Origin of the sequence: Ralstonia pickettii, assembly GCF_000607165.1 — a bacterium.
In the GTDB taxonomy this organism is placed as follows: domain Bacteria; phylum Pseudomonadota; class Gammaproteobacteria; order Burkholderiales; family Burkholderiaceae; genus Ralstonia; species Ralstonia holmesii.
On sequence record NZ_JFZG01000025.1, the window covers coordinates 114,481 to 171,622 of the forward strand.

General features: G+C 62.3%; 52 protein-coding genes (2 of these 52 running past the window's edge). 26 read left to right on the top strand and 26 right to left on the bottom strand.

Going from position 1 to position 57,142, the window contains the following annotated elements; translation table 11 throughout:
• From BG83_RS0122650 to BG83_RS0122705, 12 genes are all read right to left on the bottom strand, one after another.
• Positions 1–337: the 5' portion of a hypothetical protein gene (locus tag BG83_RS0122650; RefSeq protein WP_024978880.1), read on the bottom strand. Its footprint begins 308 nt before the window's first position; the window shows 337 of its 645 coding nt (coding positions 1–337); the start codon lies at positions 335–337; the stop codon falls past the left edge of the window.
• A 5-nt stretch (positions 338–342) separates the two neighbouring features.
• Positions 343–2,634, bottom strand: coding sequence for a heavy metal translocating P-type ATPase (locus BG83_RS0122655; protein WP_024978881.1), 2,292 nt, complete (start codon positions 2,632–2,634; stop codon positions 343–345).
• A gap of 35 nt (positions 2,635–2,669) precedes the next feature.
• Positions 2,670–3,194: a cytochrome b gene (locus tag BG83_RS0122660; protein WP_024978882.1), complete on the bottom strand. Its 525-nt coding sequence runs from the start codon at positions 3,192–3,194 to the stop codon at positions 2,670–2,672.
• A gap of 45 nt (positions 3,195–3,239) precedes the next feature.
• The gene (locus tag BG83_RS0122665) at positions 3,240–4,496 is read right to left on the bottom strand and encodes a TolC family protein (protein ID WP_024978883.1); all 1,257 of its coding nucleotides are present in this window, start codon (positions 4,494–4,496) and stop codon (positions 3,240–3,242) included.
• Complete coding sequence (locus tag BG83_RS0122670) at positions 4,493–7,606, bottom strand: efflux RND transporter permease subunit (protein WP_024978884.1); 3,114 nt, start codon at positions 7,604–7,606, stop codon at positions 4,493–4,495. Before BG83_RS0122670 ends, BG83_RS0122665 begins: the two co-directional genes overlap by 4 nt.
• Positions 7,606–8,691 carry an efflux RND transporter periplasmic adaptor subunit gene (locus BG83_RS0122675; protein WP_024978885.1) on the bottom strand — a complete coding sequence of 362 codons (1,086 nt, stop codon included), beginning with the start codon at positions 8,689–8,691 and terminating at the stop codon, positions 7,606–7,608. The genes BG83_RS0122670 and BG83_RS0122675 overlap by 1 nt, the downstream gene beginning before the upstream one ends.
• Before the next feature lie 297 nt (positions 8,692–8,988).
• Positions 8,989–9,477 (bottom strand): hypothetical protein, encoded by a 489-nt coding sequence (locus tag BG83_RS0122680; protein ID WP_235193249.1) that lies wholly within the window; start codon positions 9,475–9,477, stop codon positions 8,989–8,991.
• Positions 9,478–9,502: 25 nt separating this feature from the next.
• A complete protein-coding gene (locus BG83_RS0122685) occupies positions 9,503–11,050 on the bottom strand; it encodes a thymidine phosphorylase family protein (RefSeq protein ID WP_080693721.1) in 1,548 nt (515 codons plus the stop codon).
• Positions 11,051–11,060: 10 nt separating this feature from the next.
• Positions 11,061–11,339: a DUF1488 domain-containing protein gene (locus tag BG83_RS0122690; RefSeq protein ID WP_024978888.1), complete on the bottom strand. Its 279-nt coding sequence runs from the start codon at positions 11,337–11,339 to the stop codon at positions 11,061–11,063.
• A 29-nt stretch (positions 11,340–11,368) separates the two neighbouring features.
• Positions 11,369–12,310 carry a ribose-phosphate pyrophosphokinase gene (locus tag BG83_RS0122695; RefSeq protein WP_024978889.1) on the bottom strand — a complete coding sequence of 314 codons (942 nt, stop codon included), beginning with the start codon at positions 12,308–12,310 and terminating at the stop codon, positions 11,369–11,371.
• Positions 12,307–13,671: an MBL fold metallo-hydrolase RNA specificity domain-containing protein gene (locus BG83_RS0122700; protein WP_024978890.1), complete on the bottom strand. Its 1,365-nt coding sequence runs from the start codon at positions 13,669–13,671 to the stop codon at positions 12,307–12,309. Before BG83_RS0122700 ends, BG83_RS0122695 begins: the two co-directional genes overlap by 4 nt.
• Positions 13,672–13,687: 16 nt before the next feature.
• Positions 13,688–14,110, bottom strand: coding sequence for an Hsp20/alpha crystallin family protein (locus BG83_RS0122705; protein WP_024978891.1), 423 nt, complete (start codon positions 14,108–14,110; stop codon positions 13,688–13,690).
• A 337-nt stretch (positions 14,111–14,447) separates the two neighbouring features.
• Between BG83_RS0122705 and BG83_RS0122710 the strand changes: the two genes are divergently transcribed.
• Positions 14,448–14,948 (top strand): lecithin retinol acyltransferase family protein, encoded by a 501-nt coding sequence (locus BG83_RS0122710; RefSeq protein ID WP_024978892.1) that lies wholly within the window; start codon positions 14,448–14,450, stop codon positions 14,946–14,948.
• Between the two features lie 388 nt (positions 14,949–15,336).
• Positions 15,337–17,280: an ATP-dependent zinc metalloprotease FtsH gene (gene ftsH, locus BG83_RS0122720; protein WP_024978894.1), complete on the top strand. Its 1,944-nt coding sequence runs from the start codon at positions 15,337–15,339 to the stop codon at positions 17,278–17,280.
• Between the two features lie 41 nt (positions 17,281–17,321).
• Here the strand turns inward: ftsH and BG83_RS0122725 are convergent, their stop codons facing one another.
• Positions 17,322–18,608: an erythromycin esterase family protein gene (locus BG83_RS0122725; RefSeq protein WP_024978895.1), complete on the bottom strand. Its 1,287-nt coding sequence runs from the start codon at positions 18,606–18,608 to the stop codon at positions 17,322–17,324.
• Between the two features lie 240 nt (positions 18,609–18,848).
• Here BG83_RS0122725 and BG83_RS28010 point away from each other — a divergent pair, with 240 nt between their 5' ends.
• The 3 genes from BG83_RS28010 to BG83_RS0122740 all read left to right on the top strand — a co-directional run bounded on the left by BG83_RS28010 (position 18,849) and on the right by BG83_RS0122740 (position 21,783).
• The gene (locus BG83_RS28010; protein WP_051541580.1) at positions 18,849–20,054 is read left to right on the top strand and encodes a DUF3300 domain-containing protein; all 1,206 of its coding nucleotides are present in this window, start codon (positions 18,849–18,851) and stop codon (positions 20,052–20,054) included.
• Positions 20,051–21,001 carry a DUF2950 domain-containing protein gene (locus BG83_RS0122735; protein WP_080693723.1) on the top strand — a complete coding sequence of 317 codons (951 nt, stop codon included), beginning with the start codon at positions 20,051–20,053 and terminating at the stop codon, positions 20,999–21,001. Before BG83_RS28010 ends, BG83_RS0122735 begins: the two co-directional genes overlap by 4 nt.
• Positions 21,002–21,282: 281 nt before the next feature.
• On the top strand, positions 21,283–21,783 hold the full coding sequence (locus BG83_RS0122740) for a BCAM0308 family protein (protein WP_024978898.1): 501 nt from the start codon (positions 21,283–21,285) through the stop codon (positions 21,781–21,783).
• A 133-nt stretch (positions 21,784–21,916) separates the two neighbouring features.
• Here BG83_RS0122740 and BG83_RS0122745 read toward each other — a convergent pair whose 3' ends face one another.
• Positions 21,917–22,849: a 1-phosphofructokinase family hexose kinase gene (locus BG83_RS0122745; protein WP_024978899.1), complete on the bottom strand. Its 933-nt coding sequence runs from the start codon at positions 22,847–22,849 to the stop codon at positions 21,917–21,919.
• A gap of 187 nt (positions 22,850–23,036) precedes the next feature.
• Here BG83_RS0122745 and BG83_RS0122750 point away from each other — a divergent pair, with 187 nt between their 5' ends.
• On the top strand, positions 23,037–23,300 hold the full coding sequence (locus tag BG83_RS0122750; protein ID WP_024978900.1) for a hypothetical protein: 264 nt from the start codon (positions 23,037–23,039) through the stop codon (positions 23,298–23,300).
• A 45-nt stretch (positions 23,301–23,345) separates the two neighbouring features.
• Positions 23,346–25,745, top strand: a complete 2,400-nt coding sequence (gene ppsA / locus BG83_RS0122755) for a phosphoenolpyruvate synthase (protein ID WP_024978901.1) — start codon at positions 23,346–23,348, stop codon at positions 25,743–25,745.
• Positions 25,746–25,757: 12 nt separating this feature from the next.
• Here the strand turns inward: ppsA and fdhF are convergent, their stop codons facing one another.
• Together fdhF and BG83_RS0122765 are read right to left on the bottom strand one after the other, a co-directional pair.
• Complete coding sequence (fdhF, locus tag BG83_RS0122760; RefSeq protein ID WP_024978902.1) at positions 25,758–28,436, bottom strand: formate dehydrogenase subunit alpha; 2,679 nt, start codon at positions 28,434–28,436, stop codon at positions 25,758–25,760.
• Positions 28,424–30,172: a complex I 51 kDa subunit family protein gene (locus BG83_RS0122765; protein WP_235193251.1), complete on the bottom strand. Its 1,749-nt coding sequence runs from the start codon at positions 30,170–30,172 to the stop codon at positions 28,424–28,426. Before BG83_RS0122765 ends, fdhF begins: the two co-directional genes overlap by 13 nt.
• A 202-nt stretch (positions 30,173–30,374) precedes the next feature.
• Between BG83_RS0122765 and acsA the strand changes: the two genes are divergently transcribed.
• From acsA to BG83_RS0122790, 5 genes are read left to right on the top strand one after another with little or no spacing between them, the layout of a single operon-like run.
• Entirely contained in the window at positions 30,375–32,141 is a 1,767-nt protein-coding gene (acsA, locus tag BG83_RS0122770) for an acetate--CoA ligase (RefSeq protein WP_024978904.1), read from the top strand.
• Positions 32,138–33,160: a pyruvate dehydrogenase (acetyl-transferring) E1 component subunit alpha gene (gene pdhA, locus BG83_RS0122775; RefSeq protein WP_024978905.1), complete on the top strand. Its 1,023-nt coding sequence runs from the start codon at positions 32,138–32,140 to the stop codon at positions 33,158–33,160. Before acsA ends, pdhA begins: the two co-directional genes overlap by 4 nt.
• A complete protein-coding gene (locus BG83_RS0122780) occupies positions 33,157–34,131 on the top strand; it encodes an alpha-ketoacid dehydrogenase subunit beta (RefSeq protein ID WP_024978906.1) in 975 nt (324 codons plus the stop codon). The genes pdhA and BG83_RS0122780 overlap by 4 nt, the downstream gene beginning before the upstream one ends.
• 37 nt (positions 34,132–34,168) lie before the next feature.
• Entirely contained in the window at positions 34,169–35,305 is a 1,137-nt protein-coding gene (locus BG83_RS0122785) for a dihydrolipoamide acetyltransferase family protein (RefSeq protein ID WP_024978907.1), read from the top strand.
• Positions 35,302–35,562, top strand: a complete 261-nt coding sequence (locus BG83_RS0122790; protein WP_024978908.1) for an acyl carrier protein — start codon at positions 35,302–35,304, stop codon at positions 35,560–35,562. The genes BG83_RS0122785 and BG83_RS0122790 overlap by 4 nt, the downstream gene beginning before the upstream one ends.
• Positions 35,563–35,607: 45 nt before the next feature.
• Here BG83_RS0122790 and BG83_RS28985 read toward each other — a convergent pair whose 3' ends face one another.
• Positions 35,608–35,928: an HPF/RaiA family ribosome-associated protein gene (locus BG83_RS28985; protein ID WP_080693724.1), complete on the bottom strand. Its 321-nt coding sequence runs from the start codon at positions 35,926–35,928 to the stop codon at positions 35,608–35,610.
• 357 nt (positions 35,929–36,285) lie between these two features.
• On the opposite strand from BG83_RS28985, the gene BG83_RS0122800 reads away from it, so the two are divergent.
• The gene (locus BG83_RS0122800) at positions 36,286–38,034 is read left to right on the top strand and encodes a sensor histidine kinase (RefSeq protein ID WP_024978910.1); all 1,749 of its coding nucleotides are present in this window, start codon (positions 36,286–36,288) and stop codon (positions 38,032–38,034) included.
• A 33-nt stretch (positions 38,035–38,067) separates the two neighbouring features.
• Here BG83_RS0122800 and BG83_RS0122805 read toward each other — a convergent pair whose 3' ends face one another.
• Positions 38,068–38,697 carry a response regulator transcription factor gene (locus tag BG83_RS0122805; RefSeq protein ID WP_024978911.1) on the bottom strand — a complete coding sequence of 210 codons (630 nt, stop codon included), beginning with the start codon at positions 38,695–38,697 and terminating at the stop codon, positions 38,068–38,070.
• A gap of 322 nt (positions 38,698–39,019) precedes the next feature.
• On the opposite strand from BG83_RS0122805, the gene BG83_RS0122810 reads away from it, so the two are divergent.
• The 6 genes from BG83_RS0122810 to BG83_RS0122835 all read left to right on the top strand — a co-directional run bounded on the left by BG83_RS0122810 (position 39,020) and on the right by BG83_RS0122835 (position 42,812).
• Entirely contained in the window at positions 39,020–39,565 is a 546-nt protein-coding gene (locus BG83_RS0122810; protein ID WP_024978912.1) for an Hsp20/alpha crystallin family protein, read from the top strand.
• Positions 39,566–39,788: 223 nt separating this feature from the next.
• On the top strand, positions 39,789–40,130 hold the full coding sequence (locus tag BG83_RS0122815; RefSeq protein WP_024978913.1) for an HPF/RaiA family ribosome-associated protein: 342 nt from the start codon (positions 39,789–39,791) through the stop codon (positions 40,128–40,130).
• Positions 40,131–40,685: 555 nt separating this feature from the next.
• Positions 40,686–41,063 carry a hypothetical protein gene (locus BG83_RS0122820; protein WP_235193255.1) on the top strand — a complete coding sequence of 126 codons (378 nt, stop codon included), beginning with the start codon at positions 40,686–40,688 and terminating at the stop codon, positions 41,061–41,063.
• Positions 41,064–41,079: 16 nt separating this feature from the next.
• On the top strand, positions 41,080–41,463 hold the full coding sequence (locus BG83_RS0122825) for a hypothetical protein (RefSeq protein WP_024978915.1): 384 nt from the start codon (positions 41,080–41,082) through the stop codon (positions 41,461–41,463).
• Positions 41,464–41,491: 28 nt separating this feature from the next.
• Positions 41,492–42,145 carry a hypothetical protein gene (locus BG83_RS0122830; RefSeq protein ID WP_235193256.1) on the top strand — a complete coding sequence of 218 codons (654 nt, stop codon included), beginning with the start codon at positions 41,492–41,494 and terminating at the stop codon, positions 42,143–42,145.
• A gap of 214 nt (positions 42,146–42,359) precedes the next feature.
• On the top strand, positions 42,360–42,812 hold the full coding sequence (locus BG83_RS0122835) for a hypothetical protein (RefSeq protein ID WP_235193257.1): 453 nt from the start codon (positions 42,360–42,362) through the stop codon (positions 42,810–42,812).
• Positions 42,813–42,864: 52 nt separating this feature from the next.
• Here BG83_RS0122835 and BG83_RS0122840 read toward each other — a convergent pair whose 3' ends face one another.
• The 4 genes from BG83_RS0122840 to BG83_RS0122855 are packed head-to-tail and all read right to left on the bottom strand — an operon-like array spanning position 42,865 to position 47,903.
• Complete coding sequence (locus tag BG83_RS0122840; RefSeq protein WP_037032345.1) at positions 42,865–45,258, bottom strand: serine hydrolase; 2,394 nt, start codon at positions 45,256–45,258, stop codon at positions 42,865–42,867.
• A complete protein-coding gene (locus tag BG83_RS0122845; protein WP_037032347.1) occupies positions 45,213–46,493 on the bottom strand; it encodes a putative glycoside hydrolase in 1,281 nt (426 codons plus the stop codon). The genes BG83_RS0122840 and BG83_RS0122845 overlap by 46 nt, the downstream gene beginning before the upstream one ends.
• Positions 46,468–47,256, bottom strand: a complete 789-nt coding sequence (locus BG83_RS0122850; protein WP_024978920.1) for a polysaccharide deacetylase family protein — start codon at positions 47,254–47,256, stop codon at positions 46,468–46,470. Before BG83_RS0122850 ends, BG83_RS0122845 begins: the two co-directional genes overlap by 26 nt.
• Before the next feature lie 53 nt (positions 47,257–47,309).
• Positions 47,310–47,903, bottom strand: coding sequence for a rhomboid family intramembrane serine protease (locus tag BG83_RS0122855; protein ID WP_024978921.1), 594 nt, complete (start codon positions 47,901–47,903; stop codon positions 47,310–47,312).
• Between the two features lie 180 nt (positions 47,904–48,083).
• Between BG83_RS0122855 and polX the strand changes: the two genes are divergently transcribed.
• Both polX and BG83_RS0122865 read left to right on the top strand, forming a co-directional pair.
• Positions 48,084–49,832 carry a DNA polymerase/3'-5' exonuclease PolX gene (gene polX / locus BG83_RS0122860; RefSeq protein ID WP_024978922.1) on the top strand — a complete coding sequence of 583 codons (1,749 nt, stop codon included), beginning with the start codon at positions 48,084–48,086 and terminating at the stop codon, positions 49,830–49,832.
• Between the two features lie 119 nt (positions 49,833–49,951).
• On the top strand, positions 49,952–50,311 hold the full coding sequence (locus BG83_RS0122865) for an HPF/RaiA family ribosome-associated protein (RefSeq protein ID WP_235193258.1): 360 nt from the start codon (positions 49,952–49,954) through the stop codon (positions 50,309–50,311).
• Between the two features lie 23 nt (positions 50,312–50,334).
• Here BG83_RS0122865 and phbB read toward each other — a convergent pair whose 3' ends face one another.
• From phbB to BG83_RS0122885, 4 genes are read right to left on the bottom strand one after another with little or no spacing between them, the layout of a single operon-like run.
• Positions 50,335–51,081, bottom strand: a complete 747-nt coding sequence (phbB, locus tag BG83_RS0122870; RefSeq protein WP_024978924.1) for an acetoacetyl-CoA reductase — start codon at positions 51,079–51,081, stop codon at positions 50,335–50,337.
• A gap of 7 nt (positions 51,082–51,088) precedes the next feature.
• Positions 51,089–51,595, bottom strand: coding sequence for a hypothetical protein (locus tag BG83_RS0122875; RefSeq protein WP_024978925.1), 507 nt, complete (start codon positions 51,593–51,595; stop codon positions 51,089–51,091).
• 8 nt (positions 51,596–51,603) lie between these two features.
• Positions 51,604–52,260: a nitroreductase family protein gene (locus BG83_RS0122880; RefSeq protein ID WP_024978926.1), complete on the bottom strand. Its 657-nt coding sequence runs from the start codon at positions 52,258–52,260 to the stop codon at positions 51,604–51,606.
• A 44-nt stretch (positions 52,261–52,304) separates the two neighbouring features.
• The gene (locus BG83_RS0122885) at positions 52,305–53,342 is read right to left on the bottom strand and encodes a zinc-dependent alcohol dehydrogenase family protein (RefSeq protein ID WP_024978927.1); all 1,038 of its coding nucleotides are present in this window, start codon (positions 53,340–53,342) and stop codon (positions 52,305–52,307) included.
• Between the two features lie 187 nt (positions 53,343–53,529).
• On the opposite strand from BG83_RS0122885, the gene BG83_RS0122890 reads away from it, so the two are divergent.
• The 5 genes from BG83_RS0122890 to BG83_RS0122910 form a co-directional block, all read left to right on the top strand.
• A complete protein-coding gene (locus tag BG83_RS0122890; RefSeq protein ID WP_235193259.1) occupies positions 53,530–55,020 on the top strand; it encodes a bifunctional aminoglycoside phosphotransferase/ATP-binding protein in 1,491 nt (496 codons plus the stop codon).
• A 184-nt stretch (positions 55,021–55,204) separates the two neighbouring features.
• Complete coding sequence (locus tag BG83_RS0122895; RefSeq protein ID WP_024978929.1) at positions 55,205–55,693, top strand: hypothetical protein; 489 nt, start codon at positions 55,205–55,207, stop codon at positions 55,691–55,693.
• Positions 55,694–55,715: 22 nt separating this feature from the next.
• Positions 55,716–56,180: a cyclic nucleotide-binding/CBS domain-containing protein gene (locus BG83_RS0122900; protein ID WP_024978930.1), complete on the top strand. Its 465-nt coding sequence runs from the start codon at positions 55,716–55,718 to the stop codon at positions 56,178–56,180.
• A 34-nt stretch (positions 56,181–56,214) separates the two neighbouring features.
• The gene (locus BG83_RS0122905; protein WP_024978931.1) at positions 56,215–56,898 is read left to right on the top strand and encodes a dienelactone hydrolase family protein; all 684 of its coding nucleotides are present in this window, start codon (positions 56,215–56,217) and stop codon (positions 56,896–56,898) included.
• A 4-nt stretch (positions 56,899–56,902) separates the two neighbouring features.
• Positions 56,903–57,142: the 5' end (the start) of a phosphoribosyltransferase gene (locus BG83_RS0122910; RefSeq protein ID WP_024978932.1), read on the top strand. Its footprint extends 411 nt past the window's final position; only the first 240 of its 651 coding nucleotides appear in the window; its start codon is at positions 56,903–56,905; its stop codon lies off the right edge, out of view.

A 57,142-nucleotide genomic window follows, 5' to 3' on the forward strand; every position in this document is an offset into this window, starting at 1 on the left:
CTATGAAGATGTAATTGGACGGGAACGGGCTGAAGGCGTACGCGAGCATCAGCCCGACCGTCATACCTTTGCGGTCTTCGAGCCAGGCGCGGACAACGTCGATGTTCTGACGATCCGCCTCGCGCATCCAGCGATTGCGTACGAGCGAGCAGGATAGCCGCGCCAGAACCAGACGGCCGAGGGTTGCCGCGCAAGCGGCAATGCCCGCAAGAAGCACCGGGTTGGCATCAGGCCGTGAGAAGCCGATCCATGACATCACCATCCACGTCGGCGGTGCGAAGGCCGGCATCACATTCAGCAGCAGGACGGTCGCGAACAATGCGAGCAGGTTTGTCATGACGATCAAGCCTCTCCTCCGAGCACATGGAACAGTTCGTCTTCTTGTGCGCAATGCAGCCGCAGGATGGCATCGAGCCCATACAGCAAGCGTTGCAGCTCCTGTGTCACAGCGGCGTCAGGGCCGTCGGAGGAAACATCCGCCACGATCCGGCCCAACAGGTTTGTCACGCGGAATATCTCGCGATGCATGGCGCTCATGGCAGCCATCGGGTCATCCCCACCAAGCAGGCGGGCGACGTCCGGATAGAGCTGGGTATCGTCGCGGCGCTCATGCGGCACCAGTACGTCTGCCAAGGACTGGTTGAGCGATAGCAGCGCGGCTTTTGCCGCACCACCGGCCATATGGGGCAGCGAGTCCGCGACCACGCGGATCCGGCTCAGGATGGGTTCCAGCTCCGCGTGTTCGGCCGTGAGGCGCTCGACGTCTGCAGAGACGAGTGACCGGGTTGCCTCGTCTTCTGTTGGCCGCAGTGCTCGCAACGCGCTGGCGATCGCCAATACATCAATGAACTCTTGCAGCATTGCGCCTGGCAAAGGCGCCAGATAACCGAGTGCAGCGACAACCATAGCGGCCAGCGATAACGACATGCCGATCATCACGCTCTGCAGCGCGACGCGGCGTGTGCGGTGCGCTATCCGGACCGCGTCAACGAGCCGATCCAGGCGGTCCACCAACAAGACAATGTCTGCAGCTTCCGAAGAGGCAGCAGCGCCGCGCGCACCCATTGCCACGCCAATGTCCGCAGCAGCGAGCGCAGGCGCATCGTTGACGCCATCGCCAACCATGACCACCCTGCCGTCGGCGCGTGCACCCCGGATCACCGCAAGCTTGGCCGCCGGAGACAGGGCCGCATAGACCTCCGTCACCCCCAACATGGATGCGACGGATTCGGCAACGTCTGCCCGGTCCCCGGTCAACATCGCCTGCCGTGTGATGCCCTCTCGACGCAAGAGCCGCAGCGCGCGAGGTGCCTCAAGGCGAACGCGGTCAATCAACTGCAATGCGCCCACCAGTTCACCATCCACGCCGACAAAGACAGCCGACGCACCGGCATAGCTCACGCGCTTGACGAACGCTTCCACCCAGCGCGGCATATCAGACGAACCCAAGACATACGGCAACGCGCCGATGGAAACGACATGCCCTTCAACGCGGCCGCAAACGCCGGCTCCCGGACTCTCGACAACGGCACTCGGAAGTTTCAGCGTCGCGCCCTGTTCGCGCGCGGCCTTGGCGACGGCTTCTGCCGTGACGTGATTCGATGCCTGTGCGAGTGAACCGGCCAAGCCCAGCACAACATCGGATGCGTATTGCGGGGCGCATTCGACGTCGACCAATCGTGCATATCCGCTGGTCAGGGTGCCCGTTTTGTCGAAGAACAGCGTGTCGGCCAACGCCAGTCGCTCCAATGCGCCGCCGCCTTTGACCAGTACGCCTCGCTTGGCGCAACGCGATAGCCCTGAAACGATGGCGACAGGCACTGCCAGGATCAATGGGCACGGCGTGGCCACGACGAGCACGGCAAGACAACGCGCCGAATCACCGGTAAGGATCCAGCTTGCCCCCGCCAGGAGAACGGCGACGCCCCCAAAGGCAAAGGCGTACCGGTCAGCCAACCTTACGGAGGGGCTACGTTCTGCCTGCGCTGCACTGACCAGCCGGACAACGCCCGCAAACGTGCTCTTTTCGGCAGACGCACTGGCGATCATTTCGAAAGCGGCGCCCACATTCAGCACGCCGCTGCAAATGGCATCTGCCGCCTGGCGATGGCGGGTGAGGGATTCTCCTGTCAACGTGGATTCATCCAGATCGGCAGGCTCGGACAAGGTGCCGTCCACCGGCACGACTTCGCCGTGCCGCACCAGCAACCGGTCACCCGCTTGAACCTTCTCCAGGCTGACCTGATGCCACTGCCCGTCGTCGAAGCGATTGGCCCGCTTGGGTGCATGGCCAAGCAGCGCAGTCATCTCGCGCTGCGCACGCGCTTGGGCAAAGTCTTCCAACGCGCGCCCGGTCGCGAGCATCAACGCAATGACCGAGGCGACCAGCACCTCGCCCGACAAGAGCGCAAAGGTAATCGACGTCACCGCCAGAACATCCACCCCGGCCTGGCGTCGCATCAGTGACTGAACAATCGTGACGACCAGGGCCACCCAGTTCGGCACGACGCCAATCAGCCAGAGTTGCCGCGCGAGCACATCGGCACCGAGGTACCGCGCCCATAACCCTGCCGCCAAGGTCAGCACCGACAAAGCAAGCAATGCAACGTTGGCAAGCAAGCGCGCGGAGTGCATCGCTGAGGCTCTTGTCGGCGCAGTTTTCATGTGGGCTAGATCATGCGGCGCAGCAGCCGATCCTTCAGGATGAACTCATGCCAGAGCGCCGCGGCGGCATGCAGCCCGACCACGATATAAACGACCGTCGCGCCCGACTCATGAATTTCCTTGGCCAAGTGGGCCAACGACTTGTCCAGCGCCAACGCCAGCGTCAGATTCAGTCCGAACGGTTGAATCGGCTTGCCTGCCAAAGCCAGCGCCAGCAAACCCAAAACGGGCATCCCCACCATCAGGACGTAGAGCACGCCGTGCGTGAGTCGCGCGACAAGCTGAACCAGCGGTGTGCCCGGCACGGGAGGCGGTGCCTGCGTGCCCACCCGGGCCAGCAAGCGCAACACCATCAGGGCGAGCACGGAGAGCCCTGCTGTCTGATGGACCATGAACAGAGCGGCACGCTCGGCGCTGCCTTTCGGAAAGAAATCCATGATTTCGATGGCCACGACGGCGATCAACACCGCCAGAACCACGAGCCAATGGAGCGAGCGCATGGTGAGGGAGTATTTCGGTTCAGATTGCATAGCGTTATCCAGAATGTGTTGAGTAAGGGGTGAGGCTGGAGCAGGTCAATCGTCAAAGTCCCACATCCGGTGCAGATCGAGCTGGAGGCGGCTGTCTGCCTCCAGCAGGTCGACGCGGGCGAGCCGCTCGCCAAGCAGAGCCTCAGCCAGACTACGGCGCGTTGCCAGTAGTTCAGTCAAGCCCGACTCACCTGCGCGATATGAACGGGTTGCTCTGTCGGATGCGCTTTTCTGCAGCGTAACCGCTTCCATCTGCGCTTGCGCGCTCGCTCGTTTGCCTTGCAAGTTGCCATAGAGCACGTCGAACTCGGCACCCAGCCGACGCTCAGAACCCAATCTACGCCGAGCTGCCGCTTCCGCATCGGCCGCCGCCGCAGCAGCCGTTGAGCGCCGATGCGCCGAACCGATCGGCATGGCAACGCTTACGCCCATGATGCGTTCCGCACCGCCGCGCTCCACCGTAACAAACATGCCGACGGTCGGGTCAGGCCGACGCTCCAGATCTGCACGCTTGGCCATTTGTTGTGCCTGGGCCTCTTCTGCCATCGCAAGACGGTATTCGTGGCTGTCTTGAATGTACTGTGTCCGTAATCGATCTGGTGGATCTTGCGGCAATGCAGGCAGCGCGGTGTCGGGGCCAGACGTGGGGTGGCCCAACCCCGGAAACCGGGCTTGCAGCTCCGCCTGCGCCGTCTGTTCCGTAGCAACGGCTGTCGCCAGCGCAGCTTGCGTGCGCGCCCGATCGGCGGCGGCCAATTCAGCATCCAGGCGAGAGGCATCGCCCAGTTGCACCCTCCGGGCAGTCAGCGCCGCCAGATCAGTGGCCGCTTTGGCATTCTCCTGCGCCGCCTGGCGTGCCTGCCCTGCACGCACGGCGGCAAACCAGAGTGCCAGAATCTGGCGCGATGCCTCGTGGCGCGCATCCTTGACGGCCAGCTGCCCAGCCTCGGCGGCGGCATCGGCAAGCTGCCCATCGGCCTGAGCTTTGCCCCAAAGCCGCAACGGCCGCTCCACAGCGATCTGCCCTTCGGCATGGCGCTCTGAGGGGTCGCGTACCTGGCGCCCTTGGCCAATTGCGCGCACCACAGTTTCCGCTGTGCCAGCGCGGATGCCTTCTGCCCGAGCCAGTACGGCATCGCGGCGGGCCTCTGCCGCAAGCACGTCAGGCGACTGCGCGACGGCCTCGCGCACTGCGCTCTCCGCCGGCAGATAGGTCGGCGGGATTTGCGCTTGCGCTGCGGCACTCCAAAGCAGCATCGCGCTAGCTCCCGCCAATACGATGCGAAACAGGTCCAACCTCATTGTGAATCTCCCTGCCCGGCGGCCGCACGCGGCCGAGGCAACCCAAAGCGTTCAAACAGCAGGGGTAGAAGAAGCAGCGTCAGCGCAGTCGAAGAGATCAGCCCGCCCGATACGACGATGGCCAGCGGCCGCTGAATCTCTGACCCCGGCCCGCTTGCCAGCAGTAGCGGAATCATCCCCAGTGCGGTAATGCAGGCCGTCATCAGGACGGGCCGCAGGCGGTCGCGTACGCCGTCGCGCACGGCTTGCGCCATACCCAAGCCGGACTCCAATAGCGTGTTGAAGTGCGAAACCAGCACCACGCCGTTGAGCACCGCGATCCCGAGCAATGCGATAAAGCCAACGGAGGCCGGCACCGAAAGGTACTCGCCCGATATCCGCAGCGCCGCAATGCCGCCGACAAGCGCGAACGGAATGTTGGCAACCACCAGCACTGCCTGCCGCACCGAGCGGAACGTCAACATCAGCAAGAGAAAGATTGCGCACAGGGCCAATGGGACAACCAACGCAAGGCGCGCTGCGGCGCGTTGCTGGTTCTCGAACTGGCCACCCCACACCACCCGCAATCCTTTTGGCAACGTGCCAATACCGCCGACTGCTGCCTGGGCTTCCTGCACGAAACCCGCCAGGTCACGACCGTCAACATTGGCCTGGATCACGGCAAACCGGGCGCCGTCTTCGTGGTTGATACGCACGGGCCCATCCACGCGTTCGATACGTGCCAGAGAGGTGAGCGGCCATGCTTTGCCGTCGGGTGCCGTTACCAGAAGGTTGGTCAGGTTTTCGGGCGCCTGCCGCAAGCCTGCTCCGCCACGCAAGATCAACGGCGTGCGGACGATGCCCTCGGGCACCACGCCAATCCGGTCGCCCTCGATCAGGGCGCGCAGTTGCGCCTGGAGGGCGTCGCCGGAGAAGCCAGCCTGACCGACCGCAGCGCGGTTCAGTGACACTTTCAGGTATTGCACGCCGCTGTTGCTGGGCGCAATCACCTCTGCCGCGCCCCGGATGGTGCGGACCTTGGCAGCAATGGCCTGCGCGGCTGCGTCGATGGCAGCAAGGTCGCTGCCGAACAGCTTGATGGCAACGTCGCCACGTGTGCCGGTCAGCATCTCCGAGACACGCATCTCAATGGGCTGCGTGAAGCCGTAGATCACGCCCGGGAAGCGCTCCATCACGCGCCGGATCGCAATCGCGATGTCTTCCTTGCTGCCGCGCCACTGATCCTTGGGCTTGAGTACCAGGAAGGTATCGGTTTCGTTCAGCCCCATCGGGTCAAGGCCGAGATCATCCGAACCCGAGCGTGCGACGATCGAGCGTATTTCCGGCACCTCCTTGAGCAGCGCCTGCTGCACGCGTTGGTCCATGTCCAGCGAAGCCGTTAGCGAAACGGACGGTGCTTTCTGCAACTGCACGATCAGGTCGCCCTCGTCCATCGTCGGCATGAATGTCTTGCCGACCGACATGTACAACACCACGGCCAGCGCCAACGCCGCCCCGGCCAGGCCGAACACCGTGCGGCGATGCGTTGTCGTCCATGCCTGGATTCGCGCAAAACCGCTCGCGACCTTACGCATCAACCAGGGTGGCTCATCTGCATGCGCAAGCAAGAGCAAAGAAGCGAGCGCCGGGACCACCGTAAAGGCAATGACCACGGACGAGGCCAGCGCCAGCACGATGGTCAGCGCCACCGGCCCGAAGAGCTTGCCCTCCAGACCTTGCAGTGACAGCAGCGGCAGGAACACGATGGCAATAATCGACACGCCCGACAGCATCGGTACCGCTACCGTTGCCACTGCATGGCGGATGACCGCACCGCGCAGGGCAGGATCGGTCTTGTGATCTTGTGCGCGCGCCATGGCCGTCTCGATGTTCTCGACCACGACTACGGCTGCATCCACGAGCATGCCCAGTGCAATGGCGAGCCCCCCAAGGCTCATCAGGTTGGCCGTCAGGCCCACATAGCGCATCAGGAGAAAGGTCGCCAGCATCGACAGCGGTAGTGTGGCCGCCACGACCAGGGCCGACCGCACCCCACCCAGGAACAGATACAAGGTGATGACGACCAGCACGCTGGCCTCAATCAAGGCGCGAACCACAGTATTGGCCGCCCGTGTTACCAGCTCACCGCGGTTGTAGAAGACGTGGGTCGACATGCCCTTCGGCAACTGGGGCCCTAGCGCATCCAGCCGCTCCTGCACCGCCTCGACCAGCTTGCGGGCATCGCTGCCGCGCAGGCCCAGCACCAGCCCTTCAACCGCTTCACCGTTGCCGTCTTTGCTGACAGCGCCGTTGCGGGTGGCTTCACCCAGCCGCACGGTCGCAACATCACCAACCGTGACCGCAGGGGCGGAAGTCAGGCTCTGCGCAGGTACCACGACAATCGCACGCAGATCATCCAGCCCGCGTATGCCACCTTCCACGCGCACGACCCAGTGCTCGTCTCCGCGGTCCAGCCGCCCTGCCCCGTCGTTGCGATTATTGGCGTCCAGCGCCTGACGCAGTTGCTCAAGGGTGACGGAGCGTGCGCGCAACCGGGCTGGGTCGGGTGTTACCTCATAGCTGCGCACCTCGCCGCCCAAGGCGTTGACGTCGGCCACGCCTGCCACGGTGCGCAGCGCTGGCCGGATCACCCAGTCCAGCACGCGGCGCCGCTCGGCCAAGGAATAGCCATCGCCCTCCACCGTGAACATGAACATCTCGCCCAACGGCGTGGTGATAGGCGCCAGGCCGCCCACTGCGGTCGACGGCAGATCACGCGCCAAGCCGGCCAAGCGCTCCGATACCTGCTGGCGCGCCCAGTAGACGTCTACCCCCTCTTCAAAATCGACCGTCACGTCGCTGATGCCGTATTTGGATACCGAGCGCACGATCGTCTTGTGCGGCAGGCCGAGCAGCTCCTGCTCAATAGGCGTCGAGACCCGCTGTTCGACCTCCTCCGGGGTCATGCCCGGCACCTTCAGCACGACCTTGACCTGCGTCGGCGAGATATCGGGAAACGCGTCGATCGGCAGGTTCAGATACGCCCACACGCCGGCCACAGCGAGCACGCCAGCCGCGATCAGCACCAGCACGCGTTGGCGCAAAGAGAACTCAATCAGGCGGGGCAACATCACTGCTCTCCCGCCAGCAAGCCCTTGAGCGCGCCGACACCTGTCACCGCCACGCGTGTACCCGCTGGCAGGTTGGCACGGACGACGGCGATGGCGTCGTCTGTACTGGCGACTGCGACATCCTGGAAGCGGAAACCCTTGTCGGTCGCGACGAATACGCCGGGCACACCCCGCACGTAGACCAGCGCAGCCACAGGAACCCGCAGCAGGCCCGGCGCGTTTGCATTGGCCGCGCTGCGCAGCTTGAGCGTGACGTTGACGCTCTCTCCGGCACGCAGGTCCCCACGTCGCTCCAGCGACGCACGCACGCGCACACCAGCAGTGCCATCACCGGAAGGCGCAACACCGATGACGGTGCCGCCCGCGCCGCGTTGTGCGATCTCGACCCGGTCGCCTGGGGCCGGCACCGGTATGTCGCGTCCAACGAGCAGGTCCAGCTCCAGAGCCGCCGGATCAACGATCCTGAAAAGCGGTGCCGCCGCGTCTACTCGCGCCCCCGGAACGGCGTTGACTTCGGACACCACACCGCCACGGCTGGCAACCAATTGCGCCTCACCGCCCGCGCCGCTGAATGCGATGCCTGCGGAGGCCAGCTCTGCCCTGCGCGCCTTGACCATGGCGCTGGCTTCAGCGGCCCGCGCCTGCGTGGCCTGCCAGCGGCTTGCAGCGATGATGCCGTCGTCGTACAGCGCCTTGTCGCGCGCGAGCGACTGCTGCGCGAGCCGCGCCTGGGAGTTGGCTTCCGTCAGTGCGCGGCTGGTTTCGAAGAGCTGCGGGCTCAGAAAACCGGCCAGCGGCTGGCCCGCCCGGACGGTTTGCCCGACCGACACCAACACCCGGGGCACCATGCCCGCGTATGGGGCAGCCACCACATATTGTGCATCTGGCTTGAAGACGACACGCGCATGCGTGCCGACCTCCAGCCCTGAAGAAGCGGCGACTGGGCTGAAGCGCACGCCGAGGGAGCGCGCCTGCTCAGCCGATAGCGGCACCACCTGGGGGCCTGCTTGGGCAGCGGCCTGCTCAAGGGGAAACGCGATCAGCGCAATACACGCACTGGCCGCGACGATTCGTTTGAAAGACATGCCTGACTCCAATCCTCGGAGGCAGCGCCACGGACGCTACCTCTGATTGCCGCGCATACGCGAGCGACCTAAAGATCAACCGTCGCTCAGCATTTCCATGCGACGCGAACGACAAACTCTTACGGTGGATGGCCGATGGAAGTGGAGTTGCTACCACCGCGTAGCGTCAGGCGTGCGCCATGAATCAGAAGACAACACTTCTGACACATTCATCATCGCCAATGCAGACACGAGAGGCTTGTTGCAAGTCAACAAGTTGCGGAGCAACCCGCCCGCCGGCCGTCAACCGGGTACGGATCAGAACTGCAGCGGAGGTGCCTGGGCAGGAGGCGGCCGATTGATGCGATCGCGCCAGCGCGCTCGAACGGGCGTTGGGCGATAGGCGGGACGAAATACTGCGGCGAAAGCAAGCGCCGCAAGCAGGAGGAACGTCAGCGCGGATACTCCCGGCGCCGCCGCTGCCCAAAGAAATGCACCCAGGTCCGCAGGGCCAAGGGCGGGCTCGACGTCCACCTCGAAGGGCTCGTGGTTCGTCAATGCCCAGTCATGAGGGGCGGCGTCGACCGATTCCTTGATGGAAGCGCGGTGGGCAAACGGTAAAGATTGGAAATGAGAATCAACCGCAGCAGGAAGCGCGGTGTGCACGTGCAGGCCAAATTGTTTCGGTGTTCCGAGATGGCCGTGCAGAAGCGGGCTTAGCAGCTGCATCAACACGATGGTCAACAACAGCATTGCCCGAAGCGAGATGCTTGCGGTCGCACGTGGCATTTCAAGATTGTAACGCAATGTGCCTTTCGTTTAGTGCTTGATATCAGCCCGCGTCCATCGGAGACAGACCCACCACAGCATGCGTCAACGCATATGCCGACGAATACTCCAGCTCACCGGACGCTTGCGCGTGAATCGTAAACAGCGGCTGCCCAACACTGACCTGATCGCGCAGTCGCACATGCATTTCCACCCCCGCGACTTGACGCATCGGTGCGCCCGCAAGTTTTGCGATGCGCGCAAGGTGGCGGTTGTCGATGTTCGTGACGATGCCATTTTGCTCGGCAACGACGTCTCGGCGGAAGACGGCTTCTCCGGGGATGCGCAAGCCGCCCTGCGCCTCGCAAATCGCTTCGAACTTCCGCCATGCGGCGCCGCTATCCAGCAGGCCGGTTGCCATGTCGAGCCCCGTTCCGGCAACCGCTGCGCCGCAGAACTCCAGCAATGCGCTGGCGAGCAATAAAGACCGTTCCCGCAAGTCGAAAGGCGCCGTAGGAGACCGCTCAAGTACAGCCAGAACGTCTCTGGCTTCCAGCGCGGGGCCAATTCCACGGCCAACGGGCTGCGCGCCATCCGTGCGCACCATCAGCACCTGCACCCCAAATGCCTGGGCCACGCGCTTGAGCAGCATTTCAAGGCGCTCGAGGTCTTCGACACTGCGGACTTTGGCCGTCGGGCCCACGGGCACATCGATCAACACATGCGTGGACCCGGCTGCAATCTTCTTGGAAAGAATGGACGCCACGAGCTGTGCATCGCTGTCGACGTCGAGCGCCCTTTCCACGCGAATCAGCACATCGTCCGCCGGGCTGAGGCTCAACGCCCCGCCCCACGCAAGCGATGCCCCAACCTGCCCGACAACGCATCGCAGCTCGGCAGCGGTCAGGTTGACCCGGGTGAGCGTTTCCATCACGTCTGCGGTACCCGCCGGCGAGGTGATGGCGCGTGATGAGGTTTTGGGCAGCAGCAGCCCCGCCGCCGCACAGATGGCAACGACGATGGGGCTGGTGCGATTGCCGGGCAACCCGCCCACGCAGTGCTTGTCTGCCACGACGGCGCGATCCCACTGCAGGCGCTCGCCCGAGTCGACCATGGCTTGTGTGAGGTCGATGGTTTCCTTGATGGTCATGCGGCCCGATGCACAGGCACTCAGGAAGGCTGCGATATGGACATCGGCGTAGCGCTCGTTCGAAATGTCCGCGATGATCTCGTGCAACTGCTTGGCGTCCAGATGCCCACCATAGATCTTGGCCCGCAAGGCGCGCAGGGACTCGAGCGACGGCGCATGCCTGACACAGATCTCGTCACCCGGGCGCGCCATCAATGCATCGACCGCGCTGGCTGACAGGCTCACCTCATGCTTTTCCAGCAGCCCCGACCCGACCAGGTTCAGCGTGGCGATCGTCGATCGCTGCCCGATCTGGACTTCCACACGGGCCTGCGCGGTAAAGCCCTCCGACCGGCAGATCGCGCTGTCCGGGTGCATGTAGATGACATGCTCCTGCCACGTGTCAATGCCAAGCGCCTTGAACCGGAGGCACCCCTGCGGCACAACGGCTGCGTCAACCGCGAGCATGGAGAGGGTGCTCATGACACGCGCATCAACCGGCGAACCGGAAGTGCCCGCTGTGTAGCGTGATCTCCTTGGAACCGGTCTGCTCGAACAGCATGCGTGCGACTTCTTCGATATCACTGCGGTGCACTTTGAATGCACTGAGCAGATCGTCCGACTGGCAGGAGCGCGCGCCAAAATGGTCCTCAAGGGCCTCGGCCGTGATTGCATAGCTTGCGGAGCTGCCATCGACCGACGCGCTGCATTGCAGACGCGGACCCGCTGCGCAGTATGTCGGGTCGTCAGGCAGGAACCTGATCTGTTTCATGATGGCCTCCAGATACGAAAGCGCCCTCGTCAAACAAGCATCTGCTTGCTCGAAGGCATGGGTAAATCAAAGATGCGTGAAATGGCGTCGACCAGCGGCTCTGTGAGTGCAATCTGGTTCGAGGGATGCGGGATGGTGTCGCACGTGACCACCTCTGCGCTGGCGGCACACAGTTGGCTATACGCGTTGTCGGCAAACACAGCGTGTACCCCAACGCAAACCGGCTTCGGCTGACCGGCGCGCCGCAGCAAGTCCGCTGCGGCGAGCATCGTGCGCCCGGTCGAGATGATGTCGTCGACCAGTACAGGCACACAGTGCGTTGGAATATTCGGCAATTCTGCGATTTCCACGTGCCACGCGCTGTGCCGCGTCTTGGTCAATGCTGCCCATGGGGCTTGGCAAATGCCGGCCACATGCGCGACCCACTGTCTGCTTTCTTCGTCTGGCCCGATCAGGAACGGCGCCTGTACATGGGTTTGGATCCATGCGGCAATGGCAGGCGCGGCTTCCACGGCGGCCGTCGGCATGCAATAGACATTCGACAAATGCGAAATGCGATGCAAATGCGGATCCACCGTGACAAGCCAGTCGAATACGGGATTCAACAAGGCAGCAAAGTGTTCTGCAGCGCGAATCTCGCCCGCTTTGAAGATGACGTCCTGCCGCATGTAGGGCAGGTATGGCGCAATCAGTCCAACACGGCGCGCGCCGCCCTCGCGTGCGGCAATCGCCAGCCACAGCAGCGGCAACAGTTTCTCGTCGGGATGATCGAGTGTGCACACAATGGCAACTTCGGCGCCGTGCACGGGCGTGCACAGGCGCACGTAGGATTCCCCGTCCGGAAAGTGGCTCACGGCGGCATGCCCCAGTTCCGCGCTCAGCGGGGTGGCAAGTCGCATGGTGGCGGCTTCGCAGCCCGGCATGGCAATCAGCACACGCTGCGAATCCAGACCAACAGCCGGCGCGGTCATGAACCCTCCAGATCGTAGGACTGGCGATACTCCGGCATACGGACTGGCCACTGTAGTTCACGCTCGATGCGCTGACGCAACGCGTCGCTGGCGGACGGCTCGCCATGCACGATGAAGGTCTGCCGTGGCGGCCGCGTAAAGCCCCGTAACCAGGCCATCAGTTCATTGGCATCCGCATGGGCGGACAGATTCTGAATCTGCTCAACCGAGGCCCGGATGGCGACCTCACGTCCGTGCACGCGCAACGCCCGCTGACCGGCCAGCAGCGCCGCGCCCCGTGTGCCGGCCGCCTGGAACCCAGACATCAGGATGGCGTTGCGCTTGCCGCCGCCAAAGCTCTTGAGGTGATGCAGCACCCGGCCACCCGTCGCCATACCGCTTGCCGCAAGGATGATCTTAGGCGCGCGATCGCTCCCCAAATGCCTCGACTGTTCGGGGCTCTGCACCGGAACGGCCAACGCACAAGCTGCCTGGCAGTCGGCAGCCCCGATATGCAGATCGTCAACATGATGCGAAAACACCCCGGTCGCCAGTTCGGCCATCGGGCTGTCGAGGTAGATCGGCACATGCGGAATCCGATGTTCGCGGATCAGCGTGTAGAGGCAGTACAGCAGCTCTTGCGTACGCCCCACCGCAAAGGCAGGAATCAGCAGCGTGCCGCCCTGCCCGATTGTCCGTTGCACAACCTGCTGGAGTGCATCGAGCGGGTCGCCCTCCGGATGCACGCGATCGCCATAGGTGGATTCGACCAGCAAGGTATCAGCCTCCGCAATGGGCTCGGGTGGCCGCATGACGGGATCGACCTGCCGCCCCAGATCGCCAGAAAAGACAATGCGACGGCCCTCGGCCAGCAATGTCGCCGTTGCGGCACCGATGATGTGTCCTGCACGGTGGAACTCCGCTTCCACGCCCTCGGCAACGGGAAAGCGCTCGCCATAATCAACGGGATGCAGACGGCGTAATGCCCTGGCAGCGTCCTTTTCATCGTAGAGCGGCAAGGCGGGATGATGGCGGGAGAACCCCTCGGCATTGGCGTAGTGCGCATCCTCCTGCGCAAGCCGAGCGCTGTCAGGCAGCAGGATGTTGCACAGTTCCGCCGTGCCTTTCGTACAGTAGACCGGGCCATGGAACCCATTTCGGACCAGCAGCGGCAGGTAGCCGCTGTGGTCGATATGGGCATGCGTGAGTACGACCGCATCGATGTGGTGCGGATTGACGGCGAGCTTGTCCCAGTTCCGCAAGCGCAATGACTTGTAGCCCTGAAACAGCCCGCAATCGACCATGACACGGCGCGCGCCGGTCTCAAGCACGTACTTCGAGCCGGTCACCGTGTCGGTGGCGCCAAGAAATTGCAGCCGCATGCCACACCCCTCACGCTCAGCGAATCGTGACGCGCTGCTGTTGGGACGCTTCCTTCTTGGGCAGCGTCACGCGCAACAGTCCGTTCTCGTACGTTGCGTCGACCTTGGTTTCATCGACCGCCGCATCCAGCGTGAACATGCGCTGCATGGAGCCGCTGTAGCGCTCGCTGCGGATGATGCGCTCGCCTTCCTTCTCCTCGGAGTTGCGTTCCACCTTGGCCGAGATCATGACCGTGCCGCGATCAACCGTCACCTCGATGTCTTCCTTCTTCGCACCCGGGATTTCTGCGACAACGTTGTATGCCTTGTCGGACTCGGTCACGTCCACCTTGAACGGCAGCGCGCCATCCATGCCGCCGCGAAACGAGCGCAGGAGCCCTTGGAAAATGTCGCCAACCGGCTCGATGGCGAACGGGTCATAACGCTTGAGTTGACTCATGGCTGCCTCCTGATGATTGGGCCCCGGGGATCTTCGGGCTAACAGATTCATCGTGGCACGGCCGTGCCGGAGCGCCTTGCGGCAGATCAACGGCGGCGCACTGTGGCCGCCGCACAGGCGCCGTGGGATTCGTACCCAGCACATTGCTTCTGAGGCGCCGGCCACCTTGTCAGGCTTTTCTGACATGGAAACCCGCAGCTCCGACAGCATTCTCAGCACCGCCTGCATGACGACGGCGAGCACGCTGCCAATACTGGTGAAACGCCAACAAGCAACGCTGCGTCTTGTCGAATCGCCCCCGGGAACCCGACAACGAGCCAGTACAACGGAGCGCGCCATGAGCCAGAACATCGAATGCATTGCCCAGTGGATTGACTCGCGCAACTCCGCCGCTTTCGACACGGTGCTTCCTGTTGGCGCGCACCTTGTGGCGGAACGCGATGGATACGAACATCACGGCATCTATGTCGGAAACGGGCAGGTGATTCACTACGCCGGCTTCGCTCACCGTCAGCGCCGCGGGCCGGTCGAGTGCATCTCCATTGGCTGCTTTGCGTGCGGCTGTGCGGTGACCATCCAGCGCGACGCCAGTCCCTGCTACGACGGCGAAGAAGTCGCCCGCCGTGCCGGGTCACGCCTGGGGGAGCGCGACTATCGGCTGCTGACCAACAACTGCGAGCACTTCTGTTCGTGGTGCTTGTTTGGAGAGTGCCGCAGCGCACAGGTGGAGGCGTGCATGAAAAGCCCCGCGCGGGCTGCGCGCACGCTATTGAAGCTGATGCTGCTGGCACTTTTCGCCGAATGCCGCACTGCACAGCCACCGGCTCAGGCCGTATGACGCCGGAGAGCACCATGCCCCAATACGACACCTCGCTGCGCGGTCTGGTAGCCAAGTGGTTCGGCATAAGCGACACACCACATCTGCGAATCACGCGCCTGCATTGCCCCGGCGTTGATTGTGGCTGCGTGCGAGCAGAGTTGACGACATCCGCCCGCCCACTTGCGATCGTCTTCTTCCGTCACCAGGCGGGTTGCTGGAGGCTGTTTCCGCCATCGCACGTACGCCGCCACTAGCGGCAATGCGAGTCTTCCTGCTGGAAGGCAACGCCGACTTGCGGACTGGTTGATCCGCATCAACCGTCTTTCCGGCCCAAGCACGAACATCAAGGTTCGATCAGACGTTGGTTGACGCACGACCATGCGAAGGTGAAGAAGTGAAAGAGAGTATGCAGCCAAGGCAGCAAAGGTTCTCGCTCTGGTACGCCGTCATCGTCGCGTTGACCGTGCTCGCGTTCCAAACGCTGTTCATGTCCGAGCAGGTCGACACCCTCCCCTATAGCGACTTCAAGCTCCTGCTGCATGCGGGCAAGATCAAAGACGTCGCCATTGGTGATCAGGACATCACCGGCACCTTCTCGACGGAAGGCGTCGAGGCGTTGCTGACGCAGCAGCAGATCGATGCCATCCGACGCACGGGCACGGGCAAGGGCGACCATCCTTTCCAGACCCTTCGCGTGAATGACCCGGCTCTGGTTCAGGAACTGGAGGCGGCCAAGGTGCGCTTTGTCGGTCGGCCGGACAACAAATGGTTGAGCACGCTCCTGTCGTGGATTGTGCCTGCCCTGCTGTTCTTCGCTGTCTGGAACTTTCTGATCCGGCGCATGGGCGGCGCCGCAGCCGGTGGGCTGATGGAAATCGGAAAGAGCAAGGCAAAGGTCTACATGCAAAAGGAAACCGGCGTGACCTTTGCCGACGTTGCCGGCATCGACGAAGCCAAGGAGGAACTGTCAGAAATCGTGAGCTTTCTGAAAGAGCCACTGCGGTATCAGCTCCTGGGCGGCAGGATCCCAAAGGGCGTGTTGCTTGTGGGTGCGCCCGGCACGGGCAAGACCCTGCTTGCCAAGGCAGTTGCCGGTGAGGCGGCCGTGCCATTTTTCAGCATGAGCGGCTCGGAGTTTGTCGAGATGTTCGTCGGCGTAGGTGCGGCGCGTGTGCGGGATTTGTTCAGTCAGGCCGAATCCATGGCGCCGTGCATCATCTTCATCGATGAACTCGATGCCTTGGGCAAGACGCGCGCGTTCAACCTGGTCGGCGGCAATGAAGAGCGCGAGCAGACGCTGAACCAGCTTCTGGTCGAGATGGACGGCTTTGACAGCAACAAAGGCGTCATCATCATGGCCGCGACGAACCGGCCCGAAATACTCGACCCTGCCCTGCTTCGTCCCGGACGGTTCGACCGCCATGTCGCCCTGGACCGGCCGGACCTCAAGGGACGAGAACAGATACTCAAGGTCCACGCCAAGAACGTCACGCTGGGGGCCGACGTCGACCTGAGCAAGATTGCCGCGCGAACGCCGGGCTTTGCCGGTGCCGACCTGGCCAACCTGGTGAATGAGGCGGCGCTTCTTGCGGCGCGTGAAGGTAAATCCGCCGTGGAGACCGTCGACTTTGACGAGGCGCTTGACCGCATCGTGGGCGGCCTGCAGAAGAAGAACCGCGTGATGAACGCCAGGGAAAAGGAGACGATCGCCTACCACGAAGCAGGTCATGCCATCGTGGCTGAGCACAGGCCCCTGGCCGATCGCGTTTCGAAGGTTTCCATCATTCCAAGAGGTATCGCCGCCCTGGGCTACACACAACAGACCCCCACGGAGGACCGCTACCTCCTCAAGCACAGCGAATTGCTGGACCGGATCGATGTGCTGCTGGGCGGCTACGTTGCCGAGCAGATCGTGTATCACGACGTATCTACCGGTGCGCAGAACGACTTGCAACGGGCAACTGACATGGCCCGCCAGATGATCACCCAGTTCGGCATGAGCGAACAGCTGGGTCTGGCCACCTACGAACAGACACCCAACCCGCTGCTTGCCGGTGCCGGCTTGATGCAGCGCGAGCGCAAGGAATATAGCGAAAACACAGCTCAGTTGATCGATGCGGAAGTCCGCAAGGTGTTGTCCGATGCCAGCGCACGCGTGACCGCCACGCTGGAAGGCCAGCGTGCCAAACTGGAAGCGCTGTCGCGCATGCTGCTGGACAAAGAGGTGGTTGACCGCCACGACCTGGACATGATCCTGTCTGGCAATGTGACCCCGATGCCGCCTCCGAAATCAGAAGCGGGGTCCTCCGCCAGCGCTCCGGCGCCGCTGCCCGCGCAACAGCCGCATTAGTCCACGGGACACGGGCAACGCTATCCGACAGACACGTGTGGTCAAGGTAGCAGCGCTGTGCTCAATGGTTCGATGGCAGAGGTTTCGTCCAGATGGAACAGCGCGTCAAACTGCGCGCCGATGGCCGCGTCGAAGTAATGCGAGGCGTACTCGGTCTTCGGCAGGTACAGCACACCGATTGCCCGTTCCAGCATTGGCTCGCGAAACACCTCTGCCGCCGTATCTCCAAGCGGCAGGAAGAAGCGATCCAGCCCGGTGCTATGGAACAGATGCTCCCAACTGTCTGGCCGCGCTGGCCGTACCCATTTCCGCTCGGCCTCGCCGCCCCACTCGGATGCGGCGCAGACGTGGCCCGTATACGTAGTAAAGCCCACAAGCAATGCGGCACCGCCCACCTGCTCACGCACGAGTTGCCCAAGATTCCACTCACGCCGGTTGGCGGATTCCGTTGCCCGTGCATCGCCCACATGCGAGTTGTGCGCCCACACGACGATCCGCCCTTCACCGCCACGGCGCTGCCGATACGCAGCCAAACCAAACAGCGTTTGCGCCATGTGGGCATCGCGCAGGTTCCACGTATTGACGCGGTGCCCGAATGATTCGCGGTAGTACGCTTCTGCATTGACGACGACGACGGCGTTTTGCTCGGCAAAGAAATGCGAGTCGATGGCACCGATGCCGTCCTGCTCGATCAACCTGGCCTCGCTCGCCCGAAGCCGTCGCAGTTGCTCGATCACCTCGCGTTGCGCTGGCAACCTCAAACCTGCAGCAGCTTCGTAGCCGTACGTCATGGGTTCACGCACGTGGTCCAACGCCGCATAGTGCATGCGTGCCACCGCTGCCTGCTCCGGGTCGGTCTTCTGCAGGTATTCGACGACAGCCTCGGCTGACCTGTACAGGCTGTACAGATCCAACCCATAGACGCCAACACGTTCCGAGGCGGCAAGGGCCGCGTTGTGCGCATGCAGCCAGCTGATGAAGTCGAGCATCTGCGGATTGCGCCACATCCACTCAGGAAACCGCTGGAAATCGCCCAGCGCCTCGGCGGCGGTGTCCGTGCCCTCGCCCTGAACATAGCGGTTGATGCGCCACACATCCGGCCAATCTCCTTCGATGGCGACAGCGTCAAAGCCGCCTTGCGTAATCAACTGCTGTGTGATGTCTGCGCGTGTCTGATAGAACTCACGTGTTCCGTGCGTCGCCTCGCCAAGAAGAACGTAGCGCTTTCCACGTGCCATCTCCAGCAGCCGGTCGTAGTCGGCAGCGCTGCCGGTGAGGCGGTTGGCCACTTCACGTACACCAAGGAAAGGTGTGAGAGGTGTGGACATGGGCGATGCACTCCATGGACGTAACGGCAGTATCTGCAGTCTAGGCAGCGCCGCCGCACGCTGATTGCGCTATCGCAAACGACGGGCCACTCGGTAGGCGTACCGCCGTGCGCGCGTTCTGGCGCGGATGTTGCCCATGCGTTGACGCCCGTCAATCGCTGTCCTATCCAATCGCCCAATATGAATCGGGGCCCCGCCCAGTTTGCGACGTGTGGCCGCCATTCTTTGCGGAGGCAGCCAATGAAGGTGCAATGGGTAAAGCAGCTGGCCATTGCCCTGGCACTCCTGCTCTTGTTTGGCCGCCCGGCGATGCCGCAGCCAGACGCATTGGAAAACGATCCGCAACCGGCTACCGCGGCACAGCTCGATCAAATGCTGGCGCCCATCGCGCTGTATCCGGATGCGTTGGTCGCGCAGATCCTCATGGCAGCCACGTATCCGCTTGAAGTGGTGCAGGCCGATCGCTGGGTGCGTGACCCCGCTCATGCTGCCCTTGGTGGCGACCAACTGGCCGAAGCCCTGGCGCCGCTGCCGTGGGATCCGAGCGTGAAGTCTCTGGTGCCGTTTCCCGGGCTCTTGCACATGATGAACTGCAACCTGGATTGGACAGAACACGTGGGCAATGCGTTTCTGGCCGACGAGGGCGCCGTCATGGACTCGATCCAGCGTTTGCGCAGCCGGGCTCAGGCCAACGGCACCCTGGGGTCGACAACGCAAGCCGTCGTGTCAACGCAGGATGGCGCCATCATCATCGAGCCTACCAACCCGAACGTGGTCTACGTTCCGGTCTATGACCCTTACCTCGTCTATGCACCGTGGCCATATCCCGCTTACCCGCCATACATCTTTCCCGACATCTGGGGCGGGGCAATCATTAGTGGCATCGGGTTTGGTTGGGTGGGTTTTTCGGTGGTCGTTCCGTTGTGGGGCTGGAGCCATTGGAACTGGCACGGTCGCCGCATCGATATTGACCGTGGCCGCTTCGGGAGCATCGACCGCCATCGTCCCCCACCCAGCGGCATCTGGGCCCATGACCCGGGGCATCGCCATGGCGTGCCATATCCGCGAGCATCGCGGGGTCGGTTTGGCCCGGGCACTGCCATCTCGCCGGACGCGCGACGCGGTTTTCGCGGCTACCCAACGCCCCCGAGCCCGCCAGCGGGCTCCGTGATACGCCCCTCCCCGGTTTCGCCTGCGCATCCGGCAATCCGGCCGCCGCCGGCCCGGCCGGCGCCTGCTCCCGGTGCACGCTCCTCCCGGCGCCAGTCACCTGGCTACCCGCCCACGTTTGAGTCGTTCGGGCGCGGAGCCGATGTGCGCGGACAGGCCCAGCGTGGGCAAGCCAGCCGCATGTCGCCCGCAATGCCGCAACCGCAACCGGCTGGGCCGCGCTCTGGTGGCTTTGCACCCCATGGCGCGGCGGGCGGCGGAACCAGGAGACGATGATGCGCACGATCTGTAGAACGCTGCGCCTACGCCGCCTAGCCATGCGACTGGCGATGCTGGCTGCCTGTGCCAGCGCCCTTCCAGCCTGGGCCGACAAGCCCACACAGCAGGCATTCCCTTCGCCCGAGAACGCTGCCGAAGCATTGGCATCCGCATGGCGCTCGGGCAATGCGGATGCCCTGCTCGTCCTGTTCGGTCCGGCCGGGGCAACGCTCGTGAAATCCGGTGACCCCATCGGCGAACAGATTGCCCGAAGCAAGCTGGCCTCCGCGTACGACGAGGCGCATCGAATCGAACGAGACGCTGAGGGCCATGCCGTCATCCTCCTGGGCAAAGACGAATGGCCCTACCCGATCCCGCTGGCAATGCGGGGCACGCGCTGGCGCTTTGATACGAAAGCCGGCGCACAGCAGATCATCGATCGACGCGTTGGCCACCACGAGGCACACGCAATCCGCGTCTGCCGAGCGTATGTCGAAGCGCAGCTGGCCTATGGCGTTTCGCACCGCACCGGAGATGGACGCGCCGAATTTGCCCAACGCCTTGGCAGTTCACCAGGCAAGCATGATGGCCTGTTCTGGGTGCCATCCGCCGGAGAAGAAGAGAGCCCGCTGGGCCCGCTCATCGCGCTCGCCGATGCACGGCGCCAAGACACGTCGGGCGCGGGCAACGTCATCCCCTTTCATGGCTACCTCTTCCGGGTCCTGACCCAGCAAGGAAAAAACGCACCGGGCGGCGCGCGTGGCTATGTCGATGGTGGGCAGATGACAGGCGGATTCGCGCTGGTCGCCTTTCCTGCAACGTTTGGGGCATCGGGCGTCATGACGTTTATCGTGAACCAGGATGGCGTCGTGTACCAACGGAACCTCGGCCCGCATACCGCCGAGATCACGCGGCACATGCGCGCGTACGACCCCGACGAGAGCTGGAGCCCAGCATTACCGTGACGCTACTGCCTGGCCGCCGGCAACTGTGAAGGTGACGACATCATGGAAGACGCGCCTTACTTGGACGCCGCCGGAAACACTGCTCGCCGTGTCGGCCGTGATGCTCGGTATCGCGGCGCATCTGTACGCAAGCCTGGCCCGATGCGCACTGCTACGTGCAGACTTGATTCAGCCCAAATCGTGTCGCGCTGCGGGGGGTACTCTGAGAATTGTCCACCGCGACTGCGTTGCAGGTTCTGGTCTGCAGCAGGCCGGAGGAATTCGCCCTCATAGGAGTCAACATGAAACAACGCTCTCAATCCGAACGAGTGCGGCCGGCACGCTGGAGCCCATTTGCCGTCGAGCCGATCCACAACCGGTATCGGCAACCCGACAAGGCACCGGCTGTAAGCTGCTGCCCCGTTTGCGGCGCCGTCTATCTCAAGGGCCGCTGGCTGTGGCGCAGTCCACCGCCCGGGGCCACCTCATTGATCTGCTCGGCATGCCAACGTGCCGCCGACCAGATGCCTGCGGCCCGAATCCACCTCTCAGGGGAGTTCGAGGCGGCCCATCGGGAAGAGATCCTGACACTCGCCCGCCACCGCGAGGCAGATCTGCGCGCGGATCATCCGATGGAGCGCATCATGGCCGTCGAAAGCACGAGCAGCGGCACTGACATCCTGACGACCGGGTTTCATCTGGCGCGCGACATCGGCCACGCAATCCACCATGCATTCCACGGACACCTGACGTTTGACTATGGCAATGCAGAAACCGAACTGCACGTGAAATGGAGTCGGTAAAACTCCGGAGGCGTTCCGCAACGCCTCCTGCTGCCTTTCACACAGATTGGTCATCCAGCCAAGAGATCATGGAGCCGCCCTTGCAAGCCAAGCGGCGGTCACCCCGGTCCAATCCCGCCCAGGCAGGCGCGTATCAAGACACTGAGACCTCTGCGTAGCGCTGCTCGATCTCGGCGGCGCTGCCAAGTTCGGTACCGGAATGGCTCAACGCTGCTGCTGCGGCGGCCATGCCGTATCGAAATGCCTCCTGCATCCCCACATTCCGGTTAAGCGCCCAGACCATTCCGCCCACGAAGCTGTCACCCGCCCCAATGGTGCTGAGGAATGACGTTGCGACAGCCCCTGCGCGTACAACCTCTTCCTGCGTGACGAGCATGGCCCCGCCTGCGCCCAGTGTGAGCGCAACGGCATGCGCATGCCCATTGCGGACAATCTCCTGGGCGGCCTGCAGGCAATCCGCTTCTGTCTCCAACGCGCGCCCAGTCAGTTGCCGAAGCTCGCTCAGGCTGGGCTTGATCAGGTATGGCGCATGCGGCAACGCAGCACGCAATGCCGGACCTGAGGCATCCAGTACGACGCGGCTGCCATGAACCTTGGCCTGATCAATGACGCGCGCGTAGAAGCCTTCTGCTACCCCGAGCGGCAGGCTTCCGCTTAGCACGAGGTAGCGCGGCGCAGGGTGCAGCGCATCCAGGTAGTCCAGGCAGCGCTGCCATTCCGCTTCCGAGACGACCGGCCCCGGCATCACGAACCGGAATTCCCGGTGGCTGCACAGTTCCGTCACGGAAAAGTTCTCACGCGTCTCCCCTTCGATCCCGAGGGCGACGAACGGCAGGCCCTCTGCCGACAGGAGACGCCCCAATCGCTCGGCCACCGGGCCGCCGGCAAGGTAAATGGCCAGGCAATCCCCGCCCAGCCGATGGACAACGCGGGCGACGTTGATTCCACCTCCTCCGGGGTCACTGCGGGCCGGGGCGCAGCGCATCTTGTGTGTGTCCGTCAAGCACTCCACCGACGTGGCGATATCGATTGCGGGATTGACCGTGAGCGTGACGATTTCCGGCATTGCGTACCTCCAGGGGGCACGACGGGCAGCATGACAAGGCCAACGTGTCCGGGCGATTTTTCGCGGCGCGGAGTAATCAGCCCTCGTTTGATACGGCACAAAATCAGTGCCATCCATCATGCCAGTATTTATTGGACTGGCCGAATCACCCTTGCTGCCTGTTGAAAACATAGGAGACGCAACCGCCATGAAAACCGCTTCCCAAAACCACGACCACCTGACCGCGAAGGAGATCAGAGAGGTCATCGGCCCGTTCGAGATGGAGGTGCTGACTCGCATTCTCGCAATCGAACCCAGCATCCAGGACGTGCAGCTCGCCTATAAGTGGCTCCGTTCGGACGAGCATCTCATCCGCGGCATGGATATCGAGCTGACCGGCAAGGCCAAAATGATCTATGAGCTCCTTGACGCCGAGTTTCCCGACTTCGACGCATCGGGGCGTGGCGTCTAGTTTCTTTTCCAAAGATCCCCGAACCCCGCCGCTAGGGAGGCTCACATGGTCAACGACACTGCACACGTTGTCTGGTTCGAAAACCTGCGACGGACCGACGTTCCACGGGTCGGCGGCAAGAATGCGTCGCTCGGCGAGATGGTGGCCAACCTGGCTGGCAAGGGCGTCAATGTTCCACCGGGCTTTGCACTCACTGCCGATGCTTTCAGGCACTTTGTCGAGGCAAATGACTTGCAGCCGATCATGTGCTCCGCGCTCACTGACTTCGATGACGGCAAGCTTCCCCTGGCCGAGGCGGGGCTCATCATCCGACGGGCCATGCTTCGCAGTGAGTGGCCAAGTGAGCTTGCTAAGGCAATCCGCCTTGCTTACGGCGAACTGAACCGCCGAACGGGACAAATCGACCTGGACGTTGCCGTGCGATCCAGCGCCACCGCCGAGGATCTGCCCGATGCCAGCTTCGCCGGCCAGCAGGAGACGTATCTCAACATCAAGGGCGAACGCGTCTTGCTTGACGCTTGCCGGCGCTGCTACGCGTCGCTTTTCACCGACCGCGCGATCAGCTATCGCCAAGCGAAGGGGATCGATCATCTGAAGGTCGCGCTATCGGTGGGTGTCCAGCGCATGGTGCGATCAGATCTGGGCGGCGCAGGCGTCATGTTCTCCATCGATACCGAGACGGGCTTTGACAAATCCATCCTGATCAATGCGGCCTGGGGGCTGGGCGAAAACGTGGTGCAAGGAGAAGTTGATCCCGACGAATATGAGGTGTTCAAGCCACTCCTGTCGGAACCATCGCTATCCCCGATCGTCGGGAAAAAGCTTGGCGGAAAAGGTCTCAAAATGATCTACACAAGCGATAGCGAACAGCCGACGAAGAACGTTCCAACATCGAAAGCCGAGCGTGCGGCTTTCGTCCTGAGTGACCAAGAGATTTTGACTTTGTCGCGCTGGGCCTGCGTGATCGAACAGCACTATGGCCAACCGATGGATATTGAATGGGCAAAGGACGGGCTCACCAACGAGGTGTTCGTCGTGCAGGCTCGGCCCGAAACGGTGGAGTCACGGCGTGAAGCCGGTGCGGTAAAGACCTGGCACATGAAGAGTGCGGGGCGCAAGATCCTGTCCGGTGTCAGCATCGGAGAAGCCATCGCTGCCGGCAAGGTCTGCATCATCGAAAGCCCCCGAGACATGGGGCGTTTCATCGACGGCGCCATCCTCGTCGCCCAGACGACGGATCCGGACTGGGTGCCTGTCATGCGACGGGCGGCAGCCATCATCACTGACCAGGGTGGCCGCACATCGCACGCGGCGATCGTCAGCCGCGAGCTTGGGCTTCCCGCCATCGTCGGGGCCGGTAACGCGACGCATCTGCTGCATGACGAGCAGGAGATCACCGTGTCTTGCGCAGAGGGCCGAGAAGGGTTCGTCTACGAAGGCATTGCGGACTTTGTGGTCGACGAGATCGACTTTGGCAATATCCCCGCGACGCGCACCAAGGTCATGCTGAACCTCGCCAATCCGGCGGCGGCGTTTCGCTGGTGGCGGATCCCTGCCGACGGGGTCGGGCTCGCACGAATGGAGTTCGTCGTGAGCAACCATATCAAGATCCATCCGATGGCCCTTGCCCGCTTCGATACGCTCAAGGACGAAGGCGCCAAGCAGACGATTGCAGCATTGACGACGGGCTACAAAGACAGGACGGAGTATTTCGTCGATCGCCTTGCGCGTGGGCTGGGGCGGATCGCGGCGGTCCAGTATCCGCACCCTGTCATTGTCCGCATGAGCGACTTCAAGACCAACGAGTACGCGCATCTGATCGGCGGAGCCGAATTCGAGCCGAAGGAAGAAAATCCCATGCTCGGATTCCGTGGTGCGTCGCGGTACTACTCCCCCCGCTATCGGGAAGGCTTCGCGCTCGAGTGCCGGGCCATCCGTCGTTTGCGCAATGAGATGGGCTTCAAGAACGTCGTTGTGATGATCCCTTTCTGCCGTTCAACAAGCGAAGCGGACCACGTGCTTGAGGTGATGGCTGACAACGGTATCCATCGCGGAGAAGCCGGTCTTCAGATTTACGTGATGTGTGAGATCCCATCGAACGTGATCCTGGCGAAGGCCTTCGCGCAACGTTTCGACGGCTTCTCCATTGGCAGCAACGATCTGACGCAACTGACGCTGGGCGTTGACCGTGACTCTGCCGATCTTGCCGCGCTTTTCGATGAACAGGACGACGCCGTAAAGTGGATGATCCGCAGTGTCATTGCGAGTGCGCACGAGGCCGGTGCCCATGTCGGCCTGTGCGGTCAAGCACCGAGCGACCACCCTGAGTTTGCTGCCTTCCTTGTCGAGTGCGGCATTGATTCCATATCGGTGAGCCCCGATAGCTTCATCGCGGTCAAGCGCAGTGTGGCGGCTGCGGAGAGCACTGCAACGAAAGCCTCGTGATACGGATGGTGCTCAACACGGCCCTGATCCGTCGCCGCGCTTTTTCACCCGTACCGCCGTCACCTTATATTCGGGCGCGTGCACCAAGCGGTCGCGTACGGGGGATGTCAATCGGTTGATCAATAGATCGGCGCGGTGGAAGCTGCAGAACAGTTGTCCAATTTGCATCGCACGGCTGATATGCAACGGCAGGATCGCGGAACCATACCTGCTTGACACCTCGACCACGTCGCCTTCCATCAAGCCATGGCGTGCTGCATCCGCTGGTGCCATATCCAGTGTGTCCGATGGCCTCAGCGCCGCGTTGGGGGTGCGGTAGCTCATCGTGCCGGCGTTGAAGTGCTGCAACACGCGGCCTGTGGTCAGAAGGAAGGGATAGTCGTCGTCTGGTTGCTCGGGCGTGGGCACGTATGCGATAGGGGCCAGCGTGGCGGTCTTGTTACCGAAAAAACGGTCCTGATGGAGTACGGGTGTTCCGGGATGCGTTTCATCCGGGCATGGCCAGTGCAGATCTTCGCCATCGAGGCGCGAGTACGCCAGGCCGGCCCCTTGCGGCCAGACCGAACGTACTTCGTCCCAGATCTGCTGAGCGCCCTCGAATTCGAAACCCTTCGACTTGCCCATGCGGGCAGCGAGCGCCTGGATGATCCACCAGTCAGAACGTGCCTGCCCGGGAGCCGCAGTGACGGCGCGAACACGCTGTACGCGTCGATCCGAGTTCATGAAGGTGCCTTCTTTCTCGAAGGCCGATGCCGCCGGCAGAAACACCGTGCCGAACGTTGCAGCAGTCTGGTTGATGAACAGGTCTTGCACGATCACCAGATCCAGGGCGCCAAGTGCGGCTGCCGTTGTGGACGCATTAGCCAGGGAGAGATAGATGTCGTAGCCCATTACCCACAGCGCCTTGAGTCGGCCCGCGCGGGCAGCGTCCATCATTTCCAGAACATCCAGCCCCCGTGTTGCAGGCAGTTGGGTTCCCCACACTTGTTCGAATCGAGCGCCCGCCTGGCCAATTGACTGGGCGCCCGTGAGCGTGGCGGGGTCGCATCCCATCTGTGCCGCGCCTTGTACGTTGTTCTGTCCGCGCAATGGATTGATGCCGCTGCCAGGCCGACCAAGGTTGCCCGTCAGCAACGCCAGGTTGATGAGCGCCATCACTCCTTCGCTGCCTTGCAGGTGCTCGGTTACGCCCAGGCCATGAAAACACATCGAGGGCCGCCCTTTGGCGTAGATTCGGGCGGCGGCGCGAATGGCCGGCGCCGAGACCCCACACAACCCGGCAACGCTCTCCGGAGAATAGGCAGCGACATGCGCGGCGAAGGTATCGAAGCCGCTGACCCGCTCGGACAGAAACACGCGATCAACCCACCCTTCCTCGATGATCACGGCGGCCAACGCATTGAACAGCGGCACGTTGCAGCCCATGCGCACGGGCAGATGCACGTCAGCCAACTCTGCCAGCTCTGTACGGCGCGGGTCGATGACCACGAGCTGCGCGCCCGCCAATACAGCCTGTTTGATGCGCGCACCGACCACCGGATGGTTCTCGGTCGGATTCGCACCGCAGATCAGGAACGTGCTCGCATGCTCAATATCATCGAAGGTGTTGGTGGCTGCGCCAATGCCAAGCATCGTCTTCAGCGCTTTCGCACTTGGGGTATGGCAAACGCGCGCGCAACAATCGACGTTGTGGGTGCCCAGTACCACGCGAGCAAACTTCTGGGCCAGATAGTTCTCCTCATTGGTCGCACGCGACGATCCGAGTACGCCAATGGCATCTGGCCCGTTCGCGGCGATGATTTCCTGCAGCCGCGCCGCCGTGAAGCCAAGCGCCTCATTCCAGCCCACCGTTTGCCACCTCCCATTACGCCGCAGCATCGGTTGGGTAACACGGTCCGGGGCGTGGTTGTACTCAAACGCATACCGGCCCTTGAGGCACAGATGCCCGCGATTGACAGGGCGATCGGCAGGTCGCACGGCGACGACCTGACCATTGGCCGTCCCGACTTCCATTTGGCAGCCGACACCGCAATATGCGCAGGTTGTACGAGTCCAAGCCGTTGGCTTGACGCCGGACCGTTTGTCGAACAAGGCACCGCTCGGACAAGTCTCTACGCAGGCGCCGCAACTGACACAGCCTGCGGTGAGTAACGTCGGCCCTTTGCCGACCGCGATGTGCATCGCATCGCCGCGCCCGGTTGTCTCCCAGATGAACTGCCCCTGGACCTCCTCGCAGATGCGCACACAGCGCTCGCAATAGACACAGCGCTCCATGCCGACGCCAAGGTAGGGATGGCTGTCATCCTTGAAGAAGAGTCCGTCCTCCTGCTTACCGCCAGGGGGTACCCCGTATTCGGCCAACAGGCGGTGAAACGGGTGTTTCGGGTCTGCTGCATACGCCGTTCGCGGATAGCGTGCGGCGATGAGTTCCAAGTTGGTGCGGCACAGTGCGTCGAGTGCATTGCTGCGGGTCTGCACGACCATGCCCTCAGCCACTTCTGCGGTGCAGCTTGCAACAGGCCGCGGTTGGCCTTGCACCTGCACAAGACACAGACGGCACGCGCCAGAAGGCGTCAGACGTTTATCGTGGCACACGTGCGGAACGGCCTTCCCCGCCGCCGACAGCGCGTCGATCAACAGTGAGCCGTCCGCCGCTTCCAATGGAATACCGTCGACCGTCAGTCGCACCATGCTTGTAGCTCCGACGGATAGTGGCGTCGCACAGACTGGACAAACTCGGCCAGCCCTCGGCCATGCCCGCAAAGGCTGGTCGCTTCCAAGGCCTCAATCAAGCGGCGGAAGCGGTCCGCATCGATTGGTAGACGGTTGGCCGCCGCATCTGCCATGGCTGCCAGAACGGGCACACCAAGATGACAGGGCGTGCACTTGCCACAAGACTCGCGAGCGCCAAAGCGCAAGACCTGCGCAACGATGCGTGGGATGGATGAGTCGTCGGCAAACGCGATGACGCCGCCGTGCCCCACGGCACAGTCGATGGACTGCATCTCTTCGTAGCCAAGCCGGATGTTGAGCAATGTCGGCGGGACAATGCCGGCCAGAGGCCCCCCGACCATCAACCCCTTCAGCTTGCCACGCCGCAACCCTTGACCGAGCCGCTCGACCACATCCGCCAGACTGATGCCGAACTCGACTTCGTAGAGCCCGGGGCGGCGAAACAGAGAGTTCAGAGACAACAACTTGGTCCCTCGGCTGTTTGAGAAACCGAGGGCGGCATAGGCGGCCGCGCCATGGGTCACGATCCAGGGAATCGCGCACAAGGTCTCAACGTTGTGCACGAGAGTGGGAGCGCCAAACAGTCCGCGCTCGCTGATCTGTGGTGGTCGTGGCCGCACTTCCGGGCGTCGACCTTCCAGCGCGTTCAGCAGTGAAGTTTCTTCTCCGCAGATGTAGGCACCCTGCCCCACGACCAGTTCAAGCTCGAGTGTCGGGCCGAGCCAGCTGGCCGCGCGCGCCTGTTCCAACGCATGCGACACGACGCGCACCGCTTCCGGATACTCTTTGCGGATGTAGATGTAACCGCGTCGCGCGCCTACGGCGTGTGCGGCAATCGCGGTGGCCTCAATGACGCGAAACGGGTCATCTTCCAGCAAGAACCGATCAGAGAACGCCCCGGGGTCACCTTCGTCCGCGTTGACGACCACATACTTGGTTTGGGCGCGTGCGTTGGCAACGGCTTGCCATTTGATGCCAGCGGGGAATGCGGCGCCGCCTCGCCCTCGCAATCGGGACGCCTCCACCATGTTCACCAAAGCTTGCGGCGCCATCTGCCGAGCCTTTTCGAGCGCGGCCCCGTCGCTACGATAGGTCGGCAGATCACGCACGCCACCCCGCAGCACGTTGCCCAGCAGAACTGGCTGGCTGGCATGTTGGCCGACGTGCGGTCGAATATCGTGCATGCCGTCACTTGGTGCGTCATAGCACTTGCCAAGGCAGTAGAGCGCAGGTGTCTGTGTGGCCGCGATCTGCCAGAGGTCTGGCCTATCAGCGCGAGCAGCGAAGCACGCCAACCCCGCACAAGCGCACTCGCTGATCGCAGTGTGCTCAAGGTGATAAAAGCCGCTCGGGGCCAGATGCCGTTGCCGTGGCATCTTCATGGCCTGGCTGGAATCTCGGTTCGTGAGCGACGTCGGCGTGGCCTCTGGGGTAGACACGACGTCGCTGCCGTTAGCCTGGTTCGCGCCTCCCCGCCGTTTATGCCGGTGCAGGCGCCTGCGCAGCACGTCTCGCATAACTGGCTTCATCTTCGTGGCCGAACAATGGAAGGACAGAATCATTGTTCGCCAGCCTAGCGCGCGCAGCTTGATGCCGGTCAAGCCGCCGGTTGATACCGAGTCATTACGGTGCTGCCGAAAGGTCGGATTGGTGTTTTGCGAGGCACATTTTTTCGAGAAATTCCCGCTGGCCATGCGACGCCCTGGCCGCCGTAAATGCTCGGCCTTTCTCTGACAGAAACGTCCGGGCTGCCCGTGTCCGTGCGGAGTCTCTCAGCGCTTTCATGATCTGCCGCGCGACTTCCGCACCTGTGTGCTGCTTATGCCCGTTGAATGGGCACCATCCCGCTTTCCGTTATGTGCCTGCAAGCCTATATTTGGCCTCAGGGGGGGCACGATGGACACGTCACCGATCATCCACAAAACCGCTGACGACTGGCGTGTCGAACCAAACCTTGTCGACTATGAAGCCGAGTGCCGCAGCTTTTCTTGGGACGCCATCGGTCGTGAGTTGACGGGCCTGCCTTCCGGGGTGGTCAACATTGCGTGGCATGCAGTGGACCGCCACGCAGTCGATGGTGCCGGCGAGCGAATTGCGTTCCGCTTCCTCGCTGCTGACACGCCCGGCCGCCCGGTCAGCTACGCACAATTGCGCACGCAGACCAACCGCTTTTGCAACGCACTGCGCGCGCTGGGCGTTGGCAAGGCCGATCGGCTCTTCATCCTCTCGGGGCGTATTCCGGAACTCTATATCGGCCTGTTGGGCGCCCTGAAGAATGGCACGGTGGTCTGCCCTCTGTTTTCCGCTTTTGGCCCCGAGCCTATTGCCACCCGCGTCAACCTCGGTACGGGCACCGTGCTACTGACAACCGATGCCCTCTATGCACGCAAGATTGCCAAGTGGCGCGACCGCATGCCAAGTCTCAAACATGTGCTGCTGGTGGCGGAGGACGGCGGCACGACGTCTGAGCCTGGCACGCTTGATGTCGCTTCTCTGCTGCGCAGCGCATCGGACCTGTGCGAGATCACGCCGACTACGGCCGAGGACATTGCGCTGCTGCATTTCACTAGCGGCACCACCGGCACCCCGAAGGGCGCGGTCCATGTGCATGGTGCAGTCGCGACGCACTGGGCAACGGGCAAGTACGCGCTGGACCTGCACGCCACCGATATCTACTGGTGTACCGCCGATCCTGGCTGGGTGACCGGCACCTCTTACGGCACCATTGCCCCGCTGCTGCATGGCGTGACCTCGGTCGTGGACCAGGAGGAATTTGATGCTGAACGCTGGTACGGCATCCTGCGCAACGAACGTGTCAGCGTCTGGTACACCGCGCCAACCGCGATCCGCATGCTGATGAAAGCGGGCGCGGACACGGCAAAGCGATACCCGCTCACACAGCTTCGCTTCATCGCCAGCGTCGGTGAGCCATTGAACCCGGAGGCTGTCTGGTGGGGCAAAGAGGTGCTGGGGCTGCCAATCCACGATAACTGGTGGCAAACCGAGACGGGCGGCATCATGATCGCCAACACGCCAGCGTTCGACATCAAACCAGGATCGATGGGCCGGCCCCTGCCCGGCATTGAAGCCGCGATTGTGCGGCACCGTGAAGATGGCGGTGTAGAGGTCATCAATGAGCCCAACATGCAAGGGGAGCTCGCGCTCAAACGAGGGTGGCCGTCCATGTTCCGAGGCTATCTCAACAATGAAGAGCGCTATCGAAAGTGTTTTGTCGGCGACTGGTATCTGACTGGTGATCTAGCTGAGCGCGATGCAGACGGCTATTACTGGTTCGTTGGCCGCGCCGACGATGTCATCAAGTCCGCCGGGCACCTGATCGGCCCCTTTGAGGTCGAAAGCGCACTGATGGAGCATCCGGCTGTGGCCGAAGCCGGCGTGATCGGCATGCCGGACCCGATCATTGGGGAGCGGGTTAAGGCCTTTGTCTCGCTCAACCAAGGGTTCGAGCCCACCGAAGCACTGCGCATGGAATTGCTTGCGCACGCCAGGACGCGCCTGGGTGCTGCGGTCGCCCCTAAAGAGATCGCCTTTCAGGAACAACTCCCACGCACACGCAGCGGCAAGATCATGCGGCGCTTGCTGAAAGCCCGAGAGCTCGGCCTTCCCGAGGGCGATACATCAACGCTGGAGGGTGGAACATGACCGTCATCGACCATCCGCCACCGCCGCCGCCTACAGGGCCTGTCCCCTACGACCGAGCCTTCGCACAGGCGCTGCTGCGCGACATGATGCGCATTCGCCGTTTTGAGGAGAAATGCGCGGAGCTTTATGGGGCGGGCAAGATACGCGGCTTCCTGCACCTATACATCGGCGAGGAAGCCGTTGGCGTGGGTGCCTTGCGTGCGTTATGCGCGGAGGACAACGTCGTTGCGACCTACCGTGAACATGGCCATGCCCTGGTGCGTGGCATGGACATGGGTGTGCTGATGGCCGAAATGTACGGCAAGTGCGAGGGCTGCGCCCGCGGACGCGGTGGGTCCATGCACCTGTTTGACCGCAAGACCCGACTGTTTGGTGGCAACGCCATTGTTGGCGGGGGGCTGCCCATCTCGGTGGGTCTGGCGTTGGCGGAGAAGATGCAAGGCGCCAACCGTATCACCGCCTGCTTCTTCGGTGACGGTGCGGTGGCTGAAGGCGCGTTTCATGAGTCGATGAATCTGGCCGCGCTGTGGAGGCTCCCCTTGCTTTTCTGCTGTGAGAACAACCTCTATGCCATGGGCACCGCCTTGGAACACCATCAGGCGCAGACCGACCTGTGCGCTAAGGCCGCTTCCTACGCCATGCCTGCGAAGTTTGTGGACGGCATGGATATCGTCGCCGTTCATGAGGCCGCGAAAGACGCCGTCGCGTATGTCAGAAGCGGCGCCGGGCCAGCCTTCCTGGAGTTTCGTACGTACCGCTTTCGGGCTCACTCGATGTACGACCCTGACCTCTACAGGCAAGCGGCGGAGGTTGAAGCCTGGAAGGCACTCGGTCCAATCCACACGTTCACGGAGCGCCTGAAGGCCGAGGGGAAATTGGCTGAAGACGAGTTTCTTGCCCTCGATGCTGCGATCAATGCCGAAGTGGCCAAAGCTGAGGCCTTCGCGGACGCTGGCACCTGGGAAGCCGAAGAAAACTTGCTGAAGGACCTCTACACGCCTGCCGGAGCCGCGCCATGAGCCGCCGCCTCAGTTACCGCGACGCGTTGCGCGAAGCCTTGCGGGAAGCGCTCCTCGGTGATCCGCGCGTGTTCCTCATGGGCGAGGATGTCGGCCGGTATGGCGGCTCCTACGCAGTTTCCAAAGGGCTGCTGGCCGAGTTTGGTCCCGAGCGCATCCGCGATACACCGCTCTCGGAACTCGGATTCACTGGTGCCGGCATCGGTGCGGCACTGGGGGGCATGCGACCTATCGTCGAGGTGATGACAGTCAATTTCAGCCTGCTGGCTCTCGATCAGATCGTGAACACAGCTGCGCTATACCGGCACATGTCGGGCGGACAGTTCTCGGTGCCGCTGGTCATTCGCATGGCCACGGGCGCTGGTCGCCAAGTGGCCGCACAACACTCGCACAGCTTCGAAGGCTGGTATGCCGGAATTCCAGGGCTCAAGGTGGTGGCCCCCGCCACAATCGAGGACGCACGCGGCATGCTTGCACCCGCCTTGGCCGATCCTGACCCCGTACTGATCTTCGAACATGCCGCGCTTTACAACATGGAAGACGAACTTCCCGATGTCAGTGCGGTTGACATCCGCTCTGCCTGCATCCGGCGACCCGGAAAGGACGTGTCGATCATCACTTACGGTGGTTCACTCCACAAGGCGCTGCAAGCAGCCGAAACGCTTGCTGCCGGAGGCATTTCCGCCGAGGTGATTGACCTGCGCTCGTCGCGCCCGCTGGACGATGCCACGATCATGATGTCGGTCGCCAAATGCCGTCGTGCGGTCATCGTTGACGAAGGATGGCGCAGCGTCAGCCTGGCCTCCGAAATCATGGCGCGCATTGGCGAGCAGGTGTTCTACGAGTTGGACGCGCCGGTGGCCCGGGTCTGTACTGCCGAGGTGCCGATTCCTTACGCAAAGCACATGGAAGAAGCCGCACTACCGCAGCCAAACCGGATCGTCGATGCGGTCAAGCAGATGCTGGCATGACGGTCCCTTCAAGCGCTGCGACCTCCGTGGAGACCGCATGATCGAATTTACGCTGCCCGCTCTGGGCGCCGACATGGACGAGGGCACGCTGCTCGAATGGCTGATCAAGCCCGGCGACACCGTGAAGAAAGGCCAGATCGTTGCCGTGGTCGACACAAGCAAGGCGGCGATCGACATCGAGAGCTGGCACGAAGGCACCGTTGCCGAATTACTGGTTGAGCCTGGCACGAAGGTTCCCGTCGGGACGTTGATGGCAACATTCCTGGAACCGGGCGAAGCGCCTGCTGCCATCGCGCATTCGCGCAAGATTCCGGCGGCTACGGGCTCACAACCATCCTCGGGGCGGCGCCAAATGGTCTCACCCGCTGCTCGCCAGGCTGCGCGCCAGCGCGGCATCGACATCGGCTCCATTGTCGGCACGGGCCCCGAAGGCGCCGTCACGCTGGCCGACGTTGAGCATGCCGCGCGAGAAAGCGGCACCGCCGGCACCGCCTCAAGCGACAAATCAGCCGACATACGCAAGACCATTGCTGCCGCAATGACGCGATCCAAACGCGAGATCCCGCACTACTACGTCGCCGAAACCATTCCCTTGGCGACCATGTTGGCTTGGCTTGCAAAGGAGAACAGTGAGCGCCCCTTGGCGGAACGTCTATTGCCAGCCATCGCTCTCATCAAGGCCGTTGCCCTGTCACTCAAGCAGTTTCCCGAGTTCAATGGCTTCTTTCGCGATGGTGCCTTCCAAGCGGCAACTGCCGTCCACGTTGGGGTGGCAATCTCGTTGCGGCAAGGCGGGCTGGTAGCGCCAGCGCTATTGGACGCTCATGCGAAACCTCTCACACAGTTGATGCAAGAACTGACCGATCTGGTAAGGCGCTGCCGGGCCGGATCATTGAGAAGCTCCGAGATATCCGAACCCACAATCACCGTGACCAACCTCGGTGACCAGGGTGTCGCGCAGGTGTTCGGCATCATCTATCCGCCGCAGGTGGCGTTGGTAGGTTTTGGCCGCATAGCCGAGCAGCCGTGGGCAGAAAACGGCAAGTTGAAGGTCATGCCTGCTGTTACGGCAAGCCTATCGGCAGATCACAGGGTGTCTGACGGGCATCGCGGCGCCCTATTCCTGACCGAATTACGCGAACGGTTGCAGCATCCGGAGGCATTTGATCAATGAGCGACGCAGAAATTCGCGCGATCGTGCTTGCGGCACTCCTTGCAATCGCCCCCGAAATCGACACCGCCGAACTCCGCCCCGACCGACCATTGCGCAGACAGGTGGATCTCGACTCGATGGATTGGCTGAATTTCCTGTTGGGATTGCACGACAAACTCAAGGTTGAGATTCCCGAATCCGACTATGCGCGCCTGGTAACGCTGGATGATGTCGTCGCGTATCTCGTCAGGGCACGAGAAACCTCGTATGGCCAGTAGACCTTGCCTGTTACCAACAACCGCAGGCGCTGCCACAGCCGGTTGTCATGCAGCGCATCGGCGTTTCGATCCCGCTGCTCTGACCATTTCATGCATGTCCCGAAGGGCATTGAGAAGCGCGACATACACGTCCACATCAGATGCCTGGTCGATTGCAAGCTCCTGCCCTTGCATCTTCACCTCGACGTGAACGAAATAGGGACCGCCGCAAAGCGGTTCGGCTCTTTCGGAAGCCAACCTCACGCTGCACCTTTCGACGCTGCATGGCAGACCATTGAGCTTGTTGAAAAATCGCCTCACGGCTTCCTTGATGGCATCGGAGGGAGGCAGATGCCGGAACTGAATCTCGACTCGTCGAGTGTCCATGATCTAGACGAATATAAAACCGAAGTTCAACAGCGAAGCGGAACCAATCGGGGGGTTCTCTTGCGGATGAACCAGTTGATCAGGCAGCGATCGCGCGCTCGACTTCATGCCTCGCTTCAGGCTAACCAGCGGAATATCTGCGCTGCCTCATATTGATACGCTTGCTTGCAAGCTAAGGTTGAAGCCTACAGAGGTGAGTCAACGCGAGTAAGCAGCCTGGGATGAAATGCACATCAGCCCGATGGCGCTCTCCATGTCAGGAAAACCTGACAAGGTCCGAAGCCAGCGCGCGCGGTCAAGCCCCACATTTCGGAAAAGCGTGCCGCGTGCGCCGGTTCTAGTTATCGGAGAGTGATTTTGAGCGACCCCGGGAGCAATCCCCGCATCTTCCTGTCGACCGTCGTGCCGCGACCGAATCAGAAGCGGTTGGTCATGGCAGCAATGCTGGCGTCTGTCGTGGTCTTTGTGGCCGTATTGCCGTTCGCTCAGTGGCAACTGGCGCAAGTTTGGGGGTTCATTCCCGTCTATGAATCCGCGGTCGTCATCAACGATCTTGTCACCGCTGCGATGCTGGTCGGGCAGTTCACCCTGCTCCGCTCGCCGGGGTTGCTGGCGCTTTCATCCGGCTACTTCTTCACCGCCACGGTTGCGGCGGCGCACATGCTCAGTTTCCCCGGGCTGTTCTCTGCATCGGGGCTTCTGAATGCAGGCCCGCAAACGACAGCGTGGCTCTATATGTTCTGGCACGGCGGGTTTCCGCTCTCGCTGATCGCCTATGCCCTTCTGCAGGAAAACGAGCGCACGCGGCATATCCGGTTGCGGCACGCACTCTCCCCCGTTCTATGGGCGGCCGGCGTCGTACTGCTTTTGACTTACGGGCTGACTGCGCTGGCTACGCACCCATCGCTCTTGGCAGCCATCATGAGCGGGCACGGATATACCGGTGCAATGTCAACGACAGTCGGCATTGTGTGGATGCTCAATGTGCTGGCCGCTGCAATTCTGTGGCGGCACCGCGGCCACTCCCTGCTGAATCTATGGTGTGCAGTTGTCGCCGTCACATCGGCATTTGAAGTGGCACTGTCTGCCGTGTTCAACCACGGTCGGTTCGACCTCGGCTTCTACGCCGGCCGCGCCTACGGCCTTGTCGCGTCCAGTTTTGTCCTTGTCGCGCTGATCATCGAACATGCCAGGCTCTACGCCATGCTGGTGAAAGCACTGGATAACGAGAGCGCAGCGCGCGCACGCGCGTTGGAGAAGACGCAACAATTGAACGAAGCGAACGAGCATCTCGAACAGCGCGTCAAGGACCGCACCGCTCAACTCAGCGTCACGAACGGCGAGCTTCGACAGGAAATCATCGAGCGTAAGCGCGCCGAACAGGCGCTTGAGCGCTCGAGAGAGGAATTGCGTGAGTTGGCAACGATCAGTTCACGGGCCGGCGAAGAAGAGCGGCGGCGCATTTCCCGCGAGCTTCACGACGAGCTTGCCCAATCGCTGGCAGCGCTTAAGGTCGACATGCAGATGTTGGAGCACAAGCTTGACGCCACGAACAAGCCGGCTGCCGAACGCTTGAGTTCAATGGAGCAAGCTGTGGACGACATGATCGGTGCGACACGGCGGCTCGCTTCCGATTTGCGCCCGTCCATGCTCGACGATCTTGGTCTTGTACCTGCGTGCAGATGGCTCGTTGATTCGTTTCAACGGCGGCACCGTATTCGGTGCGAGCTGACGATTGCGCCCGAGCACTTTGAGCTACCCGAGCCTTTCGCATCCACTGTGTATCGCGTGCTGCAGGAGTGTCTGGTCAATGTCGCACGCCATGCTGGTGCGTCGGTTGTACAGGTGCGGCTGATCTATGAGGCCCCCACCGTCCAGCTTTCCGTGCGGGACGATGGCATCGGCTTCGACCCTGCGCATCCGAGAAAAGACCTGTCTTTCGGGCTTGTTGGCTTGCGTGAGCGCGCCTATCTCGTACAAGGGAGCTTAAGCATCGACTCATCGCCCGAAACCGGAACATTGATCGAACTGACCATTCCACAAACGATAGCCGCAACTCCGCAAACACGGCTGCCAGCAGCCGATGACCAACCCAGGGCAATGTAGTTCGGCATTGCGGCACTGCTCGCTGCGGCCAGCTCATGCCAACCCATGGCTGAGCGCGTACCGGACCAAGGCGACATCATTCTGCAAGTGCATTCTTTCCAGAATGCGCGCTTTATATGTGCTGACAGTTTTTTTGCTGATGCAGAGATCGTGCGCAATCGTCGCCAGCGACTCGCCTTTCGATAAGCGCAGGAAAATATCGAACTCGCGGTCACTGAGCCGCTGATGAAGCTGCCTGTCGTCTGGGTCGCCGAGATTGTGCACGAGTAGCTCTGCCACGGCCTGCGTCATGTATGTACCGCCCGAGGCGGCCTTGCGGATAGCCTTCTCCAGCTCCTTGACCGCCCCCTCTTTCGTCAGATAGCCGACGGCCCCTGCTCGGAATGCGCGTAGCGCGTACTGGTCCTCAGCGTGCATGGTCAAGACCAAGACTTTGAGCTGCGGAACATCCCTGCGAACCTGGGCGATCAGGTCAATGCCGCTGCGCCCTGGCATCGATAAGTCCAGCACGATGACGTCGGCCGGTGTACCGCGCACCAGATCGATGGTTGATGCACCGTCAATTGCCTCGCCAACAACTTCGATATCGCAGGCATCGCTCAGAATGCGGCCCAATCCCTCACGAAAGACGGCGTGGTCATCCGCTATCAGCACCTTGATCATCGCGTCTCCCTTAGATCTGCGCTCCCATCATTTCATGGTAGGTGGCGCGGCAATTCGCATACAACGCTTGCCATATGGCTTTCTGATCAATGTCAGGAACAGGAATGTGCGCTGCTTGTGGCAACGCGACGAGGCCTCAAAACGCTCGCCAATCCTGCTCGGGCAACAGCAAGATCGTTTGCGTGATCGCGAGGGGAACGCATGGATCCGACGGAAAATGGAGCACAACATCGCGGGCATAGGCCCGTTGATGTCCATCAAGATGCGGTTCGCATCCGCGTCCAGAATGGTTTCTCCCAGTCCCCCCATAGGAGAAAGCATCATGGCTGAATCCGACACCAAGCCCGCCGTGAAGACCGGAACGGAAGCTTCGCCCAAGCAACCGGGCTCCATGCAACCCTGGCGCGCGTTCGACAACCTACGGCATGAGGTTGCGCGTGTCTTCGATGATTTCGACCGCGGATTTCATCTCTTTCCATTTCATCGTGCTGCGCTCGATATCGCGCCATTCTGGCGTCGCGAATGGGCTTTGACGTCCGCACCTGCCGTAGACGTTGTCGAAACCGATACGGCTTACGAGATCAAAGCCGATCTGCCAGGCATGGAAGAGAAGGACGTCGAGGTCAAGCTGGCCAACGGCGGCTTGACGATCAAAGGCGAGAAGCAGGAAGAGAAGGAAGAGAAACAGAAAGACTATTACCTGCATGAACGCCACTTCGGGGCATTCGAGCGTTCATTCCGCATGCCCGATGGCGTCGACGCAGACAAGATCCAGGCCAGCGTCAAGAATGGGGTGTTAACGGTGACACTCCCCAAGACGGACGCAGCGCAAGCCGCTTCCAAGACGATCCCCGTCAACGGGGGCTGATGTCTCGGATGGCTTGCCGTAAGAACGGCGGGGGACGTAGAGCGGCAAATCGTTGCACTGTTCGCACTCGTACTCGCACTCGTACTCCGTCGCTTGCGGTCTTACTCGCGGCCCGAGCCCCTACGCTCCGGCCGCGCCATCCGGTTGACAGAAACCGACCTTGAAATTCTCTGCTACCCATGATGGCGTGGCGGTGCCCAACATCGGGTCAAGGAGTTCGAGCGTGACCTTGCCATTGGATATTTCATTCCAAGACTTTCCGCACTCCCAAGCGATCGAGGCGGCTGTCATCAAACAGGCGAACAGCCTGGGCGCCGCTCAGGCGGAGATCGCACGTTGCCGCGTCAAGTTGATTCAAGCCCCACGACAACAGACACACAACCGTCCCGTCAGGGTGCACGTTGATGTGATGACACGCCACCACCGCCACCTCTCGGGCCAAGCCCTCAGTGACGACGCCCGTGAGGCACTTCGCGAAGCATTCAGAGAAATCGAGTTCGCGTTGCGAAGCGAAATGGTCCGCACGCAATCGAACGCGCTCCTCGAAGCCAAGGGGGGAATATGAGTTTGACCGTTCAAGCCGGGCGCGGCTGGGTGGACGTTCGTACAAAACGGCGAAGCGACAAGCGCTGGGATTGCGAATGCAGGTTCGTTTCGCCTAATGGGAAATGCTCGTCCTGGGTTTCCGCCGCCAACGCTGAAGGCTATGTCTCCCGAGACCTCGCATTCAGTGCGGGTGTCCTGCTCGGCCGCGAACTCGCCGCGCGCTATGCGGCAAGGGTGCAGCCGGCTCCGCCAAGCATGTATCAATGAAATGGCATGGCAAGGACTGCGCACGTCCTGCCGCTCCACGCCGTTATAAGACGCGCTGACGTGGTACTTGCCACACTGCAGGGACGTAGAGCAGCGGGCCTTCCGATATCGCAGTCAGAGACACCGCGCCGTTTGCGGAACGAATACGTGTGTCGACATCTGAAACGTATGCCCCCCTGCTCGATCAACATCAAGCGCAGCTTGCAGTCAGCCGCGGGGGGGCAGGTCAAGCTTTGCTCACGATCAAATAGGCTTCCAAGCCGTCTTCTACAGTGATGACAAGACACCTCGACACGCAGGACTTGCCATGATCGTTCCCGCCTTCGTCCACCACCAGATCGCTACAGCGGCACCCATTCGGCACATCAACGAAGACGCATTGGCAACGGCCTTTCTTCCGGATGCCAGTTCCTGTCTGCTCCCGGATCCGGCGCTTGCCATTCTGGCAAAAACAGCCGCTAACTGGTTTGCGCCGTCGTTGGCGAACAGGCTTCATGTTAGCGCCGAGCATGGGCGCATTCGCGTCGCTGGCCACGTCAACAACGCCCGCCCGCTGGCCTATTTGAAGATGACCCTGCTCCGCTTGCCTGGCGTCGGCGGGCTGGACATGACGGTTACGGTGGAAACCATCACCAATCCGCTGCGAGCGTATTCCCCCGCCATGCCACCCCAACACGTCGGATAACCCGGAGCGCGCAAACATGCGTACGACCTATTTCTGTGCGACCGATTGCCCGTGCCCGCATATCGCCGTCGACCCGGCCTGCCGCGAGTCAGTGGAAGAGATTCTCCGGGCGTATGCAGCGCTCTTCTGGTTCAACTTCTACCTCAGGTGCCCTGACTTCTCCACCGGAGATGGCATGTTTCCGCGGGAGCCAGACGTTCGCCAGAGATATCTGGCTGTGCATTCGAAAGTCTTTACACACTGGGCCACGGCAGCCAATCGCATGGGCATCACCACCGCGAGGTTTCGTGACGTCTGCGCGAACGTGCGCGCGGCATGGATTGGACCAGACGACCCGCTGCGCGCATGCCGTTCCCGAGCCGACGTTCTGTCCGACCACCCAGAGTTGGATCTGGACTAAGCGCCGACCGGCATGCTCAGCAGATGCGATGAGGGCACTGCTCTCGGAAGAAGGTCTCTGGCTCGGGCAGCCAACCGCCTCAGGAAAGCCGCCCAATCTGCGGCATACGGCAAGCTGCTCCAGAGACTTGCGTCAGGTCAACTCCGGCAATAACGAAGTGCCTACCCTGCAGTCATGTCAACCGGAGATCGTGATGCCACAGCCTACTGATGCAGCCCGTAACCTCGCCTGCGCGACCCTGCGCAATGCCAGCCGCGCGGCCGAGTTCTTTGTCGATAGCCAGCTTCATCTCGCGCGCCTTCGCGTCAAGATGGCGGAAACCGCGCTGCAGAATCTGTCCCAGCTGGAGGGCCAGTTGGACGCAGTCAAAGACTGGAGCACACTGGCCTCGGCGCAGAGCGCCTATATGAAGCTCCAAGCCGACCAAAGCGCAAATGCAGTTCGGCAGTGGGCCGACTTCCTCAATGACGCACAGCGCTCTTATCTGCGCCAAGCGACGGACTGGAACGATCAGTTCCAACATCGTCCCGGAACGACTGCAACTCCCGCACAACTGTTGATCGCGTCCCTGGACTCTTGGCAGACGTTGGTCAACACCTTCAACGTGATAGCCGCGTCGGCTACGCAAGCCCCATCGCGGTTGCAGCCACAAACGAAGTCCCAGAACGCGCAAGACGCCTGACGGCTGCCATGGCGAATGGAGATATGCCAGCCCAAAGCATGTGCCACGCAGGCGTCGACGAAAGAGCACGGCTTGATTCCTGTCAACGAGCGTCTCTGGCAGCTATCTATTCTTGAAATAGCCATCGGGCAAGCATGTGGTGGATGGAACAGGTTCTTTGATCCAACGGTTGGACTTGATTTGTTTGCAGGAGCACAAAATGCGCGGAAAACTCATGATGACTTTGCTCGTTGTCGCGGCAGCTTCCACGTCGGCGTACGCACAAAGTAAGCCCGACACAGCACCGAACAGCGACGGACAAAGGGCCGGCAAGGTGGATCCCTACACGGATGGCGCCAAACAGGCCAAGCCCGACCCGTACACGGAAGGGTCGAGGAGCGGCAAGTTTGATCCCTACACGGAAGGCGCAAAGGGCAAACGCGACGCATATACCGACGGCGCCGAGCAAGCCAAACGCGACCCGTACACGGAAGGATCAAGGCGCGGCAAGTTTGACCCCTACACAGAAGGCGCAAAGAGCAAACGTGACCCCTATACGGACGGGGGCAAACAAGCCAAGCGCGACCCGTACACAGAAGGATCAAGGAGCGGCAAGTTTGATCCGTACACCGAAGGCGCAAAGGGCAAACGTGACCCATACACGGATGGCGGCAATAAGACGAAGTAGCAGCGTCTGGTATTGCCTTGTCGAATTCCGTCGATGCGCGTAGCTGCCATCGTCAATACAGCAGATACGCCGCTCGCTCGGGAAGAAAGGCATCGGTCTGTGCAATGTAGGCGTGCTCGATCGCGTCGAGCGAAACACCATCACGCAGCATCGCCCAGACCGTCTCCGAGCCAACCGAAGTGCGGATCGCCTCCAGTTTGAAATGCTGTGGATAGCGCTGCGACAGCACCCGGGCCAGCGCTAATCCGATGCGACCCGGGCGCGTGAGCGCAGACGTGCGGTGGATCGCCACACCCGAGCACGAGCGGCCATGGTATGGCCCCTCCGCGGGAACAAAATGGACGGGCGTATAGGTGGCACCGGTATCCAGCGCATTGAGTTCTCGCGCGACCTCAGCGCCATCCATCCACGGTGCCCCGACCATGCCAAACGGCGCCGACGTGCCTCTGCCCACGCTGACACTTGCGCCCTCAACCAGCCCCACATCCGGATATCGCTCCAAGGCAGCGAAGTCACGCAGGTTTGGCGATGGCGGAACCCAACCCAGCCCGGTATTGGCAAAGCGCATTGCGCGGTCGTACTGCTCCATGGCCACGACATGCAGTGCTGCGCCGATGTGCAGCTCGTCGTTCAGCAACCTGGCAAGCTCGCCGATCGTCATGCCGTGCACAAGCGGCAGAGGCACGTAGTTCGTCAATGAGCGGTTTGCCGTATCTGATACCGGCCCACCAACGAGATCACCGCCTATCGGGTTGGGACGGTCCAGCACCAGCACTGGGATGTGGGCCTTCGCTGCGGCTTCCAGCGTCGCCCCCAGGGTGGCAAGGTAGGTAAAGAAGCGTACGCCCGCGTCCTGGAGGTCAAACACCAGGACGTCGATATCGGCCAGCGCGCTGCGTGGTATGTCCTTGCTGTTGCCGTAGAGGCTATGGACGACCACGTTGGAGCGTGTATCGATCGTGTCACCAAAGCGCGCATCGAGATCGGTGCCGATGCCATGCTCTGGCGCAAAGATGGCGCTCAGCCGCACACCGGGTGCCTGACTCAGTACATCGATAGTCCGCCGCCCCTGCGCGTCAAAGCCACTGTGGTTCGTGACCAAGCCGACCCGTTTTCCGACAAGCGGTGCGAAGCCGTTGGCCTCCAACACGTCGATACCGGATCGCACGGGTCCGACCGCCATGGGTAAGCGGCGTCCAGCACTGATCACTGCATCAGCCATGGTCGGGGCGCGCGCCGCGATCTGTTCGCCGGAGAGCAGCGGCGCCGTGCTCGATACCAGATTCAGCACGGCTTCACGCAACGGCGTGGCGTTACCCCGCTCGTCCGGATACAGCCGGCTCGTGAGCACAATCACGAATCGGCGCGTGACCAAGTCGATCCATAACCCAGTTCCGGTATAGCCCAGGTGCTGGACGAGTCCGACACGCGGCGCGCGATAGCGGTTGGGGATCAACGGCGCCTGGACTTCCCATCCCAGCGTGCGCGTCCCCTCCACTGCAGTCGAACCGTCCGGCGTCAACAGCAGGGCAACGCTGTCCGGCTGCAAGATACGGCGATCCCCAACGCGGCCCCCGTTGAGGAGCATCCTGGCGAACTGCGCGAGATCATCCGCCGTAGAGAACAAACCCGCGTTGCCGGCGACACCGCCCAGCGCCGCGGCCGTCGGATCATGCACTTTGCCGCGAAGCCATCGCCCGTTGCGAATGATGGTCGGCGCAATGCGCGTGATCGCCTTGCGGCTCGGACGGAACGCGGTGTCGCGCATGCCAAGTGGTCGAAAAATGTTCTGCGCACACCATGCGTCAAGCCCGATCCCACTGACACGCTGGACGATCTCGCCCAAGGTGACATAGTTGAGATCGCTGTAGATGACACGTTGCCCTGGCTCTGCAATCGGCGGCATGATCCCGATCGCGTGAAGCACCGTGGCGGGGCCCCGGAGTTCGGATCGGGCAGCCAGGCCGGGAGGCAGGCCTGAGGTGTGCGTTAGCAACTGCCGTATTGTGATGCGCGCCTTCCCTCCGTCCGCGAAGGCTGGCCAGTACCGGCTGGCAGGTGCATCCAGGTCCAAACGTCCGCGCTCTGCCAACTGCAACACCGCCGTGGAAGTGGCCACTGCCTTGGTAAGGGATGCCAGATCGAAGATCGTGTCTTCGGTCAGCGGCTCAGCGGCGCGTCCGACGGACCGCTGACCCAGCGCGATACGTTCGCGCACCCCGCTGGCATCACCGATGGCCACCACTGCCCCGGCCACATTGGCATCTGCAATCTGCGCGGCCAGCACGGCTTCCAGCTCTCGCATGGGCACAGGCGTGCCCAGCGGCCCTGGCGCGTTGATGGTGGGCTCGGCGCGCCCGCTTTGCATGCAGGCAAACAGCACCGCAGCCAGCACCGCGGCTATCGCGGCAAATTGGCTGGATCGTAACGATTGCGCGCGTTCCATAGCATCCACCCGTTGGTACCTTCCGCATCGGCAGCGTCGACTTGGGCGCGGATCATCTCGGCATTGAACTCACGACGATCAAAAGCATAGTCCCGGAACGCCTGCAGCCATGGCCGGAACCTCACCCCCGGCAAACCTGTACGCCGCTTCGCTTCAGCCAGAGAGTGCGAGACGATCTCGCCGGGATTCTCGGTGGGTTTTCTGACGCCCGGCAAGCCCCAAGTGAAACCGGACGGATAGAGCATGGGCGAGATGTAGTCGACCACAGCACCCAATGTGTTGATCTGCTGGCCGATCGCCGTGTCGTCGGTGTTCCAGCAGACGTAGCCGAAAATATCCGCTGCCAGGTAAATGTTGTACGGCCGCAGCCGCTCTCTCGCCTGCGCAAGAAAACCTGTCACGGCCGCAACCCGGTGTGCTTGCGTGTTGGCCTGATGGAACTGCAAGCCATTGGCGTCCGGAAAACGCAGGTAGTCGAACTGGATTTCGTCGAACCCGAGTCTTGCAGCCTCTTCCGCCACGTCAAGTGTGTTGGCCCAGGCGGCTTCGACACCGGGGTCGATCCATTGTTGATCTTCACGATCGTGCCAGACCGCTCCATCGCGATCTCGCACGGCCCATTCGGGGTGCACCCGGGCCAACGGGTCGTCCTTGAAGACAACGATGCGCGCAATCAGATACAGGCCACGTAGACGAAGTTGCCGAATCACGGCGGCGAACTGGTTGAAGCGGGCTGCACCGTTTTTCTGTTCGCGGGCCGCGCCTACTGCCACACGGGCCGCGCTCGGGTAAGGTGTATCGCCCCGGTCGCCCTTCATGTCGATCACCAGCGCGTTGATGGCCGTCTCGCCCTGAAGTGCGACAGCCGCATCGCGCAAGGATCGGTTGGATACGCCCTGTACCGACAGATAGACCGCCCGGGGCTTGATCTGCTTGAGCACGATCTCGCCTGCGGCCTGCGCGCCGCCAAGCACCCGCTCGGCACGTGCGTAGCCGGGAGCGCGGACACTGAGCGTCGCGCGTGCATCCACTGCCGATGTCGGAATGGCGGCCAGGCCAGCAGCATCGGTCGTTCCGCTCTGCCCCTGAACGAATGTGATCGCGCCTTCCACAGGACGGTGGGTCTGTGCGTCTACCACCCTGACCTCGGTTGCGCCGGCAAGCGGCGCGCAACAGAGCCACGCCGCTGCAAGCCAGTGGCGCAGGCGGCTATTCATGATTGCCCCCGGCTGCATTGAGAATGTTCGTCATGCATCGCGCTCCACAGCCATCGGTGATCAGGTATCGGGGCAGTGCGAGGGCGGGTTGCTTCGCCCGCAACGGTTGCGCGTCCAGCGTGAAGGCTGCGGTATAGCCCTCCTCTTGCGCGATGCGTTCCAACTCAGCATCGTGGATGCCGAAAGGCCAAGCAAGCAAATGCACCGGAACGCCGATCTCCGTTTCGATGCGCACCTTTGCACGGCGCAACTGATCGTGGGCGAACTTGACGAAATCATCGGCGCTGCGGTGCATCCGTTCCACCCGGAAGTTCGGATGCCAGTAGGTATGAGACTGCACGTCAAACTGGCCGGTGCGGGCCAGCTCTCGCAACTGTGGCCAGGTCATCGCGTATGCGGCATTTGAGATGGCAGACGGGTACACAAATAGCGTTACGAGAATGCGCCGGCCGCGCAGCGCGGGCCACAACGTCTCGTAGACAGACCGATGGCCGTCATCCACCGTAATGGCCACGGCCTTCGCCGGCAGTGCATCTTGCTCGCCCTCGTGCCAGCGCAGGATGTCTGCGAGCGGAACGATGCGATAACCAGCCGCCTCGATCGCCTGTAGATGCGCTTCGAATGTCTGCATCCGAACCGTCATGGTGCTATCCACCGTCGATGCAAAGCGGTGATAGATGAGCACCACCACATGTGGCTCCACGGCCGCCATATCTGCGTTGGCACTAGGGCACGCAAACATCAGAAGCGCCCAGCACAACGAGAAGACCCAGGTGTTCATCAGCCGCAACTCCGAAGGAATATGGATAGAGCGCCTCGCCCGCCCCGCCCGGCCTATGACTCGCGGGGTGTGCCGTGCAGCCAATGCCAGAGCAGCACTCCGCTGCCCGCCATGCCGCCCAGATGGGCAAAGTGCGCGACATCGACTTCGGTTCCACTCACGCCCAGCGTCAGTTCCACGATCGCATAGAGCGTCGCAAACACCCACGCAGGCATGGGGATGGGTGGGATCAACGGAACAATCATGCGATTGGGAAACAGGACGGCGTAAGCGAGAAGCAATCCGAATACGCCACCGGAAGCGCCAATGACCGGACCCGCCGGCAGAACGCTGAAGACGGTAAAAGCGATTTGGGCGAACGCCGCGCTCAAGATGCTGGATACGTAGAGCAGCCAAGTCCGAGGCGTGCCCACGGTGCGTTCCACGTCGCGCCCGAACATGTAGAGGCCGAACATGTTGAGCGCCAGATGCGCCCCGTTCGCATGCAGGAAAGCGTATGTCAGCGGTTGCCACGGCATGAATCCGCTGCGCAGGCCGGCCCCTGATATGCCGAGCGGCCAGAGCGCAAAGGTACGCAGCAGCGCGTCTCCCGCAAAGAGCTCTGCACCGAACACGGCCACGTTGATGAGGATGAGCAGCTTGATCATGAAGGCACCCCTGATCTCTGCCCACGATACGGCCGCGCGCGTTGGCCGGATTGATCTCGCGCAAGCCGGTTCGACAGTGTGTCGTGATCCGGCAAAGCCACGCATTCCGTTTGATGTGCCGCAAGGCCCTGGTATGGCCAGATGAAACGATGAAGCTACGAGCACACAAGAGGATGTCCCATGCCATTGGCCGCTTCCTATCAGTACCCCGCGAATCAGGCCATCGCCGCGATCTTTAACGAAATCGCTGATTTGCTGGAGGTTGAGGAGGCCAACCCGTTTCGGGTGCGCGCTTACCGCAATGCTGCCCGCATGGTCGAAGGCATGACGGAAGGCGTTGACGCCATGCTGGCACGCGGCGCCGACTTGACCGCCTTGCCCGGTGTCGGGGTCGACCTCTCGGCAAAGATGCGCGAGATCGTCGAAACGGGAAGCTGCGCCATGCTCACGCGCGTGCGCACCGAGGTTCCATCGTACGTACTTCAACTGCTCCAATTGCCCGGCCTTGGCCCAAAGCGGGCCCGTGCGCTGCAACACGAACTGGGCATCACATCGTTGGACGAGTTGGCTCGGGCTGCGGCGGCGCACCGCATTCGCGAACTGCATGGCTTCGGCGCCCGAAGCGAACTGCGGTTGCTCGAAACCCTCAAGGCGCGTCTGGCACGCGATCGCCGTTATGGCTTGGCAACCGCCAAGCCATGTGCCGACGCATTGACGCATTACCTGCTGGCAAGCGGCCTGGTCGACCAACTCGTCGTGGCCGGCAGCTACCGCAGAGGGCGAGACACCGTGGGGGACCTTGATCTGCTCATCACGGGAAGAAAGCGCGCGCAGATCGTTGAGCATCTCGTGCACTACAACGAGGTAGCCACTCGGATCTCTGCGGGGCCCACCCGCGCCAGCGTCGTCCTGAAAAATGGCATGCAGGTGGACTTGCGCGTGGTGCGGCCCGACGCTTTCGGCGCGGCGCTTGTGTATTCCACCGGCTCGAAGGCCCATAACATCGCGCTGCGCAAACTTGCACAGACCCAGGGGCTGAAGATCAACGAGTACGGTGTTTTCCGAGGAAAGGAGCGTATCGCCGGCCAGACGGAGGCATCGGTCTACCGCGCAGTCGGGTTGCCCTGGATCTGCCCCGAGCTGCGCGAAGACCACGGGGAGATCGCGGCCGCGCAGTCCGGCTTGCTGCCATCCCTCCTTGAGCAGAGCGACATCAAGGGGGATCTTCATGTCCACACATCCGCCAGCGACGGCACCGCCAGCCTCGAAGCCATGGCAGCGCAAGCGCGTCTGCTGGGCTATCAATACCTGGCAGTGACCGACCATTCGCCGCGCATTGCCGTGACACACGGGCTTACGGCAGATCGCCTGGCCGCACAAGCCGATGCCATCGACCGGTTCAACGCCGAGCACAAGGGTTGGCCCGTGCTGCTCAAGGGGGTTGAAGTCGACATCCTGGAGGACGGGTCACTGGACCTGCCCGACTCGGTGCTGGGGCGCCTGGACCTTGTTGTGGGCGCCATCCACAGCCATTTCAGTCTGCCGGTCGATCAACAGACCTCGCGCATTCTCCGTGCGCTCGACCATCCCCACTTCAGCATCCTTGCCCACCCGCTGGGCCGCCTGATCGGCGAGCGCAACGCCTGCAATGTTGACCTCAAGCGGGTTCTGACAGCCATCGCGCAGCGCGGCTGCTACGTTGAGGCCAATGCCCAACCCACGCGACTGGATCTGTCCGACATTGGATGCCGCCTGGCAAAGGCGGAAGGTGTGCTCGTGAGCATTGCGTCCGACGCGCACAGCCCCGCCGATCTGATGAACCTGCCCCTTGGTGTCACGCAAGCTCGCCGCGCATGGCTGGGGCAAGCGGACGTACTCAATGCGCACGCGCTCGACACCCTGCTGCCGTTGTTGAAGCGAACCATGTGATGACCGCATGCGCACACCACCTCGGACAGTCTGTATTTGCACCGCAACATGCCGTACGCCGTGCCCCTCGGGTTGATCCGAGTCAAGGTGCCGGAAATCGTGCGGTCAAGAATGGACACATGAATTTCCACATCAGTCACCAGACCAACCGGAGCCAAACCATGAGCGTCCCAGTCGACATTTCTTTCCAGGGTATTCCGCATTCCAAGGCCGTCGAAGAAGCGGTTATCAACCATGCAGACCGCTTGAAGCGTATTCATGCCGATCTGATGCGCTGCCGCGTGAGCCTTGCCGTCGGCGCCAAGCATCAGCACCAGGGCAAGCCGTTCGACGTCAACGTCCACGTGTTCACACCGCATCAGACGCATGTTTCGAGCAACACCTCCAACGAGGACCCATACGTCGCACTTCACGAGGCCTTCTCGCACGTGGAACGAATGCTCGTGGAAGCCAGTAGCAAACGCTCGTCACAGTCTTGAGGCGTCGTGGGCATGCACGCGCACTATTGCATGTGCATGCCACCATTCACGGCCAGGTTGGCACCGGTGACGTAGGCCGCGTCCTCGCCGCACAGAAAGGCCGCCAAGGCAGCCACTTCTTCCGGCCGGCCGAGGCGGCCCACCGGAATCTGCGGAAGAATCCGCTCTTGCATGATCTCGTGGGGAATATCGCGCGTCATTCGCGTGGCGAGATAACCGGGCGAAATCGTGTTGACGGTCACGCCCTTTGCGGCGCACTCAAGTGCCAGCGCCTTGGTGAACCCATGTATGCCAGCCTTGGCCGCCGCGTAGTTCGTCTGCCCGAATGCGCCCCGCGATCCGTTGACTGACGAGATGTTGATGATGCGGCCCCAACCGCGCTCGATCATGCCTTCGTATAGCGGCTTGGTCATGTTGAAGACGGAGTCGAGATCGGTGGCCAGCACGTTCCGCCAGGCATCCAGCGTCATGCGCTTGAAGGTCGTGTCCTGGGTGATACCGGCGTTGTTCACCAGAATGTCGACCGGGCCCACCGTCGAGAGCACATCCGATGCGCACCGCTGGCAAGCGTCGTAGTCAGCCACATCCACCGCGAACGTCTGAAACAGACGCCCCTGGGCATGCTGTTCCGCCATCCATGCGGTCACATGCGTATTGCCCAACGAATGCGTCACCACAACCCGATGCCCTTGCGCATGAAGACGGATGGCAATGGCTTCGCCCAACCCGCCCATACCACCGGTGACGAGCGCAATGCGTTGTGTTGTCATGACGGTCTCATCGCGTCGTCGGACGTGCGCCAGTGCGAGGGCAATCGCGCTTGCACAGCAGCCACCGGTCTGTTTCCGGTTCGATACGCAACCGCACAACGGTATCGACCGGCTGTGCGCCGGCGCGAATGCTCAGGGTCTGCATCACACCCCGATACGCGGCCGTTATCTGATAGTGCCCGCGAGGCAATCGCATATACAACAGGGGGCCCTCCGTGCGCACGCGCAAACGGAGCTTGCCGCGATCATCGGCAACCGAAACATCCACATCCGACAACGCCTCGCCGGTTCTGGCCGACACCACGTTCAGCCGCACATTGAAACGACGTGCCATCGCGTGCATGGTGTCGCGCTCGTCGCTCCCCACGCCACCTGACACATAGGCGATCTCGTTCTGTACGCGGACCTCCGGCGCTGCCGCAGCATCCGGCCCGACTGCACCAGCGTGCGCGCTGGCGGCCAAAACCAACGCGGCGAGAATGCCGTGTGGCAAAAAACGACCTGCTTGGCTCATCTCATACCTCACTGATCAGCGGCCGGGTGGCCAACCGTCTGCGCCAGCACCGGAACCTCGTCTTCATTGAGTGACAAGGCTTCTGCCAGCAGACGCTGATTGAGCCAGCCACGCACCACACAGCCGAGCCCGGCCGAAGCACAGTAAAGCGACACGTTTTGCGAGATCGCTCCTGCGGCGACGCCGGAAAAGGTTTCGCGCACCGCTTCGGGCATCTGGTCTGCACGAGCATGGTTCACCACGTACACCAGATCCAGCGGCGCCTTGCCGACAAAATCCTGGTACCCCGTCAGGTTGCGCGCGTCCACGGCGTGCTTGAGCCGCAAGCGGTGCGCCACAGGCTCGTATTCGTAGACGCCTTCCGGCAGGGCGACGTAGATGTCGATCTCGTTCAGGCCATGCGCTGAAGGCGCGGTGCGCCCGCCTGTTTCCGGCCGGTTGATGCCGTTCGCCGCCCATAGCAATTCGCTCAGTTGCTGCAGCGACAGTGGCGTGGGCGCGAATTCCCGCACGCTTTTCCGCTTGGTCAGCGCGGCAGTCAACGTGTTGCCGCCATCCAGTAGCGGCGGCGCCAGCGGAATGGTTGCCGGTGGTGCCGCGTGGGACGTTGGCTGCGGCAGTAGATGTTGCACAGGGTCATAAGACAGGAGCATCGCCTTGCTCATGGCATCCACCTCACAAAACTGAAAATCCATCGGACATGTGCCGCCTAGGCGGAGATGATCACCTTGAGTGCCTGCGTCTTCGCGGCGTTGCGGAACGTATCGTAGGCAGTGAGGATGTCATCGAGCTTGAACCGATGCGTAATGAGCTGCCCTGGCAGAAGCTTCCCCGCGCGCACCGTTTTCAGAAGCATCGGTGTGCTGACCGTATCCACGAGCCTTGTTGTGATGGCGATGTTCTGGCTCCACAACGTTTCCAGATGCAGGTCTGCCTTGACGCCATGCACCCCAATGTTCGCAATCACCCCGCCCGGCGCAACCAGTTGCTGGCAGAGTTCGAACGTCGCGGGCACGCCCACTGCCTCGATCGCACAATCGACCCCCACGCCATCCGTCAGCCGCTTCACGGCGGCAACGGCGTCTTCACTGGAGACGTTGATGCAGGCCGTTGCACCCAGCCGGCCGGCTACTTCCAGCCGCGCCATGTTCGTGTCGATCATGATGATCTGCGCCGGCGAGTAGAACTGCGCCGTCAGCAACGAGGCCAGCCCGATGGGGCCTGCACCGACAATTGCCACGCTGTTGCCGGGCTGGACGCGGCCATTCAGTACGCCGCATTCGAATCCAGTCGGAAAGATGTCAGACAGCATCACCAGCGCCTCTTCATCAACGCTAGGCGGCAGTTTGTAAAGGCTGGTCTCGGCGTGCAGAATCCTGACGTACTCGGCCTGCACGCCGTCGATGCGATTGCCCAGGATCCAGCCGCCCGTCTCGCAGTGCGAGTACATGCCGCGCCGGCAGTTCGCACATTTTCCGCAAGACGAGATGCACGAGATCAGCACATGATCACCAGGCTGGAGCGATGTCACGGCAGCGCCCACGGACTCCACCACGCCCACGCCCTCGTGGCCCAGCGTGCGCCCCGGCTCGCAGGTCGGCACGTCGCCCTTGATGATGTGCAGATCGGTACCGCAAATGGTCGTCAACGTGACGCGCACTACCGCGTCGCCGGGCGCCTGCAATTCCGGTTTCGGCTTGTCGGCCAGGGTGATCTTGCCGGGCCCTTCGTAGACGAGTGCTTTCATGGGAATCACCAACGAGGACGATGACTCCATGCTAGGCAACCGCCCTGCGCGGACGTTGATCTACGTCAGGGCGCATGGCAGCAACCGCGCGATATTGACCTTCTATATCCGGAGGCGAAACCCGCGTATGGCCGAACAAGCGCCCACCATTCCATGCACGCAGCCAGCGGAGGCCTTGGTCACTCGCATGCTTGAGGCGGCAGCGTATCCGCACCCCGCTGCGGATCTGCAGATGATCGAAACCCATCTGTCGTGGGTCTTCCTGGCCGGAGAATTTGCGTACAAGGTGCGCAAGCCGATCAAGCTGGACTTCGTCGATTTTTCGACGCTCCGTGCGCGGCAAACCGATTGCGAGGAGGAGTGCCGTCTCAACCGCCGCCTCGCCCCAGCGCTATACCTTGGCGTGGTGCCCATTTCGCACGATCCGGCCACGGGCGCAATCTACGTCGATGGACAAGGCACGCCTTGTGAGTACGCGGTCCGCATGCGCCGGTTTGCCCAGCAGGACGTACTGAGTGCATTGGCCCATGCCGGGCGACTGCGCCCGGAAGAGATCGACGCGCTGGCCGACCTGATCGCAGACTTCCACGCAACCGCGCCTGTCTGCGGCCCCGTTTCAGACGACGGAACACCCTCAAGCATTCGGCGCACGCTTGAGGACTGCGCAGCGGGGGTGAGTGCCCTCAGCACTGAACCCCCGATTGCGGCGGCCACGGTAGCGCTGCTTCGCAAGCATGCAGACCGCCTCGAAGAGGCATTCGCATCACGTCGGCGCGGCCGCCACATCCGCGAATGCCACGGCGATCTGCACCTGGGCAACATCGTGTTGATCGGTGGCCAGCCGACGCCGTTCGACTGTCTGGAATTCTCGCCCTCGCTCCGGTGGATCGACACCATGTACGACACCGCCTTTCTGTTCATGGATTTGCTCGCCGCGGGCCTGCATGGGCTGGCGTATCGGCTGATCAACCGTTATCTCGAACGATGTGGTGACTATGCGGGGTTGGCGGTACTGCCTTTCTACGCATCGATGCGCGCACTCGTGCGTGCTCGTGTGCTGCTGGAGCGCGCCCATCAGTTGGACGGAACCCCCGATCTGGCAGCAAAGCTGCGCGGCGAGGCACGCCGCATGCTCGACCTGTCTCGGGAGCTGCTGCGCCGAAACGACGCCTGCATTCTTCTCATGCATGGCCTTTCCGGCAGCGGAAAATCCACCCGCGCCGCACAGCTTGCCGAAGCAGAAGGGATGATCCGCGTGCGCTCCGACGTCGAGCGCCAACGCACCCGGTATGTCGCCGCCGTCGATCGCTACCTGCCGCGCGCAGTCGAACGTACCTATCGGCGTCTGGCCGCCGTCTGCAAGCTGGGGGCAAGCGCCGGTTTTCCGATGATTGCCGACGCCACGTTTCTGGCCGAGCGCCAGCGCAGACGTTTCTTCTCACTGGCCCACCGATTGGGCGTGGCCGTGGCCATCGCGGACTGCGTTGCCGACGTCGACACGCTGCGTATGCGTATCCGCAATCGCATGCGAGGCGGGCTCGACGCCTCGGAAGCAGACCTGCACGTGCTGGACGCGCAGATCGCCACACAACAGCCGCTCAACGTGGAGGAGCGGGCACATGTGATCCCTGGCGAGATCTCCAACGTGGTGCCCTACATCAGAGGCAGAGAGCAGTGATTTCGTTTGGGCAGGCCAGGCAACCAAGTGCCTTGAGACCAAGCACCGTGGCGATGGTATTTCACGCGCGGCCGCCAATTTGCGCCATATCAACGCACACAACTGCAGAGTGCCTACGCTGCATATGGATACCTTATTCGGCGGCCCGGCTCACCTGCCCGCCAAGACCCCACCGGAGATCACAATGCAACAACCTGCTGATATGGCATGCAATCTGGCATGCGCTGTCATGCGCGACATGAGCCGCACCGCCAGCTTCATGCTCGAGGCACAAATTGACCTGTCACGCTTGCGCCTGAAGCTGGCCGAGGCTGCGCTGGAAGACGTGCGTGAGATGGAACATGAATTGAGCGGCACGCATGACTGGACATCGCTGGCCACTGCACAAAGCATCTTCATGAAGATGCAATCAAGCCACGGTGCTAACGCTCTAAAGACGTGGGCCGAGTTCACGAACAAGCTGCAGGCCGCCTATTTGCGTCGGTTGACGGAGTGGACGCAGCAGATGCAGCCACCCGAAGCTCAAACCTCTTCCTCACAGCTGTTTGCCGCGTCCTCCGATTCGCTGAAAGCCTTCTTTGACAGCTTCAACCTCATGGCCCCGCCAGCCTCCGAGGCGAAGAAGAACGGACTGGCACGATCCACCACGACAAGAGCTGAGAAGACCGCCTGATCAACAGGCCAAGGAGCCCGTCATGCGAGTTCAGGACGTCTATTCACACAATGCAGTCCATATTCCGCTCTCGTGCACGCTTCAGGAGGCGGCACAGCAGATGCGCCAGAAGCATGTCGGTGCGCTGGTCGTGACGGAGAACACCCCTTCCGGACCCCGCGCGATCGGCGTCGTCACGGATCGCGACATCGTGCTTGATGCGGTTGCGGTTGGCGTCAGCCCCTCCCAGACCTGTGTGGCCGATGTGATGAGCCGGGGCATCTCCAACGTACCGCTCGATGCCAGCCTCAGCGACGCGTTGCAGGAAATGCTCTCATGCGGCGTGCGGCGTGTTGGTGTGACGTCCGACGACGCGCTGGTTGGAGTGCTGTCTCTGGACGACGTGCTGAGCGCAATGGCCACTGAATGGAGCCTGATCGCCCGCCTCGTCCATAACGAGCGTGAACGCGAGACCACCGGCAGCGTCCAGCCGCCGCTGAGCGTCTAAATCGGCTGCCACTCCACTTCAGGAAAACCTCCCCATGAATCCCGAGCCGCTTTCTCTCAGCATGGACATCGTGGCGGACGATGCCGTGCTGGAAGGCACCCTGTACTGCCCCGGCAACGCGGCGGGCCTGGTGATCTTTGCGCATGGCAGCGGAAGCTCGCGGCTCAGTCCACGGAACCAGTACGTTGCGGATCAGCTCCACGCCGCAGGCCTAGGCACGCTGCTATTCGATCTGTTGAGCGCCGAAGAGGCATCGCACGCCTCGTGCCGGTTCGATATCGACCTTCTGGCGCGGCGTCTGCATACAGCCACGCACGCGGTAGGCAACATCGCTCGCGAACGCGGGTTGCGGCTGGGGTACTTCGGCGCCAGCACGGGGGCCGCAGCCGCGATTCTGGCGGCTGCCGAGCCGGACGACGCCGACCCAATCGAAGCGGTCGTCAGCCGCGGTGGCCGCCCTGATCTTGCCGGCCAACGCGCGCTGGGCAAACTCGCCTGCCCAACCCTGCTGATCGTTGGCGCAGCCGATCTGGACGTGCTCGATCTCAACCGGCAAGCCCTGAGCCAGATGCATTGTGAGAAAGCCCTGGAGACGGTGCCCCACGCAACGCACCTTTTTGAAGAGGAAGGCGCGCTCGAGCAGGTGGCCGAGCTGGCGCGGGCATGGTTTGTCCGCCACCTGAGTGCAACCACCCAACCCCACAGACACGCGAGGTAGCCCCATGCGATTCAAAGATCGATTGGATGCGGCGCGTATGCTCGCGCAGGCACTGGAGAAGTACAAGGACATGCACCCTTTGGTGCTGGCCATTCCAAGGGGTGCGGTTCCCATGGGCGCTCTCATCGCAACCGCGCTTGGCGGTCAGCTCGATGTGGTGCTGGTTCGCAAGCTCGGCGCACCGTTCAACCCCGAACTGGCCGTCGGCTCTGTGGAAGAAGGCGGCTGGACCTACATCGCACCC

Bases quoted from the DNA above. Each gene is read 5' to 3' on its own strand.
- BG83_RS0122660 (WP_024978882.1), bottom strand. From the start codon at position 3,194: ATGCAATCTGAACCGAAATACTCCCTCACCATGCGCTCGCTCCATTGG.
- BG83_RS0122900 (WP_024978930.1), top strand. From the start codon at position 55,716: ATGCGAGTTCAGGACGTCTATTCACACAATGCAGTCCATATTCCGCTC.
- BG83_RS0122670 (WP_024978884.1), bottom strand. From the start codon at position 7,606: ATGTTGCCCCGCCTGATTGAGTTCTCTTTGCGCCAACGCGTGCTGGTG.
- polX (WP_024978922.1), top strand. From the start codon at position 48,084: ATGCCATTGGCCGCTTCCTATCAGTACCCCGCGAATCAGGCCATCGCC.
- BG83_RS0122790 (WP_024978908.1), top strand. From the start codon at position 35,302: ATGAGCGACGCAGAAATTCGCGCGATCGTGCTTGCGGCACTCCTTGCA.
- pdhA (WP_024978905.1), top strand. From the start codon at position 32,138: ATGACCGTCATCGACCATCCGCCACCGCCGCCGCCTACAGGGCCTGTC.
- fdhF (WP_024978902.1), bottom strand. From the start codon at position 28,436: ATGGTGCGACTGACGGTCGACGGTATTCCATTGGAAGCGGCGGACGGC.
- BG83_RS0122695 (WP_024978889.1), bottom strand. From the start codon at position 12,310: ATGACCGCGCCGGCTGTTGGTCTGGATTCGCAGCGTGTGCTGATTGCC.
- BG83_RS0122690 (WP_024978888.1), bottom strand. From the start codon at position 11,339: ATGAAACAGATCAGGTTCCTGCCTGACGACCCGACATACTGCGCAGCG.
- acsA (WP_024978904.1), top strand. From the start codon at position 30,375: ATGGACACGTCACCGATCATCCACAAAACCGCTGACGACTGGCGTGTC.
- BG83_RS0122745 (WP_024978899.1), bottom strand. From the start codon at position 22,849: ATGCCGGAAATCGTCACGCTCACGGTCAATCCCGCAATCGATATCGCC.
- BG83_RS0122655 (WP_024978881.1), bottom strand. From the start codon at position 2,634: ATGCACTCCGCGCGCTTGCTTGCCAACGTTGCATTGCTTGCTTTGTCG.
- BG83_RS28985 (WP_080693724.1), bottom strand. From the start codon at position 35,928: ATGGACACTCGACGAGTCGAGATTCAGTTCCGGCATCTGCCTCCCTCC.
- BG83_RS0122780 (WP_024978906.1), top strand. From the start codon at position 33,157: ATGAGCCGCCGCCTCAGTTACCGCGACGCGTTGCGCGAAGCCTTGCGG.
- BG83_RS0122880 (WP_024978926.1), bottom strand. From the start codon at position 52,260: ATGAGCAAGGCGATGCTCCTGTCTTATGACCCTGTGCAACATCTACTG.
- BG83_RS0122675 (WP_024978885.1), bottom strand. From the start codon at position 8,691: ATGTCTTTCAAACGAATCGTCGCGGCCAGTGCGTGTATTGCGCTGATC.
- BG83_RS0122840 (WP_037032345.1), bottom strand. From the start codon at position 45,258: ATGGAACGCGCGCAATCGTTACGATCCAGCCAATTTGCCGCGATAGCC.
- BG83_RS0122855 (WP_024978921.1), bottom strand. From the start codon at position 47,903: ATGATCAAGCTGCTCATCCTCATCAACGTGGCCGTGTTCGGTGCAGAG.
- BG83_RS0122765 (WP_235193251.1), bottom strand. From the start codon at position 30,172: ATGGCCAGCGGGAATTTCTCGAAAAAATGTGCCTCGCAAAACACCAAT.
- BG83_RS0122845 (WP_037032347.1), bottom strand. From the start codon at position 46,493: ATGCAGCCGGGGGCAATCATGAATAGCCGCCTGCGCCACTGGCTTGCA.
- BG83_RS0122700 (WP_024978890.1), bottom strand. From the start codon at position 13,671: ATGCGGCTGCAATTTCTTGGCGCCACCGACACGGTGACCGGCTCGAAG.
- ppsA (WP_024978901.1), top strand. From the start codon at position 23,346: ATGGTCAACGACACTGCACACGTTGTCTGGTTCGAAAACCTGCGACGG.
- BG83_RS0122685 (WP_080693721.1), bottom strand. From the start codon at position 11,050: ATGAGCACCCTCTCCATGCTCGCGGTTGACGCAGCCGTTGTGCCGCAG.
- BG83_RS0122830 (WP_235193256.1), top strand. From the start codon at position 41,492: ATGAGGGCACTGCTCTCGGAAGAAGGTCTCTGGCTCGGGCAGCCAACC.
- BG83_RS0122905 (WP_024978931.1), top strand. From the start codon at position 56,215: ATGAATCCCGAGCCGCTTTCTCTCAGCATGGACATCGTGGCGGACGAT.
- BG83_RS0122850 (WP_024978920.1), bottom strand. From the start codon at position 47,256: ATGAACACCTGGGTCTTCTCGTTGTGCTGGGCGCTTCTGATGTTTGCG.
- BG83_RS0122820 (WP_235193255.1), top strand. From the start codon at position 40,686: ATGATCGTTCCCGCCTTCGTCCACCACCAGATCGCTACAGCGGCACCC.
- BG83_RS0122875 (WP_024978925.1), bottom strand. From the start codon at position 51,595: ATGAGCCAAGCAGGTCGTTTTTTGCCACACGGCATTCTCGCCGCGTTG.
- ftsH (WP_024978894.1), top strand. From the start codon at position 15,337: ATGCAGCCAAGGCAGCAAAGGTTCTCGCTCTGGTACGCCGTCATCGTC.
- BG83_RS0122710 (WP_024978892.1), top strand. From the start codon at position 14,448: ATGAGCCAGAACATCGAATGCATTGCCCAGTGGATTGACTCGCGCAAC.
- BG83_RS0122725 (WP_024978895.1), bottom strand. From the start codon at position 18,608: ATGTCCACACCTCTCACACCTTTCCTTGGTGTACGTGAAGTGGCCAAC.
- BG83_RS0122740 (WP_024978898.1), top strand. From the start codon at position 21,283: ATGAAACAACGCTCTCAATCCGAACGAGTGCGGCCGGCACGCTGGAGC.
- BG83_RS28010 (WP_051541580.1), top strand. From the start codon at position 18,849: ATGAAGGTGCAATGGGTAAAGCAGCTGGCCATTGCCCTGGCACTCCTG.
- phbB (WP_024978924.1), bottom strand. From the start codon at position 51,081: ATGACAACACAACGCATTGCGCTCGTCACCGGTGGTATGGGCGGGTTG.
- BG83_RS0122705 (WP_024978891.1), bottom strand. From the start codon at position 14,110: ATGAGTCAACTCAAGCGTTATGACCCGTTCGCCATCGAGCCGGTTGGC.
- BG83_RS0122805 (WP_024978911.1), bottom strand. From the start codon at position 38,697: ATGATCAAGGTGCTGATAGCGGATGACCACGCCGTCTTTCGTGAGGGA.
- BG83_RS0122665 (WP_024978883.1), bottom strand. From the start codon at position 4,496: ATGAGGTTGGACCTGTTTCGCATCGTATTGGCGGGAGCTAGCGCGATG.
- BG83_RS0122865 (WP_235193258.1), top strand. From the start codon at position 49,952: ATGAATTTCCACATCAGTCACCAGACCAACCGGAGCCAAACCATGAGC.
- BG83_RS0122835 (WP_235193257.1), top strand. From the start codon at position 42,360: ATGATGACTTTGCTCGTTGTCGCGGCAGCTTCCACGTCGGCGTACGCA.
- BG83_RS0122885 (WP_024978927.1), bottom strand. From the start codon at position 53,342: ATGAAAGCACTCGTCTACGAAGGGCCCGGCAAGATCACCCTGGCCGAC.
- BG83_RS0122750 (WP_024978900.1), top strand. From the start codon at position 23,037: ATGAAAACCGCTTCCCAAAACCACGACCACCTGACCGCGAAGGAGATC.
- BG83_RS0122735 (WP_080693723.1), top strand. From the start codon at position 20,051: ATGATGCGCACGATCTGTAGAACGCTGCGCCTACGCCGCCTAGCCATG.
- BG83_RS0122785 (WP_024978907.1), top strand. From the start codon at position 34,169: ATGATCGAATTTACGCTGCCCGCTCTGGGCGCCGACATGGACGAGGGC.
- BG83_RS0122890 (WP_235193259.1), top strand. From the start codon at position 53,530: ATGCTTGAGGCGGCAGCGTATCCGCACCCCGCTGCGGATCTGCAGATG.
- BG83_RS0122825 (WP_024978915.1), top strand. From the start codon at position 41,080: ATGCGTACGACCTATTTCTGTGCGACCGATTGCCCGTGCCCGCATATC.
- BG83_RS0122895 (WP_024978929.1), top strand. From the start codon at position 55,205: ATGCAACAACCTGCTGATATGGCATGCAATCTGGCATGCGCTGTCATG.
- BG83_RS0122810 (WP_024978912.1), top strand. From the start codon at position 39,020: ATGGCTGAATCCGACACCAAGCCCGCCGTGAAGACCGGAACGGAAGCT.